50 protein-coding genes, 1 tRNA gene and 1 pseudogene (2 of these 52 only partly in view) are annotated in these 56914 nt (G+C 67.0%); 36 read left to right on the top strand and 16 right to left on the bottom strand.

The window, feature by feature from the left end:
* From ACZ5KV_RS10450 to ACZ5KV_RS10415, 8 genes are all read right to left on the bottom strand, one after another.
* On the bottom strand, window positions 1–3 hold the start of the coding sequence (locus ACZ5KV_RS10450) for a MerR family transcriptional regulator (RefSeq protein WP_464239240.1). Its footprint begins 462 nt before the window's first position; the window shows 3 of its 465 coding nt (coding positions 1–3); it begins with the start codon at window positions 1–3; the stop codon falls past the left edge of the window.
* A 98-nt stretch (window positions 4–101) separates the two neighbouring features.
* Window positions 102–2501, bottom strand: coding sequence for a phenylalanine--tRNA ligase subunit beta (gene pheT / locus ACZ5KV_RS10445; protein ID WP_464239239.1), 2400 nt, complete (start codon window positions 2499–2501; stop codon window positions 102–104).
* Window positions 2502–2857: 356 nt separating this feature from the next.
* On the bottom strand, window positions 2858–3853 hold the full coding sequence (gene pheS / locus ACZ5KV_RS10440) for a phenylalanine--tRNA ligase subunit alpha (protein ID WP_464241835.1): 996 nt from the start codon (window positions 3851–3853) through the stop codon (window positions 2858–2860).
* A 56-nt stretch (window positions 3854–3909) separates the two neighbouring features.
* Window positions 3910–4263, bottom strand: coding sequence for a 50S ribosomal protein L20 (gene rplT / locus ACZ5KV_RS10435; RefSeq protein ID WP_464239238.1), 354 nt, complete (start codon window positions 4261–4263; stop codon window positions 3910–3912).
* An 82-nt stretch (window positions 4264–4345) separates the two neighbouring features.
* Complete coding sequence (gene rpmI / locus ACZ5KV_RS10430; RefSeq protein WP_464239237.1) at window positions 4346–4555, bottom strand: 50S ribosomal protein L35; 210 nt, start codon at window positions 4553–4555, stop codon at window positions 4346–4348.
* 149 nt (window positions 4556–4704) lie between these two features.
* Entirely contained in the window at window positions 4705–5226 is a 522-nt protein-coding gene (gene infC / locus ACZ5KV_RS10425) for a translation initiation factor IF-3 (protein ID WP_464241834.1), read from the bottom strand.
* Window positions 5210–7153, bottom strand: coding sequence for a threonine--tRNA ligase (thrS, locus tag ACZ5KV_RS10420; protein ID WP_464239236.1), 1944 nt, complete (start codon window positions 7151–7153; stop codon window positions 5210–5212). Before thrS ends, infC begins: the two co-directional genes overlap by 17 nt.
* Window positions 7154–7264: 111 nt before the next feature.
* A tRNA-Val gene (locus ACZ5KV_RS10415) sits at window positions 7265–7339 on the bottom strand.
* 222 nt (window positions 7340–7561) lie between these two features.
* Between ACZ5KV_RS10415 and ACZ5KV_RS10410 the strand changes: the two genes are divergently transcribed.
* From ACZ5KV_RS10410 to ACZ5KV_RS10360, 11 genes are all read left to right on the top strand, one after another.
* The gene (locus tag ACZ5KV_RS10410) at window positions 7562–8233 is read left to right on the top strand and encodes a glycosyl transferase family 2 (RefSeq protein ID WP_464239235.1); all 672 of its coding nucleotides are present in this window, start codon (window positions 7562–7564) and stop codon (window positions 8231–8233) included.
* A gap of 158 nt (window positions 8234–8391) precedes the next feature.
* Window positions 8392–8667: a hypothetical protein gene (locus ACZ5KV_RS10405; RefSeq protein WP_464239234.1), complete on the top strand. Its 276-nt coding sequence runs from the start codon at window positions 8392–8394 to the stop codon at window positions 8665–8667.
* A gap of 376 nt (window positions 8668–9043) precedes the next feature.
* On the top strand, window positions 9044–10600 hold the full coding sequence (locus ACZ5KV_RS10400) for an ABC transporter substrate-binding protein (protein ID WP_464239233.1): 1557 nt from the start codon (window positions 9044–9046) through the stop codon (window positions 10598–10600).
* 207 nt (window positions 10601–10807) lie between these two features.
* Window positions 10808–11785, top strand: coding sequence for an ABC transporter permease (locus tag ACZ5KV_RS10395; protein WP_464239232.1), 978 nt, complete (start codon window positions 10808–10810; stop codon window positions 11783–11785).
* Between the two features lies 1 nt (window position 11786).
* A complete protein-coding gene (locus ACZ5KV_RS10390; RefSeq protein WP_464239231.1) occupies window positions 11787–12701 on the top strand; it encodes an ABC transporter permease in 915 nt (304 codons plus the stop codon).
* A gap of 3 nt (window positions 12702–12704) precedes the next feature.
* Window positions 12705–13697 (top strand): ABC transporter ATP-binding protein, encoded by a 993-nt coding sequence (locus ACZ5KV_RS10385; protein WP_464239230.1) that lies wholly within the window; start codon window positions 12705–12707, stop codon window positions 13695–13697.
* Window positions 13698–13715: 18 nt separating this feature from the next.
* A complete protein-coding gene (locus ACZ5KV_RS10380) occupies window positions 13716–14744 on the top strand; it encodes an ABC transporter ATP-binding protein (protein ID WP_464239229.1) in 1029 nt (342 codons plus the stop codon).
* Window positions 14745–14758: 14 nt separating this feature from the next.
* Window positions 14759–16513 carry a GIY-YIG nuclease family protein gene (locus ACZ5KV_RS10375; RefSeq protein WP_464239228.1) on the top strand — a complete coding sequence of 585 codons (1755 nt, stop codon included), beginning with the start codon at window positions 14759–14761 and terminating at the stop codon, window positions 16511–16513.
* Window positions 16514–16644: 131 nt separating this feature from the next.
* Complete coding sequence (locus ACZ5KV_RS10370; RefSeq protein WP_464239227.1) at window positions 16645–19140, top strand: c-type heme family protein; 2496 nt, start codon at window positions 16645–16647, stop codon at window positions 19138–19140.
* Window positions 19137–20534, top strand: a complete 1398-nt coding sequence (locus ACZ5KV_RS10365; protein ID WP_464239226.1) for a sigma-54-dependent transcriptional regulator — start codon at window positions 19137–19139, stop codon at window positions 20532–20534. Before ACZ5KV_RS10370 ends, ACZ5KV_RS10365 begins: the two co-directional genes overlap by 4 nt.
* 141 nt (window positions 20535–20675) lie before the next feature.
* Entirely contained in the window at window positions 20676–23081 is a 2406-nt protein-coding gene (locus ACZ5KV_RS10360; RefSeq protein WP_464239225.1) for an N-acetylmuramoyl-L-alanine amidase, read from the top strand.
* Between the two features lie 317 nt (window positions 23082–23398).
* Here ACZ5KV_RS10360 and ACZ5KV_RS10355 read toward each other — a convergent pair whose 3' ends face one another.
* Complete coding sequence (locus ACZ5KV_RS10355; RefSeq protein WP_464239224.1) at window positions 23399–25783, bottom strand: diguanylate cyclase domain-containing protein; 2385 nt, start codon at window positions 25781–25783, stop codon at window positions 23399–23401.
* 121 nt (window positions 25784–25904) lie between these two features.
* Window positions 25905–28151 carry a hypothetical protein gene (locus tag ACZ5KV_RS10350; protein ID WP_464239223.1) on the bottom strand — a complete coding sequence of 749 codons (2247 nt, stop codon included), beginning with the start codon at window positions 28149–28151 and terminating at the stop codon, window positions 25905–25907.
* Window positions 28152–28366: 215 nt separating this feature from the next.
* On the opposite strand from ACZ5KV_RS10350, the gene ACZ5KV_RS10345 reads away from it, so the two are divergent.
* From ACZ5KV_RS10345 to ACZ5KV_RS10290, 12 genes are all read left to right on the top strand, one after another.
* The gene (locus ACZ5KV_RS10345; RefSeq protein WP_464239222.1) at window positions 28367–28894 is read left to right on the top strand and encodes a nitroreductase family protein; all 528 of its coding nucleotides are present in this window, start codon (window positions 28367–28369) and stop codon (window positions 28892–28894) included.
* The gene (locus ACZ5KV_RS10340) at window positions 28891–29514 is read left to right on the top strand and encodes an MBL fold metallo-hydrolase (protein WP_464239221.1); all 624 of its coding nucleotides are present in this window, start codon (window positions 28891–28893) and stop codon (window positions 29512–29514) included. The genes ACZ5KV_RS10345 and ACZ5KV_RS10340 overlap by 4 nt, the downstream gene beginning before the upstream one ends.
* Window positions 29515–29658: 144 nt before the next feature.
* A complete protein-coding gene (locus ACZ5KV_RS10335) occupies window positions 29659–29790 on the top strand; it encodes a hypothetical protein (RefSeq protein WP_464239220.1) in 132 nt (43 codons plus the stop codon).
* Complete coding sequence (locus ACZ5KV_RS10330; protein WP_464239219.1) at window positions 29787–30437, top strand: flavodoxin family protein; 651 nt, start codon at window positions 29787–29789, stop codon at window positions 30435–30437. Before ACZ5KV_RS10335 ends, ACZ5KV_RS10330 begins: the two co-directional genes overlap by 4 nt.
* A 2-nt stretch (window positions 30438–30439) precedes the next feature.
* On the top strand, window positions 30440–31285 hold the full coding sequence (locus ACZ5KV_RS10325; RefSeq protein ID WP_464239218.1) for a phosphoribosyltransferase family protein: 846 nt from the start codon (window positions 30440–30442) through the stop codon (window positions 31283–31285).
* A gap of 111 nt (window positions 31286–31396) precedes the next feature.
* Complete coding sequence (gene rplU, locus ACZ5KV_RS10320) at window positions 31397–31708, top strand: 50S ribosomal protein L21 (protein WP_464239217.1); 312 nt, start codon at window positions 31397–31399, stop codon at window positions 31706–31708.
* 18 nt (window positions 31709–31726) lie between these two features.
* Entirely contained in the window at window positions 31727–31990 is a 264-nt protein-coding gene (gene rpmA / locus ACZ5KV_RS10315; RefSeq protein ID WP_464239216.1) for a 50S ribosomal protein L27, read from the top strand.
* 73 nt (window positions 31991–32063) lie between these two features.
* On the top strand, window positions 32064–33245 hold the full coding sequence (gene cgtA, locus ACZ5KV_RS10310; RefSeq protein WP_464239215.1) for an Obg family GTPase CgtA: 1182 nt from the start codon (window positions 32064–32066) through the stop codon (window positions 33243–33245).
* 50 nt (window positions 33246–33295) lie between these two features.
* Entirely contained in the window at window positions 33296–34432 is a 1137-nt protein-coding gene (gene proB / locus ACZ5KV_RS10305; protein WP_464239214.1) for a glutamate 5-kinase, read from the top strand.
* Between the two features lie 96 nt (window positions 34433–34528).
* Window positions 34529–35380, top strand: coding sequence for a YitT family protein (locus ACZ5KV_RS10300; RefSeq protein WP_464239213.1), 852 nt, complete (start codon window positions 34529–34531; stop codon window positions 35378–35380).
* Window positions 35380–36201 (top strand): SAM hydrolase/SAM-dependent halogenase family protein, encoded by an 822-nt coding sequence (locus ACZ5KV_RS10295; RefSeq protein WP_464239212.1) that lies wholly within the window; start codon window positions 35380–35382, stop codon window positions 36199–36201. The genes ACZ5KV_RS10300 and ACZ5KV_RS10295 overlap by 1 nt, the downstream gene beginning before the upstream one ends.
* Window positions 36198–36956 carry an adenosylcobinamide-GDP ribazoletransferase gene (locus tag ACZ5KV_RS10290; RefSeq protein WP_464239211.1) on the top strand — a complete coding sequence of 253 codons (759 nt, stop codon included), beginning with the start codon at window positions 36198–36200 and terminating at the stop codon, window positions 36954–36956. The genes ACZ5KV_RS10295 and ACZ5KV_RS10290 overlap by 4 nt, the downstream gene beginning before the upstream one ends.
* A gap of 76 nt (window positions 36957–37032) precedes the next feature.
* Here ACZ5KV_RS10290 and ACZ5KV_RS10285 read toward each other — a convergent pair whose 3' ends face one another.
* Complete coding sequence (locus tag ACZ5KV_RS10285) at window positions 37033–38364, bottom strand: type III PLP-dependent enzyme domain-containing protein (protein ID WP_464239210.1); 1332 nt, start codon at window positions 38362–38364, stop codon at window positions 37033–37035.
* Between the two features lie 191 nt (window positions 38365–38555).
* On the opposite strand from ACZ5KV_RS10285, the gene thrB reads away from it, so the two are divergent.
* The 5 genes from thrB (at window position 38556) to ACZ5KV_RS10260 (ending at window position 42534) form a co-directional block, all read left to right on the top strand.
* Window positions 38556–39098 (top strand): homoserine kinase, encoded by a 543-nt coding sequence (gene thrB / locus ACZ5KV_RS10280; RefSeq protein WP_464239209.1) that lies wholly within the window; start codon window positions 38556–38558, stop codon window positions 39096–39098.
* Window positions 39095–39688, top strand: a complete 594-nt coding sequence (locus ACZ5KV_RS10275) for a hypothetical protein (RefSeq protein WP_464239208.1) — start codon at window positions 39095–39097, stop codon at window positions 39686–39688. The genes thrB and ACZ5KV_RS10275 overlap by 4 nt, the downstream gene beginning before the upstream one ends.
* Before the next feature lie 23 nt (window positions 39689–39711).
* Entirely contained in the window at window positions 39712–40257 is a 546-nt protein-coding gene (locus tag ACZ5KV_RS10270) for a hypothetical protein (RefSeq protein WP_464239207.1), read from the top strand.
* Between the two features lie 190 nt (window positions 40258–40447).
* On the top strand, window positions 40448–41089 hold the full coding sequence (locus ACZ5KV_RS10265) for a Crp/Fnr family transcriptional regulator (protein ID WP_464239206.1): 642 nt from the start codon (window positions 40448–40450) through the stop codon (window positions 41087–41089).
* A 35-nt stretch (window positions 41090–41124) separates the two neighbouring features.
* Complete coding sequence (locus ACZ5KV_RS10260) at window positions 41125–42534, top strand: sensor histidine kinase (RefSeq protein WP_464239205.1); 1410 nt, start codon at window positions 41125–41127, stop codon at window positions 42532–42534.
* A gap of 124 nt (window positions 42535–42658) precedes the next feature.
* On the opposite strand, the gene ACZ5KV_RS10255 is transcribed toward ACZ5KV_RS10260, so the two are convergent.
* The gene (locus ACZ5KV_RS10255; protein ID WP_464239204.1) at window positions 42659–43501 is read right to left on the bottom strand and encodes a mechanosensitive ion channel family protein; all 843 of its coding nucleotides are present in this window, start codon (window positions 43499–43501) and stop codon (window positions 42659–42661) included.
* Between the two features lie 161 nt (window positions 43502–43662).
* On the opposite strand from ACZ5KV_RS10255, the gene ACZ5KV_RS10250 reads away from it, so the two are divergent.
* A complete protein-coding gene (locus tag ACZ5KV_RS10250) occupies window positions 43663–43833 on the top strand; it encodes a transcriptional regulator (RefSeq protein WP_464239203.1) in 171 nt (56 codons plus the stop codon).
* Window positions 43834–44009: 176 nt separating this feature from the next.
* Here the strand turns inward: ACZ5KV_RS10250 and ACZ5KV_RS10245 are convergent, their stop codons facing one another.
* Both ACZ5KV_RS10245 and ACZ5KV_RS10240 read right to left on the bottom strand, forming a co-directional pair.
* The gene (locus ACZ5KV_RS10245; protein WP_464239202.1) at window positions 44010–44495 is read right to left on the bottom strand and encodes a chemotaxis protein CheW; all 486 of its coding nucleotides are present in this window, start codon (window positions 44493–44495) and stop codon (window positions 44010–44012) included.
* Between the two features lie 87 nt (window positions 44496–44582).
* A pseudogene (locus tag ACZ5KV_RS10240) lies at window positions 44583–46025 on the bottom strand (YifB family Mg chelatase-like AAA ATPase); the annotation flags it as partial.
* A 57-nt stretch (window positions 46026–46082) separates the two neighbouring features.
* Between ACZ5KV_RS10240 and ACZ5KV_RS10235 the strand changes: the two are divergent.
* The 5 genes from ACZ5KV_RS10235 (at window position 46083) to hxsC (ending at window position 53309) form a co-directional block, all read left to right on the top strand.
* Entirely contained in the window at window positions 46083–47654 is a 1572-nt protein-coding gene (locus ACZ5KV_RS10235) for a recombinase family protein (protein WP_464239201.1), read from the top strand.
* Window positions 47655–49368: 1714 nt separating this feature from the next.
* Window positions 49369–50064: a recombinase family protein gene (locus ACZ5KV_RS10230; protein ID WP_464239200.1), complete on the top strand. Its 696-nt coding sequence runs from the start codon at window positions 49369–49371 to the stop codon at window positions 50062–50064.
* A gap of 302 nt (window positions 50065–50366) precedes the next feature.
* The gene (locus ACZ5KV_RS10225) at window positions 50367–50726 is read left to right on the top strand and encodes a hypothetical protein (RefSeq protein WP_464239199.1); all 360 of its coding nucleotides are present in this window, start codon (window positions 50367–50369) and stop codon (window positions 50724–50726) included.
* Window positions 50723–52183, top strand: a complete 1461-nt coding sequence (gene hxsB, locus ACZ5KV_RS10220; RefSeq protein ID WP_464239198.1) for a His-Xaa-Ser system radical SAM maturase HxsB — start codon at window positions 50723–50725, stop codon at window positions 52181–52183. The genes ACZ5KV_RS10225 and hxsB overlap by 4 nt, the downstream gene beginning before the upstream one ends.
* Complete coding sequence (gene hxsC / locus ACZ5KV_RS10215; RefSeq protein ID WP_464239197.1) at window positions 52170–53309, top strand: His-Xaa-Ser system radical SAM maturase HxsC; 1140 nt, start codon at window positions 52170–52172, stop codon at window positions 53307–53309. The genes hxsB and hxsC overlap by 14 nt, the downstream gene beginning before the upstream one ends.
* Before the next feature lie 417 nt (window positions 53310–53726).
* Here hxsC and ACZ5KV_RS10210 read toward each other — a convergent pair whose 3' ends face one another.
* Window positions 53727–54419 carry a thermonuclease family protein gene (locus ACZ5KV_RS10210; RefSeq protein ID WP_464241833.1) on the bottom strand — a complete coding sequence of 231 codons (693 nt, stop codon included), beginning with the start codon at window positions 54417–54419 and terminating at the stop codon, window positions 53727–53729.
* A gap of 418 nt (window positions 54420–54837) precedes the next feature.
* On the opposite strand from ACZ5KV_RS10210, the gene ACZ5KV_RS10205 reads away from it, so the two are divergent.
* Window positions 54838–55113, top strand: a complete 276-nt coding sequence (locus tag ACZ5KV_RS10205) for a hypothetical protein (RefSeq protein ID WP_464239196.1) — start codon at window positions 54838–54840, stop codon at window positions 55111–55113.
* A 51-nt stretch (window positions 55114–55164) separates the two neighbouring features.
* Here ACZ5KV_RS10205 and ACZ5KV_RS10200 read toward each other — a convergent pair whose 3' ends face one another.
* On the bottom strand, window positions 55165–55533 hold the full coding sequence (locus ACZ5KV_RS10200; protein ID WP_464239195.1) for a hypothetical protein: 369 nt from the start codon (window positions 55531–55533) through the stop codon (window positions 55165–55167).
* A 623-nt stretch (window positions 55534–56156) separates the two neighbouring features.
* On the opposite strand from ACZ5KV_RS10200, the gene ACZ5KV_RS10195 reads away from it, so the two are divergent.
* A protein-coding gene (locus ACZ5KV_RS10195; protein WP_464239194.1) for a GGDEF domain-containing protein crosses the window boundary here: on the top strand, window positions 56157–56914 show its 5' portion. 409 nt of this gene lie beyond the right edge of the window; 758 of the gene's 1167 nt are visible here — the first part of the coding sequence; its start codon is at window positions 56157–56159; its stop codon lies beyond the right edge, outside the window.

Genomic DNA, 56914 nt, shown 5'->3' with positions numbered 1-56914 from the left:
CATGCCTGCCTCCCGCGCGGGGCGTGGCCCCGGCTTGTCCTCCTCCGTCTGGCGCCCCCGGCTCCCCTTGGCCGCGCCCGGCCCGCGCAACGTCCCGGGCTCTAAATCTCCACGGGCAGGGCCTTGCGCAGCCCCTCCACCACCTGGGCGTGGCGCTTGTCCACTTCCTTGTCCTTGAGCGTCCGCTGGGCGTGGCGGTAGGTCAGGCGCACGGTGATGTTGCGCCGCTGCCCGCCCTGGGGCTCGTAGAGGTCGGTCATGACCACGTTCTCCAGCAGGTCCACGCCCATGCCCGTGATGGCGTCGATGACCGCCTGGGCATGCAGGCCCACGGGCGCCTGGACGGTAATGTCGCGGCGCACGGGCGGGAACTTGGCCAGGGGCGCGAATCCCGGCACCAAAGCCTCGTGCAGGGCGCGCAGGGCGTCGGCGTCCAACTCCGCCAGCCAGATTTCACGCCGCGCGTCGTAGCGGTCGGCCACGGCGTCGGTCACGCGGCCCAGCACGCCCACCGCGCGCCCGTCCACGCGGACCTCCACGCAGGGCGCGAGGTAGCTGTGGCCCTCGCGCAGGGTGTAGCCCGCCCCGGGCAGGCCCAGATGGGTCAGCAAATGCTCCACCAGCCCCTTGAGGTCGGCGTAGTCGGCGCTGTCCTCCCCGGGCCAGGGCCAGCGCTCGGCGCGCCGCCGCCCGTAGACCAGCAGACCCAGCCGCGCGGGTTCGCGGGCCGTGGTTTCCGAAGCCGCATCGGCAAAGAACAGGTGGGCGTACTCGAACAGGCGCAGCCGCGCGGCGCCGTGGGCCACGTTGGTGCGCACGTTGGCCAGCAGGCCCGGGGCCAGGGCCGTACGCAGCACGTTCTGGTCTTCGGACAGGGGGTTGATCACGGCCACGCGGCCCTCGGCGGGCAGGCCCAGCAGGTCCAGGTCCGCCTGGCCGCAGAAGCTGTAGTTGATGGCCTCGCGCAGGCCCGCGCCGCGCGCCCATTTCTTGATTCCCATGGCGAAGTCGAAGCGGGTGTCCTTCTGGCCGATGGCGTCCAGGGACTTGGCCACCCGGGGCAGCACCGCCGGAATGCGGTCCATGCCGTGGACGCGGGCCAGTTCCTCGATGAGGTCCACCTCGCGCTCCAGGTCCAGCCGGTGGCTGGGCACGGCCACCTGCCAGTCCGCCGGGTCGGCTTCGTTCACGGCGCAGCCCATGCCCGCGAGCGTGGTGCGGCAGAAGGCGTCCTCAAGAGGGATGCCCAGCAGCTTCTCGGCCCGGACGCGGCGCAGGCGCACGGTGCGCGGGCGCCAGGGCGCGGGCTCGGCCACGCACAGCCCGGGCAGAAGCCGCCCGCCGCCGCACTCGGCCACGAGCGCGGCCACGCGGTCCAGGCTGCGACGCGCGAGGCCCTGGTCCACCCCGCGCTCGAAACGGTAGGACGCCTCGCTGGGCAGGCCCAGGCGCCGCGCCGTGCGACGGATGGTCGCCGGGTCGAACACCGCCAGTTCCAGGAACACGTCGGTGGTCGCGTCGCTGACCTCGGTTTCCAGCCCGCCCATGACCCCCGCGAGGCCCACGGGGCGCTCGGCGTCCCATATGAGCAGATCGCTGGCGGTGAGCAGGCGCTCCTGGCCGTCCAGGGTGGTGAAGCGCTGGCCCTCGGCGGCCAAACCCACGCGGATGGCCGGGCCGCGCAAAAGATTCAGATCGTAGGCGTGGTTGGGGTGGCCCAGCTCGAACATGACGTAGTTGGACACGTCCACGATGTTGCTGATGGGCCGCTGGCCCACGGCGATGAGCCGCCAGCGCATCCAGTCGGGCGCGGGGCCCACGCCGACGCCCTGGATGACCCGGCCCTGAAACAGGGGGCAGCGCGCGGGGTCGTCGATGGCGATGGAGACCATGGCCGAGCAGTCCGGGCCGGACTCGACCACGCGCGGCTCGGGCATGGTCAGCGGCAGGCCGAAGGCCAGGGCCGTTTCCCGGGCCAGGCCGAGCACGGAGTTGCAGTCCGCGCGGTTGGGCGTCACGCCGATGTCGAAGACCACCTGATCCAGGTTCAGGGCGTCGGCCAGGGGCGTGCCGGGGGCCAGCTTCCGGTCCAGGACCATGATCCCCGCGTGGCTCCTGCCCAGGCCGAGTTCGTCCTCGGCGCAGATCATGCCCGCTGAAATCTGGCCGCGCAGCTTGGCCTTCTTGATGACCAGCCCGCCGGGCAGCTCGGCGCCGATGGTCGCCACGGGCACCTTCTGCCCCTGGGCCACGTTGGGCGCGCCGCAGACAATGGGCAACGGCTCGCCCCGGCCCACGTCCACAAGGCAGACCGACAGCTTGTCCGCCTCGGGGTGGCGCTCGCACTGGAGCACATGGCCGACCACCACGCCGTCCAGGTGACTGAAGGGCCGGATGATCTCCTCCAGCTCCAGGCCGAGCATGGTCAGCCGGTGGCCCAGTTCCTCGGGCGTGCCCTCGTAGGGCACGAATTCGCGCAACCAGTTGAGACTCAGCAGCATGGTATTTCCCCTTGAGCCGGGCGGCCAGGCGCAAGGCGCCCCGGGGTGCCCCGGCGGATGTCGGCGTGGATGGTGCCGGGCGTTGCGGGGCCGTTGCCCCGCGCCTGCGGCAGGTGGGTTTGCATATCCTTAAATGGCGCGCATAGCAACCGCGGGGCCGGGCGCGGGACGCGGCGGAAGTGCCGCCGGACCGTGCCCGGCAACGCTCCGCGCGCCGCCTCCGACCGCGGGGCCGCGCCCGCCCGCCCCGGCGCCCGGAGAGCCCTCCCCGACGGCACGCCCGGCCCCCCGGCGCGCAAAAAAGGGCCCCGGCTCGTGTGAACCGGGGCCCTGGCGTTCCGGGAGATGGATTCAGGTCAGGCGAATTGGCCGAGGAAACGGGTGTCGTTCTCGAAGAACATACGCAGGTCGCCGATGCCGTACTTGAGCATGGTCACGCGCTCCACGCCCAGGCCGAAGGCAAAGCCGGTGTAGACCTCGGGGTCGTAGCCCACGGCCTTGAAGACCTCGGGGTCCACCATGCCGCAGCCGAGAATCTCCACCCAGCCCGTCTGCTTGCACACACGGCAGGGCCCGCCGTCCAGCTTCCCCGTGCCGCCGCACATGCGGCAACTGATGTCCACCTCGGCGCTGGGCTCGGTGAACGGGAAGAAGCTGGGCCGGAAGCGCACGCGCGTGTCCACGCCGAAGATCTGGCGCACGAACGAGGTCAGCGTGCCGCGCAGGTCGGCCATGCTCACGTCGCGGTCCACCAGCAGTCCTTCGATCTGGTGAAACATGGGCGTGTGCGTGAGGTCGGAGTCGCGGCGGTAGACCTTGCCCGGCGCGATGACCGCCACCGGCGGCTTGCGGGCCAGCATGGTGCGGACCTGCAAGGGCGAGGTGTGCGTGCGCAGCACCACGTTGCCCGCGACGTACAGGGTGTCCTGCATGTCGCGCGCGGGGTGCTCGGGGGGCAGGTTCAGGGCCTCGAAGTTGTGCCAGTCGGTCTCGACCTCGGGGCCGGTGACGGCCTCGAAGCCCAGCCCGGCGAACACCGCGCAGATCTCCTCCATGACCAGGGTCACGGGGTGCAGCGAGCCCTGCTCGGGCGCGCGCCCGGGCAGGGTCGGGTCGAAGCGCGACATCGCGCCCCGGGCGGTCTCGGCGGCAAGCTCGGCCTCGCGGGCGGCGAACAGCTCGGTCAGCGCCTGCTTGACGGCGTTGCCGGTCTTGCCCGCCAGGGGCCTGTCCTCGGGGCCCAGGGTGCCCAGGCCGGCCAGCAGGCCGGCCAGGAGCCCCTTGCGCCCGAGATACCTGACCCGCAGTTCCTCCATGTCCGACGCGGCGCAGGAGGCGATCTCCTCGCGCATGGCGGGGACGAGGGCTTCCAGGCCGCGGACGAGTTCCTCACCCGCCTGGGACACGGCTACTGCACCTTGGCCTTGGCGATCTGGGCGATCTGGGCGAAGGCGTCCTTGTCGCGCACGGCGATGTCGGCCAGAACCTTGCGGTTCAGGACGATGCCGGCCTGACCCAGGGCATGGATGAACTTGCTGTAGCTCATGCCGTGCTCGCGGGCGGCGGCGTTGATACGCATGATCCACAGCGAGCGGAACTCGCGCTTGCGGACCTTGCGGTCGCGGTAGGCGTAAACCAGGGCGCGCTCGACGGTCTCGCGGGCGGTTTCGTACAGCTTGCTGCGCGCGCCGCGATAGCCCCTGGCCATCTTCAGAAATTTCTTGTGCCGCGCCTTGGCGGTCTTGCCTCTCTTAATACGCATCGTTCATTTCCTCCTTTGTGGCCCGCCCCCCTGGGTCGCCCCGGTACGGCAGGCAGAACGATCTGGGTGCTTGGAAAAGGCCCTACTTCTTGAGGGTCGCCTTGGGAACCATGATCCTGACGGCGGGTTCGTTGGTGCTGTCCACCAGGGCGCCCTGACCGAGGCGACGCTTCCGCTTGGCGTTCTTCTTGGTCAGGATGTGGCGCAGGCCCTGACGGCGGCGGGCGATCTTGCCCGAACCGGTCAGCTTGAACCGCTTGGCCGCGCTTCTGTTGGTCTTGAGCTTGGGCATTGGTCTCTCCTTTTCGGTGTGCCGCTTGCGCGGCAAAACCCCGGGAACATCCCGGGGAGGGTTCGGGCCCTCAGGCCCGCTCCCGGAACTATCTTCACCCCGCCGGGCCCGAGGGCTGCGGCGGGCGTGCGCCCTGGCCGGGCGAAGCGCTATTTGGGCAGCGGCGCCAGAAGCAGGCTCATGGTGCGCCCCTCGCTACGCGGGAGCTGGTCCACCTTGGCGATGTCCTTGACGGCCTCGACCATGCGGTCAAGGACCATCATACCCCGGTCCTTGTGCACGATTTCGCGGCCGCGGAAGAAGACCGTCACCTTGACCCGGTCGCCGTTCTCCAAAAACCGCCGCGTGTGCTTCAACTTGGTGTTGAAGTCGTGGTCGTCGGTCTTGGGGCGGACCTTGATCTCCTTGATCTGGACGACGGTGGTCTTCTTGCGGGCTTCCTGGGCCTTCTTCTGCTGCTGGTACTTGAAGCGCCCGAAGTCCATGATCTTGCAGACCGGAGGCCGCGCGTTGGGCGACACTTCCACAAGATCAAGGCCCGCATCCATGGCCATCTTGAGTGCGTCCGGGGTGAGCATGATGCCCACCTGCTCGCCGTCGTCACCGATGACGCGCACTTCGCGCGCCCGGATCTGCCGGTTCCGCCGGACCTGGTTAGCTACCGAAGCTATAGCGCATTCCTCCTCGTTTGAAGGGCTCCCGGCAGTCCTCCCGGATCATCTCCGCGACTTCGGCCAGGGTTTTAAAGCCGCGGTCCTCGCCGCGCAGGCGCACACTCACGCCCCCGGCTTCCACTTCCTTGTCGCCCACCACCAGGATGTAGGGAACTTTGGCGACCTGGGCCTCGCGGACCTTGTAGCCCAATTTTTCATTACGCAAATCCGCCTCGGCCCGCACCCCGCTGTCCTGCAGGGCGGCCAAGGCGGTCTCGGCAAACGCCTTCTGGTCGTCGGTCACGGTGAGCACCCGCGCCTGCACCGGCGCCAGCCACGTGGGGAACGCCCCGGCAAACTGCTCCACGAGAATGCCGATGAAACGCTCCACGGAGCCCATGATGGCGCGGTGAACCATGACGGGACGATGCTTCTCGCCGTCCTGGCCGATGTACACCAGGTCAAAGCGTTCAGGCAAGGTGAAATCGACCTGGATGGTGGAGCACTGCCACATGCGGCCCAGGCAGTCGCGCAGCTTCACGTCGATCTTCGGGCCGTAGAACGCGCCGTCGCCCTCGTTGATGGCGTAGGGCAGGCCCATCTCGGCCATGGCGTCCATGAGCGCGGCGGTGGCGCGCTCCCAGTCCTCGTCGGAGCCGATGGACTTCTCGGGCCGGGTGCTGATTTCCATGGCGCACTCGAAGCCGAACAGGCCCATCAGGTCCTGAATCCAGGTCATGACGCCTTTGATTTCGTCCAGAAGCTGGTCGGGCCGACAGATGATGTGCGCGTCGTCCTGGGTGAACTGGCGCACGCGCAGCAGCCCGTGCAGCACGCCGGATTTCTCGTGGCGGTGCACCACGCCCAGCTCGAAGTAGCGCACCGGCAGGTCGCGGTAGCTTTTCAGGCTGGAGTTGTAGATGAGCATGTGCGCCACGCAGTTCATGGGCTTGACGCCGTAGGCCGTCTCGTCGATCTGCGTGAAGTACATGTTCTCGCGGTAGTTGGCGTAGTGGCCCGAGGTCTCCCACAGCTCGCGCTTGAGCAGTTGCGGGGTGCGCACGATGCCGTAGCCCCGGCGCAGCATCTCGCGGGTCACGAAATCCTCAAGGATGGTGCGCACCAGGGCGCCCTTGGGGTGCCAGTAGACCATGCCCGCGCCGCCTTCCTCGTGGAAGCTGAACAGGTCGAGCTGCGGGCCGAGCTTGCGGTGGTCGCGGCGCTTGGCCTCCTCGATGTGCGCCAGGTGCGCGGCCAGGGCCTTGGCGTCGGCGAAGGCGGTGCCGTAGATGCGCTGGAGCATGCGGTTGTTCTCGTCGCCGCGCCAGTAGGCGCCGGCAACGGAGAGCAGCTTGAAGGCCGCCACGAAGCGCGTGGAGGGCACGTGCGGGCCGCGGCACAGGTCCATGAAATCGCCCTGGCCGTAGAGCGTGAAGCGCTCACCGCCCAGGTCGTCCATGATCTCGGCCTTGTAGGTCTCGCCCATTTCATTGAAGAGCGCCACGGCCTCGGCCTTGGACACCTCACGCCGCGTGAAGGGCTCGTCGCGGGCCACGATGGCGCGCATGCGCTCCTCGATGGCCTCCAGGTCCTCGGGGGTGAAGGGCCGCTCGAAGTCGAAATCGTAGTAGAAGCCGTTCTCGATGGCCGGGCCGATGGTCACCCGGGCCTCGGGGAACAGGGTCTTCACGGCCTGGGCCATGACGTGGGCCGCGCTGTGGCGGATGATCTCCAGGCCCTGGGGCGAGGAGGCGTAGACGGGGGTCAGAACGGCGCAGCCGTCGGGCACGGTGGTGGTCAGGTCCAGGGTGGTTTCACCGCAGCGCGCGGCCACCACCTGCTTGAAGCGCTTCTTGGACAACCCCCGCGACAGGGCGTCGGCGCACGACTCCCCGGGGCGGGCTTCCACCGTTTCCACGGCCTGCTGGTCCTGTTCCTGCACCACGTCATACCTCCCGTGCAATGCAACGGCGCGCGCCGGGCCCGGCCCCACCCGGGGCGGCCCCGCCGCGCAAACAAGAAGGGGAGGCGAGCGCCTCCCTCGTTGCTGAAATCATGGTAGGCCCGAGCAGATTTGAACTGCTGACCCCTTGCGTGTCAAGCAAGTGCTCTCCCCCTGAGCTACGGGCCTACGCCACTTGGGAAGAGCACGTATAGACGCCTTCCCCCCCGCTGTCAACAATCCCGGGCCACAATTTCCGCACATTCCAGGGGCGCCCCCGGAGCCCTCCCGCGCGGCCCCCCCGGGCTTCCGCGCGGCCTTCCCGTTCGCGCCCAGCCCGGCCCCGGCCGCGCGCCTCCCGGCGTTGCGCGCCGCCCCCGCGCGATGTACCCTGCGGGGCGGAGGATCGCCGTGGACACCACGCCGCTGTTCAGCGTCATCACCCCCAGCCGGGGCACCCGCCCCCGGGCTCTGGCCCTGGCCGTGGACAGCGTGGCCCGGGCCGCCGCGCGGGCCGGGCTCGCCTCCGGGGCCGTGGAGATGCTCGTGGGCTACGACGGCGTGCGCGGCCCGCGCACGGGCCCGGACGGCGCCCCCGCGCCGCCGTGGGTGCGCTTCTTCGACCTGCCCCGGGGCGGCGACTTCGGCAACCCCGCGCGCCAGGCGCTGCTGCGCGCGGCCCGGGGCGCCTTCCTGCTGCTGGTGGACGACGACAACGCCCTGGCTCCCGGAGCCTTCGAGGTCTACTCCGCCGGACTGGACCACGAAATGCAGGTCGGGCGCATCGACGTGTCGCGGGCCTTTGCCAAGCCCTTCCTGCCCGAGGCGCTGCCCGGGCGCGAGCTCATCCGCCCCGGCAACATCGACCCGCTGTGCCTGTGCCTGTCGCGCGAGCTGGTCGCGGTGCGCTGCGGCGGCTGGCGGCCCGAGGGCGGCTACGAGTCCGACTACCTGAACATCCTGCGCTACGCCCGCCGGGCGCGCTCCATACGCACCACCGAAGCCCTGGTGGGCATCTACGACGCGGGCGCGGGCCTGGACGAACAGGGCCTGAACCGCCGCCAGGCCGCGGCCCGGGGCTGACGCCCCCCCGCGCGCCCTCGAACGCCCCCGGGGGCCCGCCTTCACCACCCCTCCCGCCCACCGTGGTCGCCCGCACTGGACAATCCGCGCCGCGGGGCTTATCTGCGGCTGTGGCCATGCGGCCCCCCCTTCCGCCAACACCCCAAGGAGACGACACCATGGACGATATCGACCTCACACGCACCTGCCCCCACTGCGGCCAGACCCTCAAGCCCTGGCTGGGCCCGCCCGAGACCATGTGGGGCGTGCTACTGGTCTGCCCCAACAACCAGTGCCCGCTGTTCCAGTCCTCCAACGACTGCGTGGCCGAGTTCAACCCCGAGTCCAAGCTCGGCTTCCGCTACGCCGAGGACCCGGCCAACAGCTACAAGTCCTTCCACCTCGCGGCCTACTGCGGCGACACCTTCATGGAACTGACCCGCAACGAGGGCTAGCCCTCCACCCGGCCCAGCAGCCGCCTCCCCTTCCGGCGGCCGCCGCGAAATCCCCGCTCCGGCGGGTTCGTGGCGGCCGCCGGACGTTTTGATATTGTTATTTTCCTTCAGGCACGGTAACCCAAATGGGACCGACCTCCCGACAGGGGGGCGCCCCGGCGGGGACCGCGCCACCGGATGACCAGGACGCGCCATCGGCCGCAATCCGGTTGCGGCCGGGTTGCGGCCCGGATACGGTCAGGTCACGGTCAGGTCACGGCCCGATCGCCGGATTTTTTCCGCCACATCCCCGCAGGATGCGGCACCGGTTCCACGGGATGGCCCGGCGCCGCCGCGCGGCGGTGTGCTTTTTTTCAACACAACCCGGAGGTTTTCGATGAAACGCCTGCTTCTCGCCTGCCTGTGCGCGGCCATGCTCTGCGGCTTTGCCGGGGCGGCCCATGCCAAAACCCTCAAAATGGCCCTGGACGCCGACCCCGTCTCCCTGGACCCCCACGTCCAGCTCTCCGGCGGCATGCTCCAGTATTCGCACATCAGCTTCGACCCCCTGGTCCGCTGGGCCAAGGACGGCTCCTTCGAGCCCCGGCTGGCCGTGTCCTGGGAGCAGATCGATCCGCTGACCACCCGCTTCCACCTGCGTGAGGGCGTCAAGTTCCACAGCGGCAACACCTTCACCGCCAAGGACGTGGTCTGGACCCTGGAACGCCTGAAGCAGAGCCAGGACTACAAGTTCCTCTTCGAGCTGTTCGGCCCGGCCAAGGCCGTGGACGACAAGACCGTGGACATCGTGACCACCAAGCCCTACGGCCTGGTGCTGGCCATGGCCACCTACATCTTCCCCATGGACAGCGCCTTCTACAGCGGCGTGGACGACAGCGGCCAGCCCAAGGACGCCATCGTCAAGACCGGCCCCTCCTTCGCCCTGACCAACGAGTCCGGCACCGGCCCGTTCTACGTGACCTACCGCGAGCAGGGCGTGAAGACCGTCTTCACCCGCTTCAAGGACTACTGGGACACCAAGAGCCCCGGCAACGTCGATGAGATCGTGCTGACGCCCATCAAGGAAGAGGCCACCCGCGTGGCGGCCCTGCTCTCCGGCGACGTGGACTTCATCGCCCCCGTGCCCCCGCAGGACCTCGAGCGCGTCGGCTCCCACAAGGACGTGCAGCTCGTGACCATGTCCGGCACCCGCGTCATCACCTTCCAGCTCAACCAGAAGCGCCGCCCCGAGTTCGCCGACAAGCGCGTGCGCATGGCCTTCGAATACGCCGTGAACAACGCGGGCATCGTGGACAAGATCATGAAGGGCTTCGCCACCGTGGCCGCCCAGCAGAGCCCGGCGGGTTACGCGGGCCACAACCCCGAGCTGGCCCCCCGCTTCGACCTGGACAAGGCCAAGGCGCTGATGAAGGAGGCCGGCTACGAGAAGGGCTTCACCGTGACCATGATCGCCCCCAACAACCGCTACGTGAACGACGAGAAGGTCGCCCAGGCCGTGGCGGGCATGCTGGCCAAGATCAACGTCAAGGTCGAGCTGAAGACCATGCCCAAGGCCCAGTACTGGGATGAGTTCGACGCCCAGGTGGCCGACGTGCAGATGATCGGCTGGCACGCCGACACCGAGGACAGCGCCAACTTCTTCGAGTATCTGCTCATGTGCCCCAACAAGGAAACCGGCTCCGGCCAGTACAACAGCGGCAACTACTGCAACCCCGAGCTCGACGCCCTGATCGTCGCCGCCAACGCCGAGTTCGACCCCGCCAAGCGCGCCGCCATGCTGCAACAGGCCGAAAAGATGGCCTACGACGACGCCGCCTACGTGAACCTGCACTGGCAGAACAACTCCTGGGCGGGCCGCAAGAACCAGAAGAACCTGGAGCACATCCTGAACGTCATGGACTTCCCCTACTTCGGTGACCTGACCATCGAGTAGGCCCCGACGAACCGGGGGCGGGGGGTTGCCATGGCGCCCAAAGCGTTGTAGTGCCCCCTGCGCCCGGGCGAAGTCTCCCACGGCCCGAAAGCTCCGGCTTTCGGGCCGAAACGGGACTTCGCCCGCGCGGACCGGCGCGGGACCGGCCCGCGCCAGAACCGTACGGCTCCCGGCCTCATCCACACAGCAGCAGCGGCAAGACAACCTATGTTCGCCTTCATCGTCCGACGCATCGCCCAGGCGGTCATGGTGATGCTCGTCATCAGCGTCATCGGCTTCGCCATCAAGACCGCCGTGGGCGACCCCGTGCGCGATCTCGTGGGCGTGGCCGTCTCCGCCGAGGAGCGGGCCCGCCTGTCACAGGAGCTGGGCCTGAACGATCCCCTGACCGTGCAGTGGGTGCGCTTTCTGGGCGACGCCCTGCAAGGCGACCTGGGCCAGTCCTACTTCTTCAAGCGCCCGGCCATGGAAGTCATCCTGCGCAAGGCCCCGGCCACGCTGGAGCTGGTCTTCGCCGCCTCGATCATCATCGTCCTGGTGTCCATCCCCGTGGGCATCTACGCGGCGGTGCGCCCGCGCGCCCTGCTTTCGCGGCTGCTCATGGGCGGCAGCGTGGTCGGCGTGTCCATCCCGGTGTTCCTGACGGCCATCATGCTCATCTACCTGTTCGCCATCCACCTGGGCTGGCTGCCGTCCTACGGCCGGGGCGACACCGTGCGCCTGACCTCCTGGTGGGACACCGGCCTGCTCACCAGGGACGGCCTGGAACACCTCGTGCTGCCGGCCATCTCCCTGTCCTCGGTCATGCTGCCGCTGTTCATCCGCCTGATCCGCGCCGAAATGAAGGAAGTGCTGGAAGCGGAGTACATGAAGTACGCCCGGGCCAAGGGCCTGCGCCCCTGGCGCGTCCTGCTGGTCCACGGCTTCAAGAACACCCTGCTGCCCGTCATCACCGTGGGCGGCGTCCAGCTCGGAACGATGATCGCCTTCACCGTGCTGACGGAAACGGTCTTCCAGTGGCAGGGCATGGGCTTCATCTTCCTGGAGGCCGTGGAGCGCGCCGACACCTCGCTGCTGGTGGCCTATCTGGTGTTCGTGGGCTTCATGTTCGTGCTGGTCAACACGGCGGTGGACATCATCTACGGCCTGGTCAACCCCATGGTCCGCATCACGGGGAGGAAGTAGCATGAGCCTTGCCGCCCGCCTGCGCGAATCGTATTTCCTGCACAGCTTCCTGCGCGACCCCATCGCCGTGGGCAGCTTCTTGGTGGTCGTCCTGCTGGTGACGGCGGGATTCCTGGCGCCGGTGCTGGCGCCCATGAACCCTTACGACCCGGCCCAGATCGACGTGATGGACTCCGAAATGGCCCCGATGTGGATCGACCAGGACAGCACCTTCCCCCTGGGCACCGACGCCCAGGGCCGCGACATCCTGTCCACCATCCTCTACGGCACGCGCGTCTCGGTGCTCATCGGCCTGGGCGCCGTGGCCCTGCAGGCCGCCCTGGGCATCGGCATCGGGCTCGTCTCCGGCTACGCGGGCGGGCGCATCGACGCGGTGCTCATGCGCGTGGCCGACGTGCAGCTCTCGTTTTCCACCTACATGGTGGCCATCTTCCTGGGAGCCATCTTCCAGGCCACCTTCGGCGTGGGGCGCTACGAGCAGATCGCCGTGCCCTTCCTCATCGCCGTCATCGGCCTGGCCGAGTGGCCGCAATACGCGCGCACCGTGCGCGCCTCGGTGCTGGCCGAAAAGAAAAAGGAATACGTGGAGGCCGCGCGGGTCATCGGCCTGCCGTCCCGGCGCATCATGTGGCGGCACATCCTGCCCAACACCATGACCCCGGTGCTGGTCATCTCCACCGTGCAGGTGGCCAACGCCATCATGAGCGAGGCGGCCCTGTCGTTCATCGGCCTGGGCATGCCCGTGACCAAGCCCTCCCTGGGCTCGCTCATCAAGTCCGGCTTCGAGTACATCTTCTCGGGCTCGTGGTGGATCACCCTGTTCCCCGGGGTGGTGCTGGTGCTGCTCATCCTGACCATCAACCTGCTGGGCGACTGGATGCGCGACTTCCTGAACCCCAAATTGTACAAGAGCTGAGCCGTGAAGATACAACCTCAGGACGCCACCGCCACGCCGCGGCTGCTGGAAGTCGCCGACCTCACGGTGAAGTTCGCCCTGCGCAAGGGCACTCTGCCCGCCGTGTCGGGCGTGAGCTTCAACCTCGGGCCCGGCGAGCGGCTGGGGCTGGTGGGCGAGTCGGGCGCGGGCAAGTCCGTCACCGGCTTCGCCATCCTGAACCTCATCGCCAAGCCGGGGTTCATCGAATCCGGCCGGGTGCTCTTCGAGGGCAAGGACCTGACGGCCCTGCCCGAGGCCCGGCTGCGCGAGGTGCGCGGCAACCGCATCAGCATGATTTTCCAGGACCCGATGATGACCCTGAACCCGGTGCTCACCGTGGGCACCCAGATGGTCGAGACCCTGAAGGCCCACCGCGCCATCAGCGACAGGGACGCCGAGGCCATCGCCCTGGAGAAGCTGCGCAAGGTCTACATCCCCTCTCCGGAAAAACGCCTGCGCCAGTATCCCCACGAATTTTCCGGCGGCATGCGCCAGCGCATCGTCATCGCCATCGCCCTGCTGACCAGCCCGGCGCTGATCATCGCCGACGAGCCGACCACGGCCCTGGACGTGACCATCCAGGCCGAGATCATGGACCTGCTGCTGGAGCTGTGCCGGACCGAGCGCATGGGGCTCATCCTCATCACCCACGATCTGGCCGTGGTGTCGCAGGTGACGCAGAAGATCGCCGTGATGTACGCAGGGCGGATCATCGAGATGGGCCTGACCCAGGAGATCATCACCAACCCGTTGCACCCCTACACCCAGGGGCTGATCCGCGCCCTACCGCAGTCGGGCTCGGGCCGGGGCGCGCGGCTGGAGCAGATTCCGGGCATCATGCCCAGCCTGTACAACATGCCCCCGGGCTGCGCCTTCAACCCGCGCTGCCCCAAAAAATGCACCATCTGCTCCGAAGAAATGCCCGCGCTGCTTTCGCGCGGGAGCGGCAGCCTGGTCGCCTGCCACTGCGTGTAGGACGGAGGACTCCGGGACGTGAAAGTGGAACCCGCACACACCGCGCACCTGCTTGAGGTCCGCAACCTCGTCAAGCATTTCGACATCTCCGGCGGCCTGCTCGAACAACTGGGCCTGGAGGGCGGGCGCATTGTCCGTCGGCGCACGGTGGTGCGCGCCCTCAACGACGTGTCCCTGGCCATCCTGCCCGGCGAGACGCTCTCGGTGGTCGGCGAGTCGGGTTGCGGCAAGTCCACCCTGGCGCGGGCCGTCATGGGCCTGTACCGGCCGACCTCCGGCGAAATCCGCTACGAGGGCGCGCGCATCGACCACCTGGACTCCCGGGCCATGATGCCCTACCGTCGCAAGATGCAGATGGTTTTCCAGGATCCCTACGCCTCCCTGAACCCGCGCATGACCGTGCGCCGGATTCTCGAAGAGCCGTTGCGCTTCCACCACCCGGAGAGCGGCGACGCCGAGGTGCGCGACAAGGTGGCCGAGGTCATGCTCCAGGTCGGCGTACGCCCCGGCTGGGCGGACAACTACCCCCACGAATTTTCCGGCGGCCAGCGCCAGCGCATCTCCATCGCCCGGGCCCTGATGGTCGATCCGGCCTTCGTGGTCGCCGACGAGCCCATCGCCGCCCTGGACGTGTCCATCCAGGCCCAGATTCTGAACCTGCTCATGGATGCCCAGGACCAGCGCGGCCTGACCTACCTGTTCATCAGCCACGACCTGTCCGTGGTGCGGCACATCTCCACCCGCGTGGCGGTCATGTACCTGGGCTGCCTGTGCGAACTGGCGCCCACGGCCCCGCTGTTCGACGAGCCCCTGCACCCGTACACCCAGGCCCTGCTTTCGGCCATTCCCCGGCTCGGCGGCGAGGCCAGCGGGCATATCCGGCTCACCGGCGACGTGCCCACGCCCATCAACCTGCCCCCCGGGTGCGTGTTCCACGGCCGCTGCCGCCACGCGGCCCCGCGCTGCCGCGAGGAAGTGCCCGCCCTGCGCGAGCACGCCCCGGGCCGCTTCGTGGCCTGCCACGCCGTGGAGGAAGGGCGCATCTGACGCCGAAGGCCATCATGGACGATACGAAACTTCCCTGGCACGTCTATCTGCTGACCTGCGCCGACGGCACCCTGTACTGCGGCGTGACCAACGACCTCACGCGTCGGCTGGCCGAGCACAACGCGGGCACCGGCGCCAAGTACACCCGCTCGCGCCTGCCCGTGGTGCTCACGGCCAGCGCGCCCTGCGCCGACCGCGCGGCGGCCCAGGTCGCCGAGGCCGCCGTCAAACGCCGCCCGCGCGAACGCAAGGTGGATTTCCTGCGGGCCCTGGCCGCCGCCCCGCGTTTCGGCCAGCCCGACCCGGCCCCGGCCCCCGAGGCGCCCACGGCCCAGGCTGCGCCCGAGAAAAAATCCCGCTCCGCCAGGGCGCCCAAGGGCAAGGCGCCCCAGGCCGCGCCAAAGGTCGGAAGCCGCGCGGCCGAACCCGAGGCCACGCCCGAAGCGCAGGCGCCCGAGACGCCCCGGCCCGAGGCCGCAGCCGCGCCAAAACCCAGGGCCCGAGGCAAAAAAGCCGCCCCGGAGATGCCCGCGGCCCAGCCCGCGCCCACCCCGGCGCCCGGGGCCGCAACGGCCAAGGCCAAGACCTCAAAAAGCAAGGCGCTCCGCGAAGCCCGGCCCGAAGCCGAAGCCCAGCCCGCCCCCCGGGGCAAGGGCCGCGCCGTCACGCCCAGGGCCACACCCGAGGCGCAGGCGCCCGCCGCGCCCGAGCCCGAGGCCGCAGCCGCGCCCAGGGGCAAGGGCAAAACCCGGAAGGCCGCCGCCCAGGCCCCCGAAGTTCAGCCCGCCGCCCGGGCCGAGGCACCCGCGCCGCAGCCCGGACCGGCCCCCGAAGCCGCCGCGCCCGGAGCCAGGGGCAAAGGCAAGGCCAGAGCCGCCGCAAGCCCTGCGCCCGAGGCCACGGGCACTCCTGCCGCCCGGCCCCAGGCCCAGGCGGCCCCGGCGCGGGAGCCCCGGCCCAAGGCGAAAAAGGCCCCCAAGGCCCGGCCCGCCGAAGCCGCGCCGCAGGCCGCCCCCACCATCTGCCTGCCCCCGCGCGACCTGCTGGACCGCCGCCTGACCCCGCGCCGGGCCGTGCCCGACGTGGAACCCCTGCGCGGCAAGATCACCAAGGAAGACATCAGCCTCCTGCCCCTGGGCACCTGGTGCGGCGAGATCGTCATCGTGGACACGCCCCGCGCCGCCGAGGCCGCCGCGCGCGACATGCGCGCCGAGACCGTCCTCGGCTTCGACACCGAAAGCCGCCCGGCTTTCATGAAGGGCCGCTACTACCTGCCCTCGCTGATCCAGATGGCCACCACCGAGACGGTCTACATCTACATGCTCGGGCGTCTGGCCTTTCCCGAAAGCCTGATGGCCATCTTCGAGAACCCGGACATCCTCAAGACCGGCGTGGCCGTGCGCGACGACGTGAAGGATCTCCAGCGCATCACGCCCTTCGCCGCCCGGGGCTTCATCGACCTGGGCGTGGTCGCCCTGCTGCACAAGCTCGACACCCACGGCCTGCGCAACCTGGCGGCCAAGTTCCTGGGCATCCGCATCTCCAAGGCCGCGCGCTGCACCAACTGGGCCAACCCCAGGCTGACCCCGGCCCAGATCAACTACGCCGCCACCGACGCCTGGATCAGCCGCGAACTGTTCCTGGCCATGGACCGCGAAGGCCTCATCGAGCCCGCGCGCGACTACGACAACGGCAACGGCGCCGAGCAGGCCAAGGACAGCAAGACCAGGGCCCGCGTCCGGCGCGGGGGGCGCTCCCGCCGCCGCTGAGACGCCCGCGGGCTGCAAACTCGAGTTTGCACCTGCCGCCAACCGGTTGCACGGCCAGGGTTTCCCTTGCCCGACCCCGCCGCTGTGCTACACTGGCGGTGCCCGGCACCCGCCGTCGGGCAGGAGCCTCCATGCGCGTATCCCGACCCCGGACCATCCAGACCAAATTCCTCATGGGCCTGGCGGCCATCGCCCTGTGCGCGGGCCTCTTGTTCTCCTGCGGGCTCTACGTTCACCTGCGCGGCCTGCTGGAAACCGAGGTCGCCGACAAGGCCGAGATGGTCCTGGACCAGGTGGAGGCCGTGCGTCGCTATGTGCGCGACACCCTGCGTCCGGCCATGTACGAGGCCCTGCCCGCCCACGAGTTCATCATCGAGGCTATGAGCACCTCCTACGTTTCGCGCAAGGTCATGGAACTGACCGAGCTGTCCACCAGCCAGCTCAACTACCGCCGCGTGGCCGTGGGCGCGCGCAACCCGCGCTTCGAGGCCGACAACCGCGAGCTGGAGTTCATCGAGCACTTCCGCGCCAACCCCGCCGAAACCCGCATCTCCCGCTTCGAGACCATCGACGGCGTGGAGTACTACATCACCGCCAAGCCCGTGCGCTTCGGCGCCTCGTGCATGAACTGCCACGGCGACCCCGCCGACGCGCCCCAGGTGCTGCTGGACCGCTACGGCACCGGGCGCGGCTTCGGCCACGAGCTGGACTCCATCGCCGGGCTGACCTCCGTGGTCCTGCCCGTGCACAGCGCGCTGACGCGCATCCGCGGCGCCACCCTGGGCTTCGTGGTCCTCTCCTTCGCGGGCGCCCTGCTGTGCTTCGGCGTGGTCAACATCCTGTTCAACCGCGTGGTGGTCTTCAACCTGCGCCGCGTGCTCGACGTGTTCCCGCTCTACTTCAAGGAGCAGGCCCAAAGCCCGATCCTCTCGCGGGTCAACAACCTGGGCGACATGGACGAAGGCGACGAGATCGACGAGATCATGCACGCCGTGGAGGAAATGGCCAAGACGCTCTCCAGCGCCCGCCAGGAACTGGAACACTACGCCCACAACCTGCGGCGCATGGTGGACGAACGCACCAAGGACCTCTCCCTGGAGGCCATGGAGCGCAGAAGCGACGTGCTGCTCTTCGTCTCGCTGCTCGACGCCCTGAAAACCTCCCAGACCCGGCGCGAACTCATCGAAACCGCCCTGCCCAGCATCGGCACGCGCTACGGCGCCGCGCGCGCGGCCTTCATCTGCACCGTGTCCGCCCAGAACTTCTTCTCCTGGCCGGAAAAGGGCCGCCGCCCCGACCTGCCCGCGGACTGGGGGCGCGTGCTGGCCGAGGCCCGGCCCGTCTTCACCCACGACACGGCGCTCATCCCCGTCCAGCCGTCGGACTCGGCCCTGGAAGGCTACCTGTGCCTCTACTGGGACGCCGAGGCCGACACCGAGCCCGGCCAGATGCGCGACGTGCTCATCGCCCTGGGCCGCCAGATGGGCATCGCCATGGAGAACCTGAACGCCCTGGACACCCTGCTGCGCCAGAACATCATGCTCGAATCCATCTTCGAGGGCATCGCCGACCCGCTGCTGCTCATGGACGGCTCGTGCAACGTGATCATGGGCAACGAGGCCGCGCGCCAGCTTGCCATCCACGCGGACGATCCCCTCGGGGACGCCGCGCCGCCCCAGGAAGACACCCCCCTGCCGCGCCTGCTCGGCCTGGACCCCGCCGCCGGGGAGCGCTGCCCCCTGCGCCAGGTGCTCCGGCAGGGCCGCCCCACGTCCTACGAGGCGACCCTCTCCGGCCAGCGCTCCTTCGCCCTGAACATCTACCCCCTGCCCGGCTCGCAGGACCGGGGCGGACGCGTGGTCGTCTACGCCCGCGAAAACACCGCCGAAAAGCGGATGCTCGAAAGCATCCAGCAGAGCGAAAAGCTGGTCACCGTGGGCAAGCTCGCCGCCGGGCTGGCCCACGAGATCAACAATCCCCTGGGCATCATCCTGTGCTACGCCGAGCTGCTGCGCGCCGCCGCCGACTCGGACCAGCAGCGCGCCGACGTGGACATCATCATCCGCCACACCAAGCGCGCCCAGCGCGTAATGCAGGACCTGCTCAACTTCGCCCGGCCGCGCGGCGGCGGCCACGGCCCCTGCGACCCCGTGAGCGTCGTGGCCGTGCTGGCCGACGTGTTCTCCCTCCAGGCCCAGAAGATCGGCGCCGTGCTCGACATCGCCCTGCCGCCCGACCTGCCCCCCGTGACGACCTCCGCCGAGGCCCTGGAGCAGATCATGGGCAACCTGCTGCTCAACGCCCTGGACGCCGTGTCCCAGGACCCCGCCGCCCCCGGGCGCATCACCGTCGGCGCCAGCCACGACCCCGAGGCGGGCACCGTGACCATCACCACCGCCGACAACGGCCCGGGCATCCCGCCCGAGCACCTGCGGCGCATTTTCGACCCCTTCTTCACCACCAAGGAGGTGGGCAAGGGCACCGGGCTCGGCCTGGCCGTGGCCTACGGCCTGGTACAGCAGGCCGGGGGCACCATCGAGGCCGCCAACGACGGCGGCGCCGTGTTCACCCTGACCCTGCCCGCAGCCCCGTCCGAAGGCCCGTCCGAAGCAGGAGACGCCCCATGACCGCTCCCAAGGACAGCATCCTCATCGTCGACGACCAGAGCGTCTTCGCCCAGGGCCTGGCCCGGCTGCTGGACAAGGAGTTCCCCGGAGTGCAGAGCGTGGTGGCCACCAGCGGCGCCCAGGCCCTGGAGATCCTGGCCGCCCGCCCCGTGACCCTCATGCTCTCCGACCTGCGCATGCCCGGCATGTCGGGCATGGACCTGCTGGCCCGCGCCCTGGAGGCCGAGCCCGCCCTTTCGGTGGTCATGATCACCGGCTACGGCTCCATCGAATCGGCCGTGGAGGCGCTGAAGGCCGGGGCCTACGACTTCCTGACCAAGCCCGTGGACCGCGAAAGCCTCGTGCGCGTGGCGGCCAAGGGCCTGGAACGCGCCCGGCTGCTCGGCGAGAACCGCCGCCTGCGCGCCCTGGTGGCCCAGGCCGGGTCGCTGCAAAACCTGCTCGGCCGCTCCCAGGCCATGAACCGCCTGCGCGAAACCATCGCCGCCGTGGCCGCCAGCGACTACACCGTGCTCATCGGCGGCGAATCGGGCACCGGCAAGGAGATGGTCGCCCGCACCATCCACAATTCCTCGCCGCGCGCGGCCCAGCCCCTGGTCAGCGTCAACTGCCCGGCCATCCCCGACCACCTGCTGGAGTCCGAACTCTTCGGCCACGTCAAGGGCGCCTTCACCGGCGCGGACCGCAACCGCAAGGGCCTGTTCCTGGCCGCCCACGGCGGCACCCTGCTGCTCGACGAAATCGGCGACATCCCCATGAACGTGCAGACCAAGCTCCTGCGCGTGCTCCAGGAGCGCGAGGTCCGGCCCGTGGGCGCCAACGAGAGCACCCCCGTGGACGTGCGCATCCTGGCCTCCACCAACCAGAACCTCGAAGCCAAGATGCAGTCCGGGGACTTCCGCGAGGACCTCTTCTACCGCCTGAACGTCCTGCACATCCACGTGCCGCCCCTGCGCCAGCGCACCGACGACGTGCCGCTCCTGGCCCACCACTTCCTCACCGAGGCCTGCCGCGACATGGGCCTGCCGCCCAAGGACATCGCCCCCGAGGTACTGGCCTTCCTGGCCGCCCGGCCCTGGCCCGGCAACGTGCGCGAACTCCAGAACTTCATGCGCCGCCTGGCCGTCTTCGCGCGCACCGAAACCGTGAACCTGCCCCTGGTCCGCCTGGCCGACGGCAACGCCCCCGGCGCGGCGGACGCCGAGCCCGACCTGCCGCCCTACAAGGACGCCAAGTCCAAGATTCTCGACGACTTCACGCGCACCTACGTGCGCCAGCTCCTGGCCATCACCGAGGGCAACATCTCCCAGGCCGCGCGCATCTCCGGGCTGGAGCGCGTGTCCCTGCAAAAGATCCTGCGCCGCCTGGCCATCGACGCCGAACACTACCGCTAGCCCCGCGTGGTGCCGGACCGGGCCCCGCCCGGCTGGGCCGTCGCGCCGCGCGGGCTTGCGGTTTTCACGCAAACGCGGGTATATGACCCCGAGCGCGAACGGCGCGCCCTGCGGCAGAACATCCCAACGCCAGACGACCAGATGCCCGTACCCTGCCTCCGCGTTTCGGCCCCGGCCCGCTCCCCCCGGCTTCCGCGCCTCGCCCCGGCGCTGGCCCTGCTGCTCCTGCTGGCGGCCCTGGCCGCGCCCCAGGCCCAGGCCCAGACGCGCCAGCAACTCTATTCGCGGGCCCTGGAATCTTTCCAATGGGTCATGGCCGAAGAGTCGCGCGCGAACCGCCGCGACCTGTGGGCCAAGGTCATCGAACGCTTCGAGGCCGTGCTGCGCGCCGGAACGGACACCGAATACGCCCCAAAGGCCCTCTACTACATCGGCCGCAGCAACGAGGAGCTGGCCCTGCGCTCGGGCCTGCGTTCCGACGCCGTGCGCGCGGCGGACGCCTTCCAGCGCGCCGCCAACCGCTTTCCCCCCGGCCACTCCTGGGTGGACGACTGCCTCTACCGCAAGGCCGAGGTGACCTGGCTGCGCCTGGGCGACGGGCGCACCGCCGCCGCCGACCTGCGCGAACTGCTGGCCGCCTACCCGGGCGGCGACCAGGCCCGCGCCGCCAACACCCTGCTGGCGCGCATTTCCGGCACGGCCCAGGCACCGAAGACGACCGCCGCGCCCAAAGCGGCCGCGCCCAAGGCCGCCGCGCCGACCCTGCCGCCGCCCTCCACGGCCCCGGCCACCATCACGCCCAAGATCCGCGCCGCCTACGACCGCGCAACGGCGGATTTCCAGACCCTGAAAAAAGCCACGGGCACCCCCCCCGCCAAGCTGCGCGACAACGCCGCGCGCCTGGGCGAAATCTACCGCACCATCCCGCGCACCACCCTGGGCGCGCGCGCGGCCTACTTCGCGGGCTTCGCCAGCGAGGAGGCCGGCGACCGCTCCGGCGACCGCAACGACTACGCCCTGGCCGCCGAATACTACGCCCGCGCCGCCGACGCGTTCGACCGCAAGGACTCCTGGCGCGACGACGCCATCTTCCGCAAGGCCCAGACGGCCTACCGCCACCTCGGCGACGAGGACAAGGCCTACGCCGACCTGCTGCTGCTGACCGCCGAATACCCCGATGGCGATCAGGCCGAACAGGCCCGGGCCCTGCTGCGCGAGATGGACCAGGCCCGCGCCCAGGCCCTGCCCCAGCCCGAAGGGCCCATGACCCCGCCCCCGGCCGCCACGCAAAGCCCGGCCCCCGAGGCCGTCGCCTCGGGCAGTTTCGGCGAGGCTCCGGGCCCCGGAGTGCTCACCGGCGTGCGCTACAGCAGCGGCGACGACTTCACGCGCATCGTCCTCGACCTCACCGGCCCCGTGGCCTTCAAACACGCCCGGCTGCCCGCCGACCCAGCCCAGGGCAAGACCCACCGCATGTACGTGGACCTGGACAAGACCACCCTGGGCACCGAGCTCAAGCGCAAGGTCGAAATCCCCGGCGGATTCCTCCAATCCATCCGCGCCGGGCAGAACACGCCCAGCACCGCCCGCGTGGTCCTCGACTTCAAAGACGACCAGGAATACCACGTCCTGGCCCTGAGCGACCCCAGCCGCATCGTCATCGACGTGTTCGCCAGCCAGTCCGTGGCTCAGGACAAAAAGGACCAGCAGCGCACCGCCGCGCGCCCGACCTCGCCGCCCGCGGCACCCGCTCCGGCCGACGACGACCGCACCCCCGGCAAGAAGGAGGCCACCACCGCCCACGACGTGCTGGCCCAGCTCGGCATGACCGTGCGCACCGTGATGATCGACGCCGGGCACGGGGGCCGCGACCCCGGCGCCCTGCAATACGTCACCACCAAGGACAACAAGGGCCGCGCCAAAAAGACCATCCGCACCAAGGAAAAGGACATCGCCCTGCGCGCGGCGCGCATCCTGGGCAAGACTCTCCAGGAACGCGGCTACAACGTGCTCTACACGCGCACCGACGACACCAAGATCCAGCTCGAAGACCGCGTGCTGGCCGCGAACATCAAAAAGGCCGACCTGTTCATCTCCCTGCACTGCAACGCCAACAATTCCAGCTCCGTGCGCGGCTTCGAGACGTACTACCTGGGCAAGGCGCGCAACGACATCGTCCTGCGGCTGGCCGCCAAGGAAAACAACGTCGATCCCGTCAAGATCAGCGACACCCAGAAGATCGTCATGGACCTCGTGCACAGCTTCAAGATCGAGGAATCCAAGGTCCTGGCCCAGCACGTCCAGAAGAACTGCGTGCGCCAACTGAGCGCCAAGTACAAGGGCATCGTGGACCACGGCGCCCGCAGCGCGCCGTTCTTCGTGCTCATCGGCGCCAAAATGCCCGCCGTACTTGTGGAGATCGGCTACATCACCAATCCGGCCGAAGCGGACCTGCTGCGCTCCGACGCCTACCTCCAGCGCGTGTCCGACGGCATCGCCGCCGGTATCGACTCCTACCGCCAGGAACTCCAGAGCGTCCGGCTGTAGGCGGCCGCCGGACCGGAAACGCTCCCGAAGCGGACACGGAACCGGCACCGCCCCGTCCCGCATAAAAAACGCAAGGGACAGGCATCCGCGTCCCCCCGTTCCTCAAAAAGCAGGCCGGGTTCCCTCACGGGAACCCGGCTCAAAAAAACTCCCCCAGGCCGAACCTTCCGCCGAGTGGCCGCGCGGGCCTTGCCGCGCGGCCACTCGGCGGCGGGCGGGGTCCAGGGGCCGTTGGCCCCTGGCGGGGGGTGCCGGGGGGCGGAGCCCCCTGGCCAGGGGGTCCGGGGGACGGAGCCTCCCGGCGGTGGCGGAAAAGCCTACGCCCCCTGCTGCTCGGCGCGGGCGAGGGTGGCGGCGGCTTCCTGGTGTTTGCCCTGGGCGGTGAGGGCGCGGGCGAGTTCGGCCCAGAAGCGCGGCTGCCCGGGGGCCAGGGCGGCGCTTTGGCGGGCCAGGGCCTCAGCGACCTCGGGGTCTTCCCCGGCGTCGAGGTAGAGGCGGGCCATGAGGTGCAGGGCCAGGGCGTCCATGGGGTCGTGGATGAGCGCCTGGTGCAAGTGTTCGCGGGCCTGTTCGGTATCGTTGCGCGCCAGGGCGAGGCGGGCGAGATAGCGCTCGGTGAGCCCCTGGCCGCCGGGGGTGTTGCGGGCGCGCAGGAAGTAGCGCCGGGCGTCGGCGAAGCGGCGGCCCGCCTGGGCCAGCTCGCCCAGGCGAATGAGGGCGAAGGTATGGGTCTTGTCCACGGCGAGGCAGGCGCGGTAGGCCTCGCGGGCCTGGGGGGCCTTGCCGGTGCGCTGGCAGGCGTAGCCGTAGTTGTACAGGGCGAAGAGATCCTTGGGATTGCGGCCTAGGACGGTCTTGAACTGGCGCTTGGCGGCGGCGAGGTCGCCGGTGCGCGCCAGGGCGACGCCCAGGGAGTTGCGCGCGGTGGTGTTGGCGCGGTCGGCCAGCAGGGCGAGTTTGTATTCCTCGATGGCGTCGTAGAGGCGACCCTGGGCGAAGAGCTTGTCGGCGTGGATGGTCAGGGCCAGGGAGTCGCAGCGGCCCAGGTGCGGCGCGGGCAGCAGGCGGGCGTATTCCAGGGCCTTGGCGGCGTTGTCCAGGGTGTCGACGCGCGAGAAGGACAGCCAGGGATACTGGGCCAGCCCGATGGCGGGCGCGGGGGTGCCGGACGCTGCCAGCCGGGCCAGGAGCTTTTCGCACAGCCCGGCGGCCTGCTGGGCGGCGGTGGCGGGCAGCAGCCAGACCAGCCCGCCCAGGCTGTGCCGCCCGCCGACGGCGCCGGGGCCGAAGGTGGCGGCGGCGGCGCGGGCCAGATCGTTCAGGGCGGTTTCGGTATGCCTGGGGTCGTCGTCGTCGGGCAGGCGCATGAGGGCCAGGGTGAAGGTGCGCAGGCTTTCGCGGGCTCCGGCCCAATGTTCGAGAAAATCGCGGTAGCGCAGCAGGCCGGTGAGGGCGTCGCGGCGCGGGCCCGGGCCGTCGTGGGGCTCGGGGGCGGCCTCGTGGATGCGCGTCAGGCGGTCGCCGGGCAGCGGGGGGCTGCCGGGATCGGCCTGGGTCATGATTTCGGCCACTGCGTGGCTGCGGCGCACTTCGAGCAGGGCGATTTCGGCCTTGGGCGCTGCGGGCTGGCCGCCGCAAGCGTCGCCGGGCCAGACCAGGAAACGCTGGCCCTCGCGGGCGCCCACGGCGGAGCCGAGGTCCACGGTCAGGCGGCCCAGGGCGGCGGCGGTCTGGATCTGGCCGCCCTCGTCGAGAATCTGGGGATAGCCCACGGCGCGACCCCCGGCGGTGCGTGCGGCCACGGCGGCGGCGCGCAGGGCTTTGCGCAGCAGGGTGGCGGCCTGCTCCTGGGCCGTGGTGCGCAGGGCGTGGCCGTTCATGTCCTGCGGGTAGGCCGCGTGGCCGACGCTGACGGCGGGGTGGACGCGCTGGTCGAGCACGGGATCGGCGACCAGGATATCGGCCATGGCGCGGGCCACGCGGTCGGCGAGGTCGCGGCAGGCCGCCGGGGTGGCCCCGGGCAGGCACAGGGCCAGGGTGTCGTCGCCCGCGCGGGCGGCCAGGGCCTGCTCGGGGGCCTGGGCGGCCAGGGTCCGGGCGGCCTCGGCCAGGGCCTTGGCGGCCAGGGCCGGGCCGTAGGCCTCCTGGCAGTGCTCCAGGTTGTGCAGGCGCACGGCCAGCAGCCCGAAGCATGCGGCAAAGCCCGGGGCGCCGGTGTCGGGGCCCGTGCCCGCGCCGGGCGCGCCGGGGTGCAGGCTGTCGCCGACCTGGGCGATGGCGCGGGTCATGGCGCGCAGGAGCAGGTCGCGGCTGGCCAGCCCGGTGGCCGAGTCGGTGACGGAAATCTTGTAAAGCAGGATTTTTTCCAGGCACATGCGGGCCATGGCGGCCAGATGGGGCAGCGTCGTCTTGGGGGCGCGCACGCTGGCCTCGCGGGCCACGAAAACGCCCAGCAGCCGCCCGTTCAGGGCCAGGGGCAGCAGCACGCGGCGCTCGCCGGGAACCACGGCGGCACGCCCGGCGGCGACCTCGGCCATGGGCCCGTCGGCAACGTCGTCCAGGGAGCGGGGGAAATAGAGGCTGTAGGACTTGTGGGGCAGGAAGGCGGCGATCTCGTCACGCAGCAGGTGCTCGTAGGTGATGAGATCGCGCCGGTCCAGGCCCGGGCCGTCGTCCGGGAGCAGGCTGGGGTGCGCTTTCATGGCCAGCGTATACTCCATGACCGGGGGCGGGGACAAGGGCCCGGCAGGCGCGCATACGGCGGGGCCCCGCGCGCCGCACGGCGCGCGGGGCCCGTATCGTGCCGGGGATCCGGAACCGGCGTCAGAAGATCGGGGAGGCGTCGTCGAAATGGATGTCGCTGGCGGACAACTGGCCCTCGCTGGTGATGGTCGCGATGGCGGTTTCCCCGCCCGCGACGTTGCCGTTGCTGTCATAATACAGGGTATAGGAGTAGCTGTTGCCGCCAAGGGCGGTTTCCACGGCGACGAAGCAGGGGTCGGGATTCGTCAGCCCCGCGCCGTCGCCGGTGTAGGCCGAAGTGATGATGGCGAAATGATCGGCGGCCAGGTCGGCGACGGTGGCGCCCATGCCGAAGGCGGAGTTCTTGAACCAGAGTTCGTCCGTTCCGGCCGTGAAATCGGCGATGGTGTCATAGACCTCACCGGTGCTGCCCCAGTAGAATGTATCGTTGCCGTCGCCGCCCGCCAGGGTGTCGTTGCCCGCTCCGCCGATGAGCACGTCGCTGCCGTCGCCGCCGACCAGGGAATCGTTGCCGCCCTCGCCGAGCAGGGAATCCATGCCGTCACCACCCACAAGGATGTTGGCCTCGGTGTTGCCGGTGATGGTGTCGTTGTAATCCGAGCCGATAACGTTTTCGATATCCTGGATCTTGTCGCCCTCGGCATGGCCGCCGACAAGCGTCGGCGAAAGCACTCCCGCGTTGGGAAGAGCCACGATCACGCCCGCGTCGCTCCCGGCGAAGGAGACCGTATCGTCGCCGTCGCCGCCGTAGAGGGTGTCCTCCCCGTCGCCGCCGACGAGCAGATCGTCGCCGAGGCCACCCAGCATATAGTCGTTGCCGTCGTCGCCGTAGAGCACGTCGTCGCCGTCGTTGCCGTAAAGCGTGTCGTTGCCGTCGTTGCCGTAGAGGGTGTCGCTCCCGCCGTTGCCGGAGATATTGTCGTTGCCGCCCTTGCCCATGAACAGGTTGTCGAAGCCGTCGCCGTTGAGGCTGTCGCCGTAGGCGCTGCCGTAGAGGTTCTCGACGTTGGTGACCGTGGTGTCGCCGAAGGTCCCGTTCAGGGAATAGCTGGAGAGAGCGTCGGGGCTGTCTTCAAACGACACGGTGTCATTGCCGTCGCCGCCATCGATGTAGTTGCTGCCCAGGCCGCCGTTGAGGAAGTCGTCCCCAGCGTTACCGGAGAGGCTGTCGTTCCCTTCCCCACCATAGAGCATATCGTCGCCCGTGCCGCCATCAATGGAGTCGTTGCCATCCAGACCGTAAATCTCGTCGTCGCCCGTGCCGCCATAGATCGTGTCGTTGCCGGGCCCGCCGAAAACGAAATCGTTGCCGCCCAGGGCATAGACGAGGACGGCGGCATCCTCCATGTGTTCAATGGTATCATTGCCTTCGGTGCCGTAGATCGCCCCGTCGTCGGGGGGCTGATGGGGGTCGTCATCACCACCGCCATCGCCGCCATCACCAGCGGCGCCACCGGCCACGGTGTCCTCGTCGTCGGCGCCGCCGGAGGGCTGGTCGCCGGAGGGCGGCGGCGTGGAGGAGGACACGAAGCCCCCCGCGGCGCCGGCCAGGGTCGGGCTGTCCTCGGGCTCCCCGGTGTCGAAGGGGTCCTGGGGCGTGGCGTCGAAGGGATCGGGGGGCGTTTCCCCGCCCTCGCCCTGGCCCTCGCCCTGACCCTCGCCTTCCCGGCCGCCCTGCTGGTCGCCGTTGCCGCCGTCGTCCTGGCCGCCCTGTTCGCCCTGGCCCAGGTCGAGAATCACCGACAAGGGCGCCAGGGTCTGGAAAAGCTGAAGTTCTTCGGGAGTATAGGGCCTGGGCTCACCCAGGGAGCCGTCGGCGCCCATGTCCACCACCAGGCCCTGGTTGGTCAGGAACACGGTGCCCCGGGCGGTGGTGACGACCAGATCCAGGCCGTCGTACTGGAAGATGCCGAAGCGTCCGCTCCCGTCGCCGCGGATTTCCATGTCCGCGCCGGTGCCGCGGATGCCGATGGTCGCCAGGGGCGAGGAGATGGCGATGCCGTCGGGGTTGTCCTTGGCGATGGCGCCGGTGACCATGCGGAAGGTGCCCGTGGAGAGGTCCATGAGCATGGACGAGGCCGAGGGCTGGGCGGGATCGAAGACGTATTCGTCCACGGTCAGGCTCGCGCCGGGGCCCTGGGCAAGCACGGTGTCGTCCGTGAAGCGGACCTCGAAATTGCTGTTCTCGCCGGTGGTCAGCACATCGCCGGAGAAGACGGGGCTGCCCACGGCCAGTTCGCGCACGCCGTCCTGGCCCTGGGCCGTTGCCGTGCCGCGCAGGGCGACGATTTCACCAATGCTCTCCATATCCGCAGGCCTCTTGGTCAAAATTTTCAATACTATTAAGCAATATTAACAGGGCGACAAAAGCCGCGCAACCACTTTCGGCGCGCGCCGCAGCCCCTCGCGCGGAAGGCTTTCCGCGCGGCCGGGGTCCCGCCCGGGTCCCGCCCGGGTCCCGCTGGACATGAACCCGGTTTCCGGTAAGCTGGCCCCGGAGCGAACGAAAGCAGGAGAAGACCATGCACGACCACGACAACCCGGTGCTGGCGGCCATCTTCGGGCGGCGGTCCATCCGCCGCTTCACCGCCGAACCCGTCTCCACCGAGGCCCTGCGCACCATCCTCGAAGCCGGTCGCTGGGCACCCAGCGGGCTGAACAACCAGCCCTGGCGCTTCCTGGCGCTGTGGCCCGGCGACCCGCGCGCCAAGGCCCTGGAAGACTGCACCAAATACGCGCACATCCTGCGCGGGGCCGGGGCGCTGGTGGCCGTGTTCCTGGACCGCGAGGCCATGTACAGCGAACTCAAGGACCACCAGACCGCCGGGGCCGCCATCCAGAACATGCTCCTGGCGGCCCACGCCCTGGGCCTGGGCGGAGTCTGGCTGGGCGAAATCGTCAACCAGGCGCCCCAGGTGCTCCAGGTCCTCGGCCTGGATTCCGAGGCTTACGCCTTCATGGCCCTGCTGGCCCTGGGCCACCCGGACCAGAAGGGATCGTCCTCGCGCAAGCCGCTGGAGGAACTGATGATCGGAGAACTCACGGAATGAAGATACAGACATTCACCCTCGGCCCGCTGGGCACCAACGGCTACCTGGCCTCCCGCGCGGGGCGGGCCGTGTTCGTGGACCCGGGGGGCGACCCCGCGCCGGTGCTGGCCGCCCTGAGCGCCGGAGGGCTGACCCTGGAGGCCGTGCTGTTGACCCACCTGCACTGCGACCACGTCTACGGCTGCGCGGCCCTGGCCCGGGCCACGGGCGCCCCCGTGCTGCTGGGCGAGGCGGACCTGCCCCTGCAAGACACCGAACTCGGCGGCGGCGGCTTTATGGGCCTGCCCCTGGTCGAACCCTTCGAGCCCACCCCGCTGGCCCCGGGCCCGGCCCGCTTCCTGGACCAGCCCTGCACCGTGCTGCCCACCCCGGGGCACAGCCCGGGCAGCCTGTCCTTCCATTTTCCGGACCAGGGCGTGGTCTTCGTGGGCGACGTGCTCTTCCGGCGCTCCATCGGCCGCACGGACTTCCCGGGCGGCGACCTGGACATCCTGCTGGCGGCGGTGCGCGAGCACCTGTTCACCCTGCCGCCGGAAACGGTGGTCTACAGCGGCCACGGCCCGGCGACCACCATCGGCGACGAAATGGCCCACAACCCGTTCCTGAACGGCGTCTACTAGGCGCCCGGAGGCCCCGTGACCGAGCCGGTGATCCTGGACCTGCGCGGCAAGTGCTGAGGCGTGGGCATGGAGGTGGGGTGGTATCTCCGCCTGTCCCGCGCGCCCCGCGTGGAGGCGCTCGTCGCCCCTGAGGCCCTGCCTGCCATGGAGGACCAACGGGCCATCAACCCGTCGTGGACCCTGCGCACGGAGCCGGTGGACGGGGGCTGGCTGCGCGTGGTCTTCACCCGGCAGGCGCGCGAACGGCTCGAGGAGAGCGAAGGAGGCGGGGCATGAACGCGACACGCGGCGGCGCGCCGCTGGTGCTGACCCTCTCGCCGCGCGCCGGGGGCAACAGCGACGCGGCGGCGGGGCTGTTCGCCCGGGGGGCGGCCCGTGCCCTGGGCGCGCCGGTGCCCGTAACGCACCTGCGCGACTTCCGCGTGCGGCCCTGCACGTCGTGCCACGCCTGCGCCGGGGGCGGCCCCTGCCCGCAGGACGCGGGCGACGACGCCGGGCGGCTGCTGGACGCCCTGGCCCAGGCACCCGCCGTGTTCCTCGCCGCGCCCATCTATTTCTACCACCTGCCCGCCCAGGCCAAGGCCCTGGTGGACCGCTCCCAGCGCTGGTACGAGCGCGCCCGGGCCGGGGATCCGGCCGTGGCGGCCCTGGCGCCGCGCCCGGCGTACTGCTGCCTCGTGGCCGGACGGCCCGTGGGCCCGCGACTCTTCGAGGGCGCGCTGCTGACCCTCAGATATTTCCTGGCCAGCTTCCGCCTGGAGCTGCGCGACCCGCTGACCCTGCGCGGGGTGGACGCGCCCGGCGACCTCGCCGCCGACGCCGGGGCCCGCGCGGCGCTGCTGGAGATGGGCCGCCGGGCGGCCCTGGGGGAGGACGGCGCAAACGCTTCGGGGACTGCGGACGACGACGGGGAGCGGGGCTGACCATGCCGTGCGTCCCCACGTTCCGGGGCGGCCCGGGCGCATTCCTGGCGCGCGTTCTGGGGGCGTCCCTGGGCGCCACCCTGGGCGACCTGCTCGGGCGACGCTGCCACGGCTGCGGCGCCGTTGCCTCCGGGCGCGGGCGCGGGGAGTTGCCGCCCCTGTGCGCGGCCTGCGCCCGGGAGCTGGCGCCCTGGGCCGGGCCGGGTTGCCCGGGCTGCGGGGCCATGTTCCAGGGCGCCACGGGCGGGGCCGGGCACCTGTGCGCCGCCTGCCGCCTGGAGCCCCGGCCCTGGGAGCGCCTGCTGTTCCACGGGCCCTACCAGGGCCTGCTGCGGCGCCTGGTGCTCGACTACAAATTCCACGGCCGCCTGGGCGCGCTGCGCCTGCTGCGCGGGCTGGCCCGCGAAACGTGGCTGCGCGCGGCTGCGGCCACGCAGGCCGGGCCGCAGCCTCCGGGCGCCCCGGCTTCCCCGGCCCCGCCCGCCCTGCCGGACGTGGTGGTGCCCGTGCCGCTGCACCAGCGCCGCCTGCTGCACCGGGGCTTCAACCAGAGCCTGGAACTGGCGCGCGGCCTGGGCACCCTGCTGGAGCGCCCCGTGCCCCTGGCGGCCCTGACCCGCGTGCGCCACACCGTACCCCAGATGACCCTGGACGCGGCCCGACGGCGCGACAACGTACGCGGAGCCTTTGCCGCCGACGCCACGGCGCTGGCCGGGCGGCGGGTGCTTCTGGTGGACGACGTGATGACCACCGGGGGCACCCTGGAAGAATGCGCGCGGACCCTGCGCCGCGCCGGGGCCGCCGGGGTGGTGGTCCTTGTACTGGCGCGCACGCCCGGCGGGCGCTGAGGCCCGCCCCGGGCACGGATCGTCCTTTTCGGGCGACAATCCCGGCCGAAGGGCTTGACTTCCCCCCAGGAAGTCGAGTACAAGCCCTTTCTCTTTCTTTGGAGGTATTTCATGTACGCGATCATCGAGACGGGCGGCAAGCAGTTCCGCGTTGAGGAAGGCCGCACCATCAGGGTTCAGAAGCTTCAGGCCGAGGCCGGCTCTGAGGTTGTCATGGATAAGGTTCTGCTGGTCGGCCAGGGCGCCGGCGTGACCGTGGGCCAGCCCTACGTGGCCTCGGCCAAGGTCGCCTGCGAGGTGGTGGAGCACGGCCGCGACAAGAAAATCGTGGTCTTCCACAAGCGCCGCCGCAAGGACAGCATGAAGAAGCAGGGCCATCGGCAGGACTTCACCGCCATCAAGATCAAATCCATCACGGCCTAGGCGCCGGGGGAGGCAGATATGGCTCACAAAAAAGCAGGCGGAAGCTCCAGGAACGGACGCGACAGCGCCGGACAACGCCGCGGCGTCAAGCGCTTCGGCGGCCAGGACGTGCTGGCTGGCAACATTCTCGTGCGCCAGCTCGGCACCAAGTACCATCCCGGCGTCAACGTCGGCCTGGGCAAGGACTACACCCTTTTCGCCCTGGTGGACGGCACCGTGAAATTCGAGAAGTTCACCCGCAAGAAAAAAGTCCGCACCCGCGTGAGCGTGGTTCCCGCGTAAGCGACGGGCTCGGAAAATCTCCGGGGCGGATCGCGCGGTCAGCGCTGTCCGCCCCTTTTTCTTTGGAGTCGCAATGCGTTTCGTGGACGAAGCCACCATCACCGTGCGCTCGGGGCATGGGGGGCACGGGTGCGTGTCCTTCCGCCGCGAGGCCCATGTGCCCAGGGGCGGACCCGACGGCGGCAACGGCGGCAAGGGCGGGGACGTGATCTTCCGCGCCTCGGACAAGCTGCTGACCCTGTACGACTTCCGCCTCAAGCGGCTCTACGAGGCCCGCAACGGCCAGCCCGGCATGGGCCGCCAGCGCCACGGCAAGAACGCCGAGGACCTGGTCATCGACGTGCCCGTGGGCACCCTGCTCTATCGCCTGGACGGCCCCGCCGGAGCCGACGACCCGGGCGATGAGGACAATTTCGACACCCCCGACGCGGCCGAGGCCGCCGCCATCGACGACGCAGACGGGGCACAGGCTCCCGACGGCGCCTCCCGCACCCCTGGCGGCGCGACCCTGGTGGCCGACCTGACCGAGCCGGGCCGCGAGGTCGTGCTCTGCCGGGGCGGGCGCGGCGGCATGGGCAACGAGCACTTCAAGACCTCCACCATGCGCACCCCGCGCTTCGCCCAGCCCGGCGAGGACGGCGAGGAAATGACCCTGCGCCTGGAACTCAAGGTCATCGCCCACGCGGGCCTTCTGGGCCTGCCCAACGCGGGCAAATCCACCTTCCTCTCGCGCATCAGCGCCGCGCGGCCCAAGATCGCGGCCTACCCCTTCACCACCCTGGTGCCCAACCTCGGCGTGCTGCTCTCGGACATGGGCGAGCACTTCGTGGTCGCCGACATCCCCGGGCTCATCGAGGGCGCCCACCTGGGCCAGGGCCTGGGGCACCGCTTCCTGCGCCACGTGGAGCGGACCCTGTTCCTGGTCCACCTGCTCAGCGCCGAGGAGCTCGACGAGGACGACCCCTTCGCCGGATTCGCCCTGCTCAACGACGAGCTGGCGCGCTACAGCCCGGAGCTGGGCACCAAAATGCAGCTTGAAGTGGTCAACAAGATTGATGTACTCCCCCCCGAGAGGCTGGAGGAGCTGACCCGGCGCGCCAAGGCCGAGGGCCGCGAGGTGTTCTTCATCTCCGCGCTGACCGGCGCGGGCGTGGACCGCCTGCTGGCGGCCATGTGGCGGCTGTTCCGCGCCGGGCGGAATCAGGGCGCGCAGGGCGCCGCCCCCATCGCCCCCGGCAGCGTGCCCCAGGACTAGATTTCCCCCTTTCACCCGCGCCCCGCGCGCGGCGTGGCGGAGCCAGGGCCATGGACTGGAAGCAGGAACGCGAACACGCGATGCGCACCGCCCGCCGGGTGGTGGTCAAGGTCGGCAGCGCCGTGCTGACCACGCCCCAGGGCCTGGATTTGCGCGTGGTCAACCGCCTGGCCGACCAGATGGCCGGGCTGCACGACCGGGGCCTGGAACTGGTTCTGGTGTCCTCGGGGGCCGTGGCCGCCGGGCGCCGCGCCGTTCAGGGCGAGCTTTCGGGCATGCCCGCGCGGCAGGCGGCCTCCGCCGTGGGCCAGGGGCGGCTCATGCACGCCTACGACGAGGCCTTCGGCCGCTACGGCTGCGTCACGGCCCAGATTCTGCTGACCCTGGACGACCTGCGCAGCCGCAAGCGATTCCTCAACGTTCTGAACACCTTCCGCACCCTGCTCGACTGGCGCGCCGTGCCCATCGTCAACGAAAACGACACCGTGGCCGTGCAGGAGCTGGAATTCGGCGACAACGACGCCCTGGGCAGCCTGATGGTCAACCTCGTGGACGCCGACCTCTTCGTGAACCTGACCTCCGCCGGGGGCGTGTTCGACGCCAATCCCGCCACGAACCCCGCCGCGCGCCAGCTTGAATGCATCGAAGACATCTGCGGCCTGGACCTGGACGCCACGTGCAGCGGCAAGACCGCCGACGGCACCGGCGGCATGTACTCCAAGCTGCTGGCGGCCCGACGCGTGGCCCAGCTCGGCGTGCCGACCCTCATCCTCTCGGGCCGCGAGTTCTTCGGCCTCCAGCGGGCCTTCGACGGCGAGCCCCTGGGCACCTGGGTCCGCCCGGCGGGCAAGCGCATTTCGCATCGCAAGTTCTGGCTGGCCTACAACGACAAACCCGTGGGCACCATCGTGGTGGACGCGGGCGCGGCCCGGGCGCTGACCGAAAAAGGCAAAAGCCTGCTGCCCGCGGGCATCCGCGACGTGGAGGGCACCTTCGGCGCCGGAGCTTTGGTGCGCATCGTCGCCGAGGGCGGCAAGGCCGTGGCCGTGGGCCTGACCAACTACAAGGCCGCCGACCTGCGGCGCATCATGGGCCACAAGAGCGCGGACATCGCCGGGCTGCTGGGCGCCTGCCCCTACCCCGAGGCCGTCCACCGCGACAACATGCTGCCCGACGCCGCGCTCTAGCCCGCGCCCGACAGGGCGGGCGCGCGAAAACGTCTTCCCCCGCACACCGGGGTTGCCCCCGGGCCGGGTTTCGCTACAATGCCCCCGGAGGCTTCCATGCGCGACTTTTCGCAATCCGTTCTGTGGAACGCTGCGCTCATCACCCTGGGCGCCGCCCTGTGCGCCTACAGCATCACCGCCCTGGCCGTGCCCCACGAGTTCGTGTCCGGCGGGGTTTCGGGCGTGGCGCTGCTGATCTACTACCTCACCGGCATCCTGAGCCCCGGCATCTGGATGGCCGCGCTGTCCGTGCCCGTGTTCGCCCTGGGCTGGTTCGCCGTCAGCCGCCGCTTCTTTTTCTACAGCCTCTACGGCATGGCCGCCATGGTCCTGTGCATGGAGCTGTTCACCACCACCGCCCCCGTGGGGGACCCCATGCTCGCGGCCCTGGCCTCGGGCGCCATTTCCGGCGCGGGCACGGGCATCGCCCTGCGCACCCTGGGCTCCCTGGGCGGGCTGGACATCATCGCCGTGGCCCTGAACCAGCGCTTCAGCCTGCGCATGGGCTCGGTGACGTTCGTCTTCAACGGCCTGCTCTTCCTCGCCGCCATGCTCTTTCTCGACGTGGACCGCGCCCTGTACTCCGTGGCCATGGTCTTCGTCTCGGCCCAGGCCATGGAATACTTCCTGGGCATGTTCAACCAGCGCAAGTTCGCCATCATCATCTCCGACAAGAGCGACGAGGTCGCCGCCGCCGTGATGCACCACCTGAAGCGCGGCGCCACCATCCTGCACGGCCACGGCGCCTTCACCGGCAAATCCAAGAAGGTTCTGCTCACGGCGGTGAACAACATCCAGGTCAAACGTCTGGAAGAGGCCGTCTACACCGTGGACCCCGAAGCCTTCACCATCATCGGTTCGGCGCTGAACGTCCTCGGCCACAGATTCTCGCGGCGCAAGGTCTACTGATGCCCTTCCCCGTCGCCCTGCTGACCGACTTCGGCGACGCCGACCCCTACGCGGGACAACTGCGCGGCACCCTGGCCGCCCTGGCGCCCGGCGCGCCCGTCATCGACCTGAGCCACGGCGTGGAGCCCTTCAACGTGGCCCAGGGCGCCTTCTTCCTGGCCGCCAGCCTGGAGCACTTCCCCCCGGGCACCGTCTTCCTGGCCGTGGTGGATCCCGGCGTGGGCGGCCCCCGGCGCCTGCTGGCCCTCGCCGCCGCCGGGCGGACCATCCTCGCACCGGACAACGGCCTTGCCGGGCTCGTCCTGGCCCGGCACCCCGGCGCCCGGGTCTTCGACCTCTCGGCCCACGCCCACGGTGCCGCCTCGCACACCTTCCACGGCCGCGACGTGCTGGCGCCCCTGGCCGCCCGCCTGGCCCGGGGCGAAGCCCCGGCAGCCCTGGGCCCCGCCCTGGACCCCGCCGCCCTCGTCCGCCCGGGCTGGACCAGCCCCGCCCGCGAAGCCACACCCGGCGGCACGCGCATCCTGGCCGCCGTCATTCATGTCGACCGCTTCGGCAACTGCGTGCTGAACCTCGACGCCCGCACCTGGGGCCCGCCCCTGCGCGCCGCCGCCGCCATCGTCGCCCAGGCGGCGGGCGGCCCGGCCCGGCCCGCCCGCGCCGTACGCGCCTATGCCGAACTCGCCCCCGGCGAACTGGGCCTGCTCGCGGGCAGCCAGGGCTACCTGGAGCTGGCCTGCAACCAGGCCCCCGCAGCCCGGGCCCTGGCCGCGCGCTGCGCCGCACCCCTGACCCTGACTCTGCCCGGAGCCCACCCGTGAAGCTCGTCTCGCCCCTGCTGGCCGCCCTGTCCTTCCTCTCGCGCCTGGGCCCCGCCCGCCTGTACGACGACGCCACCCTCGCCGCCACGGTCAAATACTTCCCTCTGGCCGGGGCCGTCATCGGCGCCCTGGCCACCGCCCCCTTCTTCTTCGGCTTCCTGCGCGGGCACCCCTGGCTCCAGGCCTGGCTGCTGCTCGTCCTCTCCCTCTGGCTGACCCGCGCCCTGCACTGGGACGGCTGGGCCGACCTCTTCGACGCCTGGGGCAGCGGCGCACGCGGCGAGCGCTTCTGGGAAATCATGAAAGACAGCCGCCTGGGCACCTTCGGCGCCGTGGCCCTGTTCGTGGGCCTCGCGGGCCAGCTCTTCCTGCTGCGCAACGCCCTGGAGGCCGGAGCCTACGGCGCCGTGGCCTGGGCCTTCGTTCTCGGGCGCGCCACCTGCGCCGCCACGGCCTACATGGGCCGCAACCTGGCCCGCGGCCACGGCCTGGGCCGCACCTTCCTGGCCGGAGCCACGCCCTGGGCCCTGCTGCTCGTCGTCACCCAAACCCTCGTTCTCGGCCTCGCGGTGCGCCCCGATGTCGCCCTGGCTCCGGCCCTGGCCGTGGCCTGCCTCGGCGTGGTCGAACTCGCGGCCCTGGCCCGGCGCATGGGCGGCATGAACGGCGACTTTCTCGGCGCCGCCGTCATCTGGGGCGAACTGGCAGGCCTCATGGGCTACACCGCCGTCTCCGGGCTGCCGCTGCTGCCCTGAGGCCGCGCGCCGCCGGGACGCAACGCCCCCTTGCCGGTGTTCGGGGCGGCGCTCCGGCCAGACGCCGCGCGCGCCCTCAGCCGCCGTGCCAGAAGCGCAGCACGTCGACGGTTGTCTCGCGGGGTTTGAGCAGGGCGGCCCGGCCCTGGGCGATGCCGACGACGGCGGGCATGGGCCGGGAGTTGTAGCGCGACCACATGGACATGGTGTAGGCGCCCGCGTCGAGGAACAGCACCCAGTCGCCGGGCTCCAGGGCGGGCAGGGCGGCCTGGCGCACGGGGAAATCGCCCTGAAAGCACAGCGGCCCGGCGATGGCCTGGACGACGGCGGGGCCGGCCTTGAGGCGGCCGTCGGGGCGGGCGGCGGCGGTGTCGTGGTGCCAGTCGGCGGGGTTGTAGCAGGGGCGCAGGAACATGTCGGCGCCGAGGTGGGTCACGGCGCAGCGCACCCCGCCGTAGGCCTTGACGTATTCCACCCGGGCGGCGGCGAAGGCGGCCCCGGCGTGGATGGCGCGGCCGAATTCGGTGATCAGCCGGTGGGGTCCGGCGAAGAGCCCGGGGCAGCCCTGGCGCAGGGCGGCGGCGTAGTCGGCCAGGGAAGGCTTGGGGTCGTCGTCGCGGTAGGTCACGGGCAGGCCGCCGCCGAGGTCGATGGCCGTCACCGCGCCCCCGGCGGCGCGGATGGCCTCGGCCAGGGCGACGGTGGCCCGGGCGGCGGCCACGAGCTGGCCCGGAGCGCAGCCCTGGGAGCCCACGTGGCAGTGCAGGCCGGTGAGCCAGGGATGGGCGGCGAAGGCGGCGACGATCCGGTCGCGGCACTCGCCCAGGGGCAGGCCGAACTTGGAAAAGGCGGCGGCCACGGATGTGGCGGCGATGGCCCCGGCGCCCACCTGGGGGTTGACGCGCAGGCCCACGGTGCCCTTCGGCGGGCCCATGGCGGCCACCAGCGCGGCGATGCGTTCCAGTTCCTGGAAGTTGTCCGCATTGAGGTGCACGCCCAGGGCCAGGGCGCGGCGCAGTTCGCCGCAGGTTTTCGCGGGCGAGTCGAAGACGATGCGCCCGGGGGGCAGCCCGGCGTCCAGGGCCAGTTCCAGCTCGGGCAGGGAGGCCACTTCGGCGCCCAGGGCCGGGTCCAGCGCGGCCAGACGGCGCAAGAGCGGCGGCAGGGGGTTGGCCTTGACGGCCACGGCGTGCAGCGTGCCGGGTGGGAAAGCGGCCACGGCCTCGCGGGCGCGGGCGTCCAGGCGGTCCAGGTCGTGGAGGACCAGGGCCGTGTCGGGCTCGACGGAGGATTCACGGGCGGCACCGGGGGCAGTGCCACAGTCGGCGCCAGGGGCGACGGCCAGGCCGCTGCGCAGGGCCAGGGTCAGCATGGCCGCCGCCTCGCGGGGGGAGATGCGCGCGTTCATGGCGCCAGCATAGCCCAGGGGCCGTGGGTTGTGAATCCTGGGCGGCCTGCCGCCGGGCCGCCAAGCGGCTTTACCCGCGGCGGGCAAAAGCGTACAACGCCGGGGCGGGCGTCGCCCCGCGCGGCCCGGCGTGCCGCTGAAACCGCGCCGCGCCCGCCACTTTTCGCAAGGCAGCAACGAAAGAGCGACCCATGGCCGAGCTGATACGACAAAGCACCGACCTCCCCTGCGTGACCCTCGTCGGCATGGCCGGGGCGGGCAAGTCCACCGTGGGCCAGGCTCTGGCCCGGCGCCTGGAGTGGGCGCACCTGGACACGGACCGCGTCATCGAGGCCGACCTGGGCCGCCCGCTTCAGGAAATCTTCGACGGCCTGGGCCGCGAGGCCTTCATCCAGGTCGAGGAGCGCATCGTGGCCGCCCTGCGCCTCAAGCGCTGCGTGATCTCCACGGGCGGCAGCGTGGTTTACGGCCCGGCGGCCATGGCCCGGCTGCACGAACTGGGCCCGGTGGTCCACCTGCATGCCGCGCTGGAAATCGTGATGCGCCGCGTGGGCGCGGGTCAGGGCCGGGGGTTGGCCATCGGCCCCGGGCAGACCGTGGCCGACCTGTATCACGAGCGCCAGGCGCTCTACGAGGCCGCCGCCGACCTGACGGTGGACTCCGGAGCCCTGGCGCCCGAAGACTGCGCCAGGGCCATCGCCGCCTGGCTCCGGAACCGGGGGACCCTGACGTGAAAAGCACCCGCAACGCCATCTTCCGCCGCCTGGAGGCGCTCTACGCGCGCATGGGCCAGGGCTACGCGGCAACGGCCCAAGGCACGGGCTTCACCTGCGCGGGCTGCACCCAGAACTGCTGCACGAGCCATTTCCAACACCACACCTACGTGGAATGGCTGTATTTCTTCAAAGGATTCGAGACCCTGCCCGCGCCCCGGCGCGAGGCGTACCTGGACCGCGCCCGGGCCTGCGTGCGCGAAACGCAGGACGCCCTGTTGCGCGGCGAGCGGCCCGCCGTGATGTGCCCGGTGAACGACGACGGGCTGTGCGGCATGTACGAACACCGGCTGATGATCTGCCGCCTGCACGGGGTGCCCCATGTACTGGCCGGGCGCGACGGCCTGCCCCAGGCCTACCCGGGCTGCCACCGCTTTCCCGCGCCCGCCGGGGCGGACGCGGCCCCGGCGCCCCTGGACCGCACGCCCCTGTACCGCGACCTGGCGCGCCTGGAGATGGACCTGCTGGGCGCGCGGCTGCGGGCCCTGCCCCGGGTGAACTTGACGCTGGCCGAGATGATGGTGCAAGGTCCACCCAGGTTGACCCCGTGACCGTCTTGCGCAGGACTTCCGCCATGCCCCGCCCGACCCGCCTTCCGGCCCCGGTGGCCGCCCTTGCCGCCGCCCTTGCCGCCGCGCTGCTGCTGGCGGCCTGCTCGCAGACCAGCGTACGCCACCTGGAGCGCAACGCCTGGGAGGTGGAAGCCGACCGCTCCCTGGCCATGAAATTCTGGCGCTTCGACTACCGCATCGCGCCGCTGGGCGATCAGTTCTCCGTGCGCGGCCAGGCCGTGCCCGATGTGGGCGCCCTGCCCGCCTCGGTCCACTGGATCGAGGACCTCTGGCTGGCGGCCTACCTGTGCGACGCCGGCGGCACGGTCATCGCCCAGGACCTGCGCGTGGCCGAGCCCGGCCCCCTGGGCCCGGGCACGAACGTGCCCTTCACCTTCACCCTGCACCCCGACTCCCTGCCCGAGGCGGGCGAGCTGTACATCACCTTCGGCTACCGCATGAAGCTCGTGCCCGAGGGCCCGCCCGAAGACGAGGACGCCCCTCCGCGCCGCGCCTTCGCTCCGGCGGAAATCTTCTTCGCCAGCGAAGGAGCGATGACGCGCTTCTAGGCCCCGGCCCGGCCTTTCCCCGCGCGCCTGCGGGCGTCCTTCCGGCCTCTCCCGGCGCCATCCGCCCCCGGCCGCACCCGAGGCCGCCCGGCCCGCGCCATCCCGCGCGGACGCTTCCTGTTGTCCCTACGCCCAAAAGCGGCTACATTCCCGGATACGATCATGCCCGGAGCCTGCCGGGCGGAAGGGGATGGCCATGGGCGCACCCAGAAATGCGTTTCTCGTCCGAAATTTTCTCAAATATGCCGTCATATTCGGGGAAGGTTCGCGTGGCGACACGGCCTACCTGCTCCAGGAGGGCCGGGTGGAGATTTCCAAGATGGCCGAGGGCCGCAAGAAGGTTCTGGCCATCCTCTCGCCGGTGTCCATGTTCGGCGAGATGGCCATCCTGCTGGGCGACGAACGGCGCACGGCAACGGCCGTGGCTCTGGAGGAATCCAAGGTCGTGGAAATCCAGCGCCACGCCTTCGAGGAATTCATCCGCCAGTCGCCGCCCATGGTCAACTCGCTGGTCACGGTGCTGGTCCACCGCCTGAAGACCGCCACGGCAAAATCGCTGCACGTGCCCAGCCTGTTCTTCGGCGTGTGCCACACCCTGGCGCTCATGGCCCGCCACGGCGCCACGGACCTGAACTACCTGGACACCCTGGCCTCGCTGACGGCGGCCTTCAACGCCGCCAAGGACAGCGTCGAGGCCGTGCTGGCCACCCTGGCCGAAGACGGCCTCATCGCCTTCGAAGTGGACGCCCAGCGCGAGCGGCACATCGTCATCCGCCAGACCGAAGACCTGGTGGCCACCGCCGCCGAGCGCCGCAAGGCCGCCCAGGAGTAAACGCGGCCCAACCCGAGCAGGAGCGTGGACACGGCATGCCCCGCCGCCCGAAAACAGACTGCGCCCCCGAAAGCCCCGACACGGCGGACCCCCGCTCCGCCGGGGCCCGGGCCATTGCCCGGCGCATCCGCGACAAGGCGGACGCCTATGAACGCTACGCCTTCGACGAGGCCCGCAGCGGCGCCCTGAACATCTTTTTCGACCTGGTCCAGGAGTTCGAGGCCGAGGCGGACTTTCACCACGTCTGCACCCTGGTGCCCCGGGAACTCTTCGGGCTGGACTGCGCCCTGTATCTGGTCACGCGCGAGCTGGACCTGCGCTGCGCCCGGGCCAGCGGGCCGGGCACGCTGCACCCCGGCCGGGCCCTGCCGGATGCGGACAAGGTGCCCCGCCAGCCCGCCCGGGGCGCGGGCCATCTCTACTTCCCCATCCGCGCCAACGCCGCGCACGTGCAGCAATTGCCCTTCGACCCGCCCGGGGGCGTCATCGGCTGCCTGGAGCTGTTCCCGGCCGAGCGGCTGGCCGAGGGCGACAGCCTGTTCTGGGAAAAATACGCCAACCGCATCGGCTTCCAGATGCACAACCGCATCGTGCAGGACGCCAACCGCCGCCACCTGCGCTTCATCCGCAACCTGGCCAAGGACATCGGGCACAACGTCATCGTGCCCAACATGTCCTTCAAGCTGTTCTTCAACCGCCTGAAGCGGACCATCGACCAGTTGGGCGAGGTGCCCGGGCGCCACGCCGCGCCCTCGTCGGAGTCGCGCCGCGAGATCCTGGCCCTGCATCAGGCCCTGCACGACCAGTACGACGAGATCTCGCGCCATTACGAACAGACCAGCCTGTACCTGGAAACCCTGCTGCGCCAAAGCCATTTCGAAAAGGGCCGCTACGTGCTGGAGCGCCGCCCCTGCCACGTGCCCAGCCAGATCATCGCCCCGCAGTTGCACCAGTTCCTGCCGCGCTTCCGCGAGCGGGGCATCGCCGTGACGCCCTGCCCGGAGCGGAGCAACGACCCGGACCTGACCCTGCCCGTGGACGTGGGGCTCATCGCCCAGGTCTTCTCCAACCTGTTCTCCAACGCCCTGAAGTACACGGCGCCGCCCCCGGACGGCGGGCCCAAGGCCATGGCCTGCTCGGCGCAGCAGGCGCCCGGCGCCCTGGGCGGCCGGGGCCGGGGCCGGGGCGCGCGCCAGGGCGGGGCCGACGGCGTGGATTTCCGCGTCTTCACCACCGGCGAACCGCTGGACGAAACCGACGGGGCGCGCGTGTTCGAGGCCGGATACCGCGCCGGGGAAGCCCTGGCCGACGGCACGGGCCACGGCCTGTTCTTCGTGCGCCAGATCGTGGAGCTGCACGGCGGGCGCGCCTGGCACGAGGCCGTGGCCGGGGGCAACGTCTTCCATGTGCTGCTGCCCGCCCAGGCGCCGGAGGCCGCGGCCTGAGGGCCGGGCCGGAGCCGCCGGGCGCGCCGCCCGGAAGCCGGAACGCCCCCGCCCCTCCTGCCGGAGGAACGGGGGCGTTCGCGTTGGGCCGGAGGCCCGGGGCGGCCCGGGCCGGAAGGCGGGCCTAGTTGTTGTGCGAAACGACGTGGACCTCGCGCTGGGGGAAGGGGATGGAGATTCCCGCCGCGTCCAGGGCGAGCTTGAGCTTCTCCGTCAGGTCGAAGCGCGCGGGCCAGTAGTCCACCGTGCGCACCCAGGGCCGGACCACGAGATTGACGCTGGAATCGGCCAGCTCGGCCACGGCGATCTGCGGCGCAGGGTCGACGAGCACGCGCGCGTCGCCCGCCAGCACCTCGGCGACCACGGCCTTGGCCCGGGCCACGTCGTCGCCGTAGCCGATGCCGATAGTCAGGTCGATGCGCCGGGTGTCGTTGGCCGTGACGTTGCGGATGATCTCGCCGGTGACCTTGGTGTTGGGCACCAGGATGCGCTGGTTGTCGGCGGTGGCCAGGACGGTGGCCGTCAGGGTGATGGCCTTGACCGTGCCCTGGACCCCGGCCACCTCGATGTAGTCGCCCAGGGTGAAGGGCCGCAGCAGGATGAGCATCACGCCCGAGGAGACGTTGGACAGATTATCCTTCATGGCCAGGCCGACGGCCAGGCCGAGGGAGCCGACCACGGCCAGGAAGGAGGTCGTGTCCACGCCGACGCGGCTGATCGCCGCGAGGAGCACGGCCACGGCGATGGCCCAGTAGACCAGGTTGCCCAGGAACTCCACCAGCAGCGGGTCCACCTTGCGGTGGGCCAGGGTGGCCCGGGCCAGGGAGCGCACACGCCGCCCGACCCACAGGCCGATGACGATGATGAGCACCGCCAGCACGAGCTGGGCGCCGTAGGCCGCGAGCCAGGTAAGAGCCATTTCCTGGTAGCGGCTCAACTCCGCCACCTCCTTGACCAGATCATCCATTCCGTGTCCTCCGTGCGTGATTTGGGAATCTCCCATTGCGGGTCAATCTACACCCAGCGGGCAGCCGGGGCAATCCTGTTTTCCAGACAGAGGGCTCTTGACACGCGAATCTTTATCAGGAATAATTCCTGATAAAGAAACAAGACACAAAGGAGCACATCATGCAGGATCAGGTACTGAAAGTTCTGGAAGAGGCGGGCAAGCCCCTGCGCCCCGGCGACATCGCCAAGACCCTGGGCGCGGACTCCAAGGACGTGTCCAAGGCCATCGACGCCTTGAAGAAGGCCGGAAAGATCAACTCGCCCAAGCGCTGCTTCTACGCCCCGGCCTAGGGGCAACGCGGCGGCAGGGCCGGGGCGGCTGTGGCCGGGCGCCGCAGGGCAGGCCCGAAAACGCCGAGGCCCGCACCCCGAACGGGGCGCGGGCCTTGTCTTGCCTGGCGGCATGGGCCGTGCCGGGGCGGCGCCCCTCCCCGCGCGCGGAGCGCGAGGCGTCGGCCGCTGGGCCGCTACACCGCCTGGCCCAGCAGGCGCTGTTCCTTGGACGACAGCAGGCTGTCCATGTCCAGCAGGATGAGCAGGCGGTCCTCCAGCTTGCCCACGCCGCTGATGTATTCGGACTCGATGCCCGCCACCACGGGCGGCGGCGGCTCGATGGTGTTGCGCGGCAGGCGCAGCACCTCGGACACGCTGTCGACCACGAAGCCGGTGACCACGCCGTTCATGTCGATGACGATGATCCGCGTGCGGCTGTCGTGCTCCTTGCGTTCCAGGCCGAAGCGTTTGCGCATGTCGATGATCGGAATGACCCTGCCGCGCAGGTTGACCACGCCCTCCACGAAATCCGGGGCGTTGGGCACGCGGGTCATCTCCATGGAGCGCACGATCTCCTGGACTTTCAGGATCTCCACGCCGAATTCCTCGCCGCCGATGGAAAAGGTGACGAGCTGGAGCTGGTCGCTTCCGCCGTCGCCGAACTGGGTCGGCCTGCTCATGGTCTCCCCCATGGTTGCGTTGTGCCGTCTGGCTTTTCCCGAGGGTAGCCCATCTGCCCCCGGGAACGCAACCCGGGGCGGGGGGCCTTACGCCCGGCGGTCCAGGGTCCGGCAGTTGACGGCCTCGGCCAGGTGGGCGGCGGCGATGGCCGGGGCGCCCTCCAGGTCGGCGATGGTCCGGGCGATGCGCAGGATGCGCACGTAGGCCCGGGCGGACAGGCCCAGGGTCTCCACGGCGCGGCGCAGGAAGTCGTGCTCCGCGCCGCCCAGGGCGCAGTGCTCCTCCAGCAGGGCGCCGGAAAGGGCCGCGTTGGTCATGCCCGCGGGGCCCGGAGTGTCCGCGTACCGCGCGGCCTGCACGGCGCGGGCCGCCTCGATGCGCGCGCGCATGGTCGCCGAGTCCACCCCGCCCGAGGTCTGGCGCAGGTCCTCGTAGGGCACGGCGGGCACTTCCACGTGCAGGTCGATGCGGTCCATGAGCGGACCGGACACGCGGCCCCGGTAGCGCAGCACGTCCTCGGCGCGACAGATGCACTGGTGGCGCGGGTCGCCGTAGTGTCCGCAGGGGCAGGGGTTCATGGCCGCCACGAGCATGATGTCCGCCGGGTAGGTCAGGGCCACGGCGGCGCGCGAGATGGTCACCCGCCCGGCTTCCAGCGGCTGGCGCAGCACTTCCAGCACGCTCTTTTTGAACTCGGGCAGTTCGTCCAGGAACAGCACCCCGCGATGGGCCAGGCTGACCTCGCCCGGGCGCGGGTAGGCCCCGCCGCCGATGAGCCCGGCGTCGGAGACGGTATGGTGCGGGCTGCGGAAGGGTCGCGCCACCTTCAGGGCCTCGCCGTCCAGCAGCCCGGCCACGGAGTAGACCTTGGTCACCTCCAGGGCCTCCTCGAAGCACAGCGGCGGCAGCACCGAGGGGATGCGGCTGGCGAGCATGGTCTTGCCCGAGCCGGGCGGGCCGATGAACAGCAGGTTGTGGCCCCCGGCGGCGGCGATCTCGATGGCCCGCTTGGCGTGCTCCTGGCCCTTGACCTCGGCGAAGTCCAGGAGGAAGGCCTCGCGCGCGGCCCACAGGCCGGCGAGGTTGCCGGGCTCGGGCGCGGCGTCCGACTCCCCGGCCAGAAAGCGCACGGCCTCGGCCAGGGTGCCCAGGCCGTAGACCGCCACGCCCTCGACCACGGCGGCCTCGGCGGCGTTGGCCCGGGGCACGATGATGCCCCGCGCGCCCTCGTCGCGGGCCAGGGTGGCCAGGGGCAGCACCCCGGGCACGGGCTTCAGCTCCCCGGCCAGAGACAGCTCCCCGGCCAGGAACCAGCCCTGCGTGCGGGCCGCGTCGAGCACCCCGGCGCCCGCCAGCAGGCCCACGGCCAGGGGCAGGTCGTAGCCGCTGCCCGCCTTGCGCACGTCCGCCGGGGCGAGGTTCACGGTAATGCGCGCGGGCGGCAGGCGGAAGCCCGAGTTCTTGAGCGCCGAAAACACGCGCTCCTTGGACTCGCGCACCGCGCCCTCGGCCAGCCCGACCATGCTGAAGGTTATTGACTGAACGCACCTACAAAGCTACGCTTTGGGCAACATTAGGAGAAACCCATGTCAGATGAAATGACGAAACCCCGAGCATATTCATACCTACGTTTCTCAAGTCCCGAGCAGATAAAAGGCGGAAGCCTGGAACGCCAAACTCGTATGGCCCACGAATATGCCCGAACTCACGGGCTAGAACTGGACGTGGAACTGTCTTACCAGGATTTGGGTATATCTGCGTACCGGGGGAAAAACGTAGAGGCCGGTGCCCTTGGTCAATTCTTAGAGGCCGTGCGTTCGGGGGTAGTCCCAAGAGGCAGTTTTCTCTTGGTTGAGAGCCTAGACCGCATCAGTCGGCAATCAGCGAGGAAAGCACTCCGGGTCTTAGAAGCTCTTTGTGAGGAGGGACTTACCGTTGTCACCCTAGCAGATGGCAAAGCGTACACAGAAGACGCTTTGGATAATGACCCCATGTCTTTGATGATGTCTCTCTTAATCCTAATCCGTGCCAATGAAGAAAGTGCAACAAAGTCGATGCGACACAGGGCAAATTGGGAGCGAAAGAGAAAGAACGCCAAAGAACGCCCACTTACAAAGTTATGCCCAGCGTGGCTTCGCCTCCGCAATGACCGCTCAGGATTCGACGTATTGAAGGAAAGGGCAAAGATAGTAAAAAGAATATACAACGAATCATTAAATGGTTCTACTACATTTCGAATCGCCTCGACATTAAATCTAGAAAATGTACCTACATTCAACGGGACAGGGCGTAAAAATCCAACATGCTGGCACAAGAGCTATATTGTTAAAATTCTACAGAACCCTGCCGTTATAGGAACCTTTACCCCACACAAGGTAGAATATTCGAGTGGCAAGCGCCGCCGTGTCCCCCTAGACCCCATTCCCGGATACTACCCCGCCGTTGTGGACAACGAAGCTTTTTACCGAGTCCAAGCCATGAAGGAAGGCAACCTAGCACCTCTCCGTGGGCGCCATGCGGGAGGGGTTGTGACTAATATTTTTGCCTCCCTGGCAAAATGCCCAATTTGTGGAGCCACGATGCAGCTAAACAGCAAAGGCAAAAACAGCCAAAAGTATCTCGTCTGTGGCAGAGTTCGAAATGGGTCAGGTTGCTCATGGCGGTCTATTCGCTATTCCACAGTAGAGGAGGCTTTCCTCAATAATTATGACATGGTTATAGGCGATTGCCCCTCTGAGCATAAAAAACGTAAAGAGCTTGAGAACAGATTAGTTTGCATCGATGTAGAGGTTGAAGAGACAAACATAGCGATTGAAAACATCATTCTGTCGATAGAAAAAGGAGGATATGACGCAGCGAAATCAATTAGAAATCGCCTCCAAGAACTAGAAATACGCTTGGATACACTGCAACAAGAAGCGGAAAAAACACGCGCCGAACTTGATACATCATTTGGGATTCTTTTAAAAAACAAACTAACCGATCTAGCAACAGCATTAAATGAAAGAAATGAACTCGACAGGGCAAAGGTAAACGCAATCCTTCGCCAACTCCTATTAAAAGTTATCCTTAATTGGAAAAGCGGAGACGCAATTTGCTATTGGAGGCATGGAGGCACGTCTGTGTTTGCGTTCGAATGGCCAAGAGAGTATCGTTAAGCAATAGATGCCCAAAGACTCAGACCCGCTGACACCAGCCATGGTACAAGTGTCCAGCCCTCAACATGCCTGTTAATCGCACAGAAATGGCCCCAGGAGGCGTCCTAGCGAAAAACCCGACAGTTCCCGGGCGGACCAGCTAGGACGCTTCCTAGGATTTTGTAAAAAAGTGTACATCTTGAGGTAAACGCCTAGGAAGATTACCAAAGGGCCGATTTGTAAAAATTTTCGGGCCGAATTACCACCCACTATAAGAGAGGGTCAGGACAAAGGTATATATCTAAGGTATTTTCCTTAGGTATGTCCAAGGTATCATACCTAGGACATATCCAAGGTATCCTACCCCAAGAAGAGTGTAAGGTTCCCCCCTAGAGAGTAGATACCCAAGGGGATACCACCCCACCCAAGGCTTCACACCCTCCGAAAGGAAGAGTCCTGGGATTTGTAAAAATTTGAGCCTTAAGGAGCCGGAACCCGCGTGGGGCCTAGGTTTCGGTCGTTTGTAAAAATTTTGGTCCGAGCAACCACCCACTATAGAAGGGGTTGGTCAGAAAGATTATATCTAAGGTATCCTTCTTAAGGAATATACCTAGGTATCATACCCTAAGGAGAGTATAAGGTATCCCCTAAGAGAATCAGTAGAAAGAATCCTTAGACTTAAAGAAAAGACAAGGGAATCTTTTTAAGAATCAATGAACATAAGGAAGAATCCTTAGGAAGGAGAGTCCGAGGCATCCAAGGAAAAACCCCCGGGCTAGCTCCTGGTTTTGGGCTCAAGGAGTCCAGCCCAGGGTAGGTGTCGGGTTTTGATTCCGACAAGGAAAAACCCCGGGCTAGCTCATGAGTTTTGAACAAGGAGGGGGCTCAGGGCTTCACGACAAACTTGCTCCCCCTCAGGTGGCCCAGGTCCAGGGCGGTATCAAAGTCCAGCTTGGCGACCACGGCATCATGAATAGACTGGACGGGGTAGGCCCCCTCATAGCCGCCCGTTACGTCTTCAAACTCCTTGCTCCTGCTTCCTCCCGCCTTGCACGTTCGACGGTACCGAGTGAACCATTTTGACGCCCTGTCACCGAGCCTTCCCGTGCCTTTCTTGCGCCCCAGCGTAGAGAAAAGCTGCTTCTCTCTCCCGGGCAGTAAAACCCCAATAAAAAATACCTGGCCGGATATTTCATCCAGCCCTTGAAGCCAACAGGTATAAAACAAGCCCCCCCCAAGGGGCCAAAGGAGTTTATGGATTCGAGATTGACCCCGCGCCAAGCCATCCACGCTAAATGCCTGGACTGCTCCGGCGATTCATCCAAGGAGGTCCACGCCTGTCACATGACGAAATGCGCCCTCCACCCTCACCGCACAGGACACCGCCCCGCGACACCGAGCACCACGCCCATGAAGGCCATGCGCCACAAGTGCCTGGAATGTTCTTCCAATAAATATGGGGATGTCCGCAACTGCTTCATTCTCGATTGCCCCCTGTACCCTTACCGTATGGGCCACAGGCCGACATTTTGAGGAAAAATAGCGCAAATTTTTGAAGGGCCATTCGTCTACTGGACCTCTTCGATTTCCCCCCGTGGCCCCCCGGAACGTCTCTCCTCTTGAAGTGGGAACGTCTTCCGAAGGGCTACGGGGGTATTTTTACCTCAGTTTCTTTAGATAGTGAGTTGACTTCCGTCTAACTCCCTGATACCTCTCGTCTATGAGCAAAACAAAGGTGTTCGGATACGTTCGAGTCAGCGGCAAGGGGCAGGTAGACGGTGACGGCTTCACCAGACAGGAGGAAGCCATTCAAGCGTTTGCCCGGGGGCGGGGCTACCTGGTTGAAAGAGTGTTCCGGGAAGAGGGGGTATCTGGCACGGCCAGCGAAGAGGACCGCCCGGCCTTCAAGGAAATGGTGGCCGCAATCCTGCGCAACGGGGTCCGGACCATCATCATTGAAGGCATGGACCGCCTAGCCCGTGAGCTTCGGATTCAGGAGCACCTTGTTATCTACCTCGCCTCGAAAGGTATAACGCTCCTATCGGCCAGGACTGAGGAAGATGTTACCGAGGCTATCATGGGCGACCCCATGAAGAAGGCCCTTGTTCAAATGCAGGGGGTATTCTCTGAGCTTGAGCGCGGCCTTCTTGTGAAGAAGCTCAGGACGGCCAGGGAGCGGATACGAGAGAAGGAAGGCAAGTGTGAAGGCCGGAAGTCAACACGGGAAGTTTCCCCCGAGCTTGTTGATACCATCCTCTCCTTGCGCCAGACTGCATCATATGCCATGGTAGCCCAGGAATTGAATGCCCTGGGCCTCAGTACGGTAAGTGGGAAGGCGTGGACGGCAAGCAATGTCCAGAACATATGTAGTCGTTTTTCGCACAGAAAGGGGCCTAGGAAGCGCCCTAGAACGAAATCCGTATCTGGGTAAGGGTCGGGCCTGGAAAACAGGTTTGTAAAAAATGTTTACACCTGCCATGGCATAACTATCTGATTTTATTAATTTATTATACCTATACCTGCCGGTTTTTACGCCCAATCTCCAGATTTCAAGGCATAGCTAGCAAAAACAAATAGTTGAATGTCTTTCTGTTCATGATATACTTGCTCCCTCTCCAAACCCTCACCGCACTTTTTTATTATCCTCAAGTTCTCTGGGGTTGGCGCTTGCCGCATTGGCAGGCAAGGGGTACATATCCGCAGGCACCACCACAAAGGGGAGGGAGCACAAACATGATAGACACTATAGAAATCGAACCCATGCCCAGCATTAATGCCCAAGAGGACGGCAAAGTCCTTATCAAGCTGGCAAAAGAGTTCTTCTCAAGGGAAGCCGTCTTTGCGGGAACAGACAAGCACACATCCATGTGCAGCATCTCAGTAATGCCGCTAGGAGAAACACATGTTGGCATCACCTTATCTAAACCGCTGGATGGTCGAGACCTACAATCCGTAGCTCAAATGATAAGTGATGAGATACTTGACCAACAAGTACGCTTAGACCTTGAATCCAGGAATGGACACATTAGAACTTTGATAGTGCGACACGCTTTCTCTCCGATTCGAAATATCGAAAAGGAGCTTGAGGATTGAGTACCACAAAATACACCATCATGCCGATTCGATTTGAGCGGTTTAACAATGGCATCTTACTAACCGGAGAGGCTGGCGAGTACCATTTTATGTCTGTTAAAGATTTTGATGCGCTCATAAGCCATCACTTAGCACATGATTGCACGCTCTTTGCCGACCTCAAAAGCAAAAATCTTGTTGCAACCAATGACTTGGCACAATCCATCGACATGACTGCGACTCGGTACAGAACGAAAAAGAGCTTTCTTGACCTCTTTACTGTTCTGCACATGCTGGTTGTTACGGTTAGGTGCAACCACAGATGCGAATACTGCCAAGTTTCGTGTGAGGACGAAGAGGCTAAACGCTACGACATGTCGCCTGAAACAGCCAAGCGCGCAGTCGAATTTGCCTTTAAAGCACCAGCACAAGAATTAAAAATCGAGTTCCAAGGCGGTGAGCCGCTCTTAAATTGGGCTGCTGTTGAAGCTGCTGTCCTTCATGCTGAGTCTCTAAATCAAACACACAAGAAAGACCTCAGCTTCGTTGTATGCACTAACCTCACCCTTATGGACGAAGAAAAACTGGCATTCATCAAGCAGCACAAGATTAGCGTGTCCACATCACTGGACGGACCGCAGACCCTACACGACAACAACCGCAGAATGCGCCTAGGAGGCGATGGCAGTCACAGGCTGTTCATCAAGAAACTCGACTTCACCCGGCAAGTACTTGGGCACAACGGGGTCTCGGCCCTGATGACCACATCCGCCCCCACACTCGGACAAATGAAAAGTGTTGTAGACGAATATGTTCGCCTTGGATTCAGCGGCATGTTCATCCGCTCTTTGAATCCTTACGGTTTTGCCAGTGAGCAGCAAAGCACGCTTGGCTACTCCATGGAAGAATTTGTAAAAGCATACAAAGACACGCTGCTCTACATAATCGACCTAAACCTTTCAGGAACATACTTCTCCGAGTATTTCACTAGCCTCTTGCTGTCACGCATACTTACCCCATTTTCCACAGGATTCGTTGACCTACAATCTCCATCAGGAGCAGGCATCAGTGGCGTAATCTACGACTACAATGGAGATGTATATCCTGCCGACGAAGCCAGAATGCTTTCACGCATGGGGGATAAAAGATTCCTCATGGGGAACATAACCGACGAATATGAATCTGTATTTAAAAGCAAAGTACTCTCAGAATTGGTTAACAAATCCTGCCTAGAAGTAATGCCCGTCTGCGCCGACTGCGTCTACAATCCCTACTGCGGCTCGGACCCCATCAGGAATTATCTTGAAACAGGGGATGTCGTTGGAAAACGCCCGAACACCCCATTCTGTGAGAAACACAAATCCATCTTCAACTTCCTCTTTGACCTTCTGCTGAAAAACGACCGAGATGTGATGGATGTGTTCTGGTCCTGGCTAACCCGGAGACCCCTTCAGGAGGTGCGCCATGAGGCGAGTTAAGGGCCAGCCTTTCAACCTACCTTCAAGCCCCACCATTGGACTTCTGACCAGAGAAAACATCCCGCTCTTCAAGAGGTCGCGCTACGTTCTGGTTACGGACAACCAATCCGCAAAAGGCAGGGGGTATGCTGGAGTCATTTCAACTGGTGGCGTCACCCCTCGACGCGGCATAGTTCTGCCTGAAAAGAATTGCCTGGACTTCGCCCCCGGCGACATCGTCAGCCTCGGGCAAGACGGCTCCATCTTCTTCGTATGGGAACCAGCAACAAAATCAAACGCAATCCTGGTGACTGAGGCTTGTAGCTGTCGTTGCATCATGTGCCCGCAGCCTCCAAAAAATCACGACAAAGCACTCCCTGATGCCGCAAGGCGCGTGTTGTCACTCGTCAACCCAGACTACACCGGGAGCATCGCAATCACAGGAGGCGAACCAACGCTACTCGGCAGCGAGTTCATATCCCTACTGAACGAATGCCGATGCAAACTTCCGAACGCTTGGATTAGCGTTCTTACCAACGGGAAGGGGTTCTCTGACCTGGAACTTGCCAGGGAAGTAGCCCTACTCGGACTTCGGGACTTCATTTTCTGTGTTTCAATGCACGCCGACACAGACACACTTCACGACTCGATAGTGGGTAGACCAGGGAGCTTCAGGAAAACGCAACAGGGAATCTACAATCTGGCGAAGTTCAACTTGCCAATCGAAATTCGCGTAGTCGTTCTAAAATCGAATCATATGCGGCTTCCGCAAATCGCAGAGTACATTTACCGTAACTATCCCTTTATCGACCATGTCACTTTTATGGCCCTTGAGATGACTGGCCTTGCCGAACAGAATTACGAACAAGTCTGGGTAGACCCTTGGGAATACAAAGACACCTTGGAAACCGCCACCCACGAGCTTCATCGACGTGGAATGACCGTCTCTGTTTACAACCACCAGTTGTGCATTCTTGACTCAAGAACAAGATTTTTCGCGCGCCAATCGATTTCCCACTGGAAAAAGTCGCTGCTACCAGTATGCGCCCATTGCGGCGTGAAGGACGAGTGCTGTGGCGTATTTACAACTTCAGGCGACCAACTCAGCAAAAAAATTAGCCCCTTGCAAAGCCGACTAATAGCCTAGGCTTCTTTTAGTGGTTGACTTGGCGCTTGAACTGTGTTGGAAAGTTATAGGAAAAATCATTAAGCCTACATCGTGGGGGAGAGAATGCGCACCAGATTATTGATTTTATTGAGCATGGCCCTTGCCGCCTTTGGCCTGGGAACCGAAGCAAAGGCTTCTATCCCCATGGACGTTAAGGCCAAAATCATGCAAGTCGATGACAGTTCGCGCCTGATTCTCGACAAAGCCTTTTCGAACCAGCTTTCGCACCTTGAGGCTGGGCACTACTCTCACCAGTCCCACCAGTCGCACTATTCGCACCAGTCTCACAGGTCGCACTACTCCAGCAGCTAGCTCCCGAGTCCTTAGCCACTGAAAAAAGCCCGGAAGAACCGGGCTTTTTTGTCATCCTCGGCGGTCAGATAGATATGCACTCCGCTACGGACTGCACACCCCACAGGGCTTGAATCCTGCCCGAATCGCCTCCTCCCGAGACTTGAACGTGGCGATACAATTCTTGCAGTCGTAGAAGCGGCACCCTGGCCGATGGAATATGTGGCTATTGACATTGCCGTGGTATGAAGTTGCGCCTTCCTTTGAGACCGCCGGGGGCCCCTGTGCCTTTGACTTGCTCCCACCGCCATGCCTCCATTCCCAAGGAGGTGTAGGGTCAGGGTCCGCCCAAAGACCACCCCTTGCCGCTCTCGCATCTTGTTCCAATCCTGCCCAACTCTGACAGGTTAGAACCTCTTTGCAATACTGGTGGTAGACCCAGGCCATACCCGATTTCACCAGAGCTTCGTTCACGTCCTGGCCATCAGCGAACACCCTGCCAACGGTCCGCCCGTACCTGTCTTGGTCCATGGTTTGAACATCTACCACCTTGCCGAAGGTCAGCGCGGACAGGGCTTGCTTGGCTTTCGCCCCGAAGTCTTGCCCGCCCTCGGGCGCGTCAATGCCGTAGAGTCGTATTTTGACCTGTTCTTGGCCGTCCTTGAGTACAGTGAGGGTATCACCATCAGTCACCCCAACGACCTTCCCAGACCACGCCCAAGCCGATGAACCCAACACCGCCAAGGACAATACGAGAGGAATGCCAGCCTTCAGGCGAACAGCCAACCAACGTAACATAATGTCTACCCTCACAAAGCCTTGCGCAATCGCCCTAATTATCTGCAACCCCATTGACACAAAAAAAGACATGTGGTTTTAAAAGAATAATCGTGAAGAGGGATGGGGACAAGTTATGAAGGAGACAATCCATATTCTCTTTGTAGTGCTTAGTTTGGCCTCATTTTCTCAACATTTGAATCTGGGATACCACGAATTCAGAATATCCCCAACACCATCCCAAACATTACCACATGCCCTCAGATAGGTACTGTTGAAAATTTCGACGAAGTCTTTCGAAGTGGGCGCCCCCAGGACACAGTAAGGCGTGCGGCTACCAATAGATGCAGATTCTCATAATGTGACTGACCATTTAGCCCACTTTGCACATGTAAAAATAAAATTGCAGGATATCCTGCATAACCAAACGGAGGACAAAATGAAGCGCATAGCATTAATTTTAGCGTTCGTCATCTCGCTTATCTGTTTCCCAGCCTTCGCCAAAGACGTATATGTAAAAGGGTACACCAAAAAAGATGGCACCTACGTCCAGCCCCATTATCGTTCAGCCCCGGACGGAACCCCTTACAACAACTGGTCCACCAAAGGCAACGCCAACCCTTACACGGGACAACCGGGCTACAAAGACCCTTACCCGAGCTACAACCCATATAACACCCATCCGAGCAATGAAGGGCAGAAAAAGCGATACTAAAGGATTAGCGTGCCAGCTTGCAGGGAAAATCCTTGGACACCACCAGAGTGATTACTCCTCCACGGTAACTATACGCCAGCCCCTTCCCAACATGCATTCGTTCCCGTAAGCTGTACGCGTGTTTGTATATTCTCTATATTCAGCCATCATTCGATTGTTGTGCGCGTCGATTTCTGCAAGCCGCTGCCCGTGAGCCATCGCCAGACCGACTGATAATGTTTCTGGTACAGGTGGAATCTCCACAAGCTTTGGAGGTTCTTGTGGCGGGAAAAGTGAATATGATTCATGATTGCATTGCATCATATCGCTGTTGTATAAGTTTTTGTTGTCATCAGCAAATCCATACATGTCATTGTAAATCCTCTCTTTCACACAGCCACACAGAAACAGCAACACCAAGGCTGAGATTACTATCCGCATCACTCCTCCTCACTGAGTTGATTGCTCATGGACCTAATGCCTCCATGATTTCCCAGCCTAGTTAAGCACAGAATAGCAAACGCTGTAGAGTTGACACAGAACGATGCAAGATGCCCGAGGCACCTCCACAGGTATTGCCCCTGACCATGCCCGCTGGTTTACTTTCGCACCCAGAACACTCCGCTCACCGGCATTGATTACGGTGAATTGAAATGACCCTGCAAGAATAAATCAATCAGCCCATTGGCGAAGCAGGTCGGCTAGAACGAATCGTTTTTGCTTGGCTTCTTAAAGTTCTTCCCTAAAGCACAAGCTGCGTCAATTCTCCACATGAGACGCGCCCTTTCGGGGTGTTCAGTTAACTACCATGCTGAAGGCGGGCATGCCCTGGCGCGAAAGGTCCACTTCCAGGTCCACGCGGTAGGCGTCGATGCCGTGCAGGGCGGCGGTGGCGATGGCGGCGAGCACGTAAAATCTCCGGTCATATCGTCAGGTTGGTATCGACCCGTGTATCCGCAAAGCGGCCCGGGCGCAAGAAATACGCGCCGCGCGGCCCGCGCGGACTTTGCTTTTCCGGTCCATTCCCGTAAGGAAAAGGCACAGCGCATCATCCCGGAAGCCGCATGCACCTGGACAACTTCACCGCCATCACAATCGTGGCCGCCGTGGCCCTCGTTTTCGGCTTCGGGCTGCTGCTGTTCCATGGCATCCAGCGGTCCTTCCGGGGCCTGGCCGCCCTGGGCACGGCCTACCTGCTGCTTGGCGCGGGCAGCGCGCTCATCGCCCTGCGCGGGCAGATTCCGGACTGGGCGTCCATCATCCTGAGCAACGCCATGATCGTGTCGGGAATCGCCACGATGGACGAGGGCCTGTCGCGCTTCGTGCACGACCGCAAGGGCCACCGGCTGACGGCGGCGGCGCTGGTCGTGCTGCTCATGGCCGTGCAGTTCTACTTCAGCGCCGTCGCGCCCGATCTCCAGGTCCGCATCATCTTCATCAGCGTGATCATGGCGACCATGTGCGCCCTGGTCACGCACAGCCTCCTGGCCCCGCAGGCCGGGCCGCGGCACCCCTCGCAATGGTTCACCATCGCCGTCACGGCAACGGCGGCGGCGGTGTCGCTGCTGCGCGCCGGGCTGACCGCCCTCCTGCCCCCGGGCGAAACCTACCTGGCCACCGGCGGCGTCCAGGCCCTCAGCATGCTCTCCTACCTGCTGTTCATGATCGGCTGCGTTTTCGGCGTGGTCTGGATGAGCGTGCAGCGTTACGAGGCCCGGCTGGTGGAGCTGGCCGAGCGCGACCCGCTGACCGGGCTCTTCAACCGCCGGGCCCTGGAGGAACGCGCCCGGCGCGAAATGCTCCTGGCCCAGCGCAACAAGCG

This window comes from Desulfocurvus thunnarius, from assembly GCF_055390965.1.
Note: the sequence above shows the minus strand (reverse complement) of the source record. Positions and strands in the feature narration are given on the sequence as shown.

Coding starts and splice junctions, on each gene's coding strand:
- ACZ5KV_RS10345 (WP_464239222.1), top strand. CDS start 28,367: ATGCACGACCACGACAACCCGGTGCTGGCGGCCATCTTCGGGCGGCGG.
- ACZ5KV_RS10245 (WP_464239202.1), bottom strand. CDS start 44,495: ATGAGCAGGCCGACCCAGTTCGGCGACGGCGGAAGCGACCAGCTCCAG.
- ACZ5KV_RS10325 (WP_464239218.1), top strand. CDS start 30,440: ATGCCGTGCGTCCCCACGTTCCGGGGCGGCCCGGGCGCATTCCTGGCG.
- pheT (WP_464239239.1), bottom strand. CDS start 2,501: ATGCTGCTGAGTCTCAACTGGTTGCGCGAATTCGTGCCCTACGAGGGC.
- ACZ5KV_RS10330 (WP_464239219.1), top strand. CDS start 29,787: ATGAACGCGACACGCGGCGGCGCGCCGCTGGTGCTGACCCTCTCGCCG.
- rpmI (WP_464239237.1), bottom strand. CDS start 4,555: ATGCCCAAGCTCAAGACCAACAGAAGCGCGGCCAAGCGGTTCAAGCTG.
- ACZ5KV_RS10300 (WP_464239213.1), top strand. CDS start 34,529: ATGCGCGACTTTTCGCAATCCGTTCTGTGGAACGCTGCGCTCATCACC.
- ACZ5KV_RS10340 (WP_464239221.1), top strand. CDS start 28,891: ATGAAGATACAGACATTCACCCTCGGCCCGCTGGGCACCAACGGCTAC.
- ACZ5KV_RS10375 (WP_464239228.1), top strand. CDS start 14,759: ATGGACGATACGAAACTTCCCTGGCACGTCTATCTGCTGACCTGCGCC.
- ACZ5KV_RS10225 (WP_464239199.1), top strand. CDS start 50,367: ATGATAGACACTATAGAAATCGAACCCATGCCCAGCATTAATGCCCAA.
- proB (WP_464239214.1), top strand. CDS start 33,296: ATGGACTGGAAGCAGGAACGCGAACACGCGATGCGCACCGCCCGCCGG.
- ACZ5KV_RS10350 (WP_464239223.1), bottom strand. CDS start 28,151: ATGGAGAGCATTGGTGAAATCGTCGCCCTGCGCGGCACGGCAACGGCC.
- thrB (WP_464239209.1), top strand. CDS start 38,556: ATGGCCGAGCTGATACGACAAAGCACCGACCTCCCCTGCGTGACCCTC.
- ACZ5KV_RS10205 (WP_464239196.1), top strand. CDS start 54,838: ATGAAGCGCATAGCATTAATTTTAGCGTTCGTCATCTCGCTTATCTGT.
- ACZ5KV_RS10270 (WP_464239207.1), top strand. CDS start 39,712: ATGCCCCGCCCGACCCGCCTTCCGGCCCCGGTGGCCGCCCTTGCCGCC.
- ACZ5KV_RS10265 (WP_464239206.1), top strand. CDS start 40,448: ATGGCCATGGGCGCACCCAGAAATGCGTTTCTCGTCCGAAATTTTCTC.
- ACZ5KV_RS10400 (WP_464239233.1), top strand. CDS start 9,044: ATGAAACGCCTGCTTCTCGCCTGCCTGTGCGCGGCCATGCTCTGCGGC.
- ACZ5KV_RS10235 (WP_464239201.1), top strand. CDS start 46,083: ATGTCAGATGAAATGACGAAACCCCGAGCATATTCATACCTACGTTTC.
- hxsC (WP_464239197.1), top strand. CDS start 52,170: ATGAGGCGAGTTAAGGGCCAGCCTTTCAACCTACCTTCAAGCCCCACC.
- ACZ5KV_RS10250 (WP_464239203.1), top strand. CDS start 43,663: ATGCAGGATCAGGTACTGAAAGTTCTGGAAGAGGCGGGCAAGCCCCTG.
- ACZ5KV_RS10285 (WP_464239210.1), bottom strand. CDS start 38,364: ATGAACGCGCGCATCTCCCCCCGCGAGGCGGCGGCCATGCTGACCCTG.
- ACZ5KV_RS10395 (WP_464239232.1), top strand. CDS start 10,808: ATGTTCGCCTTCATCGTCCGACGCATCGCCCAGGCGGTCATGGTGATG.
- ACZ5KV_RS10295 (WP_464239212.1), top strand. CDS start 35,380: ATGCCCTTCCCCGTCGCCCTGCTGACCGACTTCGGCGACGCCGACCCC.
- ACZ5KV_RS10370 (WP_464239227.1), top strand. CDS start 16,645: ATGCGCGTATCCCGACCCCGGACCATCCAGACCAAATTCCTCATGGGC.
- ACZ5KV_RS10390 (WP_464239231.1), top strand. CDS start 11,787: ATGAGCCTTGCCGCCCGCCTGCGCGAATCGTATTTCCTGCACAGCTTC.
- rpmA (WP_464239216.1), top strand. CDS start 31,727: ATGGCTCACAAAAAAGCAGGCGGAAGCTCCAGGAACGGACGCGACAGC.
- ACZ5KV_RS10360 (WP_464239225.1), top strand. CDS start 20,676: ATGCCCGTACCCTGCCTCCGCGTTTCGGCCCCGGCCCGCTCCCCCCGG.
- ACZ5KV_RS10365 (WP_464239226.1), top strand. CDS start 19,137: ATGACCGCTCCCAAGGACAGCATCCTCATCGTCGACGACCAGAGCGTC.
- cgtA (WP_464239215.1), top strand. CDS start 32,064: ATGCGTTTCGTGGACGAAGCCACCATCACCGTGCGCTCGGGGCATGGG.
- rplU (WP_464239217.1), top strand. CDS start 31,397: ATGTACGCGATCATCGAGACGGGCGGCAAGCAGTTCCGCGTTGAGGAA.
- ACZ5KV_RS10200 (WP_464239195.1), bottom strand. CDS start 55,533: ATGCGGATAGTAATCTCAGCCTTGGTGTTGCTGTTTCTGTGTGGCTGT.
- ACZ5KV_RS10335 (WP_464239220.1), top strand. CDS start 29,659: ATGGAGGACCAACGGGCCATCAACCCGTCGTGGACCCTGCGCACGGAG.
- ACZ5KV_RS10210 (WP_464241833.1), bottom strand. CDS start 54,419: ATGTTACGTTGGTTGGCTGTTCGCCTGAAGGCTGGCATTCCTCTCGTA.
- ACZ5KV_RS10260 (WP_464239205.1), top strand. CDS start 41,125: ATGCCCCGCCGCCCGAAAACAGACTGCGCCCCCGAAAGCCCCGACACG.
- ACZ5KV_RS10355 (WP_464239224.1), bottom strand. CDS start 25,783: ATGAAAGCGCACCCCAGCCTGCTCCCGGACGACGGCCCGGGCCTGGAC.
- ACZ5KV_RS10405 (WP_464239234.1), top strand. CDS start 8,392: ATGGACGATATCGACCTCACACGCACCTGCCCCCACTGCGGCCAGACC.
- rplT (WP_464239238.1), bottom strand. CDS start 4,263: ATGCGTATTAAGAGAGGCAAGACCGCCAAGGCGCGGCACAAGAAATTT.
- pheS (WP_464241835.1), bottom strand. CDS start 3,853: ATGCGCGAGGAGATCGCCTCCTGCGCCGCGTCGGACATGGAGGAACTG.
- ACZ5KV_RS10255 (WP_464239204.1), bottom strand. CDS start 43,501: ATGGATGATCTGGTCAAGGAGGTGGCGGAGTTGAGCCGCTACCAGGAA.